Below are 57,671 nucleotides of genomic sequence, written 5' to 3' on the forward strand. Positions count from 1 at the left end.
GATGGCCTCCTTTTTCGGTAATGAAGGGAGCCCGTGAACCGGACCCCCTCAAATCTTTGGTTATGCGTATTTCGCCTGGATCTCGTCCGAGATGTTCTGCGGAACCGGATCGTAGTGATCGAACTGCATGGTGAACTGAGCACGGCCCGACGACATCGAACGCAGAGTGTTGATGTAGCCGAACATGTTCGCCAGCGGAACGAACGCATCGATCGCGATCGCGTTGCCGCGCGGTTCCTGACCAGACACCTGGCCACGACGCGAGGTCAGGTCGCCGATGATACCGCCGGTATATTCTTCCGGGGTGATCACTTCGACCTTCATGATCGGTTCCAACAGTTTCGCGCCAGCTTTGCGCATGCCTTCACGCATACACATACGGGCCGCGATTTCGAACGCCAGAACGCTCGAGTCAACGTCGTGGAACTTACCGTCCAGCAAGGCAACCTTGAAGTCGATCACAGGGAAGCCAGCCAGTGGGCCGCTATCCATGACCGAGTTGATGCCTTTTTCAACACCCGGGATGTATTCCTTCGGAACGGCACCTCCAACGATGCGGCTTTCGAACGAATAACCTTCGCCTGGCTCGGTCGGCTGGATTTCCAGCTTAACTTCACCAAACTGACCCGAACCACCCGACTGTTTCTTGTGGGTGTAGGTGTGCTCGACGGGCATCGAGATGGTTTCACGATAGGCCACCTGCGGTGCACCAATGTTCGCTTCAACCTTGAACTCGCGCTTCAGACGGTCAACCAGGATGTCCAGGTGAAGTTCGCCCATACCCTTCATGATGGTCTGACCGGATTCCAGATCAGTTTCCACACGGAAGGACGGGTCTTCGGCGGCCAGACGGGCCAGACCCTGGGACATCTTCTCTTGGTCGCCCTTGGTTTTGGGTTCAACCGCGATCTCGATCACCGGATCGGGGAAGGTCATGGTTTCCAGAACGACCGGCTCTTTCGCGTCACACAGGGTGTCACCGGTGGTGGTGTCTTTCAGACCCGCCAGCGCGATGATGTCGCCTGCAAACGCTTCTTCGATCTCTTCCCGGTTGTTCGAGTGCATCATCATCATACGACCGATGCGCTCTTTCTTACCTTTGGTCGAGTTCAGGATCGAGTCACCCTTGTTCATGGTGCCCGAGTAGATCCGGGTGAAGGTCAGCGAGCCAACGAAGGGGTCGTTCATGATTTTGAACGCCAGACCCGAGAACGCCATGTCGTCATCAGCACGACGGGCGATGTCACGAACTTCTTCCTCGTCGCCGGGTTTGAAGCCCATGTAATCAACGACGTCCAGCGGGCTGGGCAGATAGTCGATCACAGCGTTGAGCAGAGGCTGAACGCCTTTGTTCTTGAACGCCGAACCACCCAGAACCGGAACAAACGCGATGTCCAGAGTACCTTTGCGCAACAGGGCGCGCAGGGTCGGAACGTCGGGCTCATTGCCTTCCAGGTATTCCATCATCGCGTCGTCGTCCATTTCGACGGCCGCTTCGATCATCTTGCCGCGCCATTCGTCAGCCATGTCTTTCAGGCTGTCGCGGATCGGAGCTTTGATCCAGCTTGCGCCCAGATCTTCGCCCTGCCACAGCCACTCTTCCATGGTGACCAAGTCGATCAGACCTTCCAGCTCGGACTCGGCGCCGATCGGAATACCAACCGGAACAGCGCGTGCGCCGGTGCGGTCTTCGATCATGCGAACGCAGTTGAAGAAGTCTGCGCCGATCTTGTCCATCTTGTTGACGAAAACCATACGCGGAACCTTGTAGCGGTCAGCCTGACGCCACACGGTTTCGGTCTGGGGCTCAACACCGGCGTTTGCGTCCAGAACGCAGACGGCACCGTCGAGAACCGCCAGCGAACGCTCAACTTCGATGGTGAAGTCAACGTGGCCGGGGGTGTCGATGATGTTCAGGCGGTGCTTGGGCGTTTCTGCGGTCTGACCGTCCTCGGTGCGTTCCCAGAAAGTGGTGGTCGCAGCCGACGTGATGGTGATGCCGCGTTCCTGCTCCTGCTCCATCCAGTCCATGGTGGCTGCACCATCGTGCACCTCACCGATGTTGTGGGATTTACCAGTGTAATACAGGATACGCTCCGAGCAGGTGGTCTTACCTGCGTCGATGTGCGCCATGATACCGAAGTTACGGTATAGTTCGAGCGGATATTCGCGTGCCATTTTGGATAAGCCTCTGGATTACCAACGGTAGTGGCTGAAGGCTTTGTTCGCCTCGGCCATCTTGTGGGTGTCTTCGCGCTTCTTCACGGCAGTACCGCGGGACTGTACAGCGTCCAGCAGCTCACCGGCGAGGCGTTCTTCCATGGTGTTTTCGTTGCGGCCACGGGCGGCGGTGATCAGCCAGCGGATGGCCAGTGCTTCGCGGCGCTCGGGGCGGACTTCGACCGGAACCTGATAGGTTGCACCACCAACCCGGCGCGAGCGAACCTCGACCGACGGTTTGATGTTGTCGAGCGCTTCGTGGAACACTTCGACAGGTGCGCGCTTGATCTTGTTCTCAACGCGATCAAACGCGTTGTAGACGATGCGCTCTGCGACCGACTTCTTGCCGTCGATCATCAGGTTGTTCATGAATTTGGTCAGAACCTTGTCGCCAAATTTGGCGTCAGGCAGGACTTCGCGTTTTTCGGCGGCGTGACGACGTGACATATCAGCCTCTCCTTCTTACTTGGGACGCTTCGCGCCGTATTTCGAACGGCGTTGCTTACGATCTTTGACGCCCTGAGTATCCAGAACACCGCGCAGGATGTGGTAACGCACACCGGGAAGGTCTTTTACACGGCCGCCACGGATCAGAACAACCGAGTGTTCCTGCAGGTTGTGGCTTTCACCGGGGATGTACGAGATGACCTCGAACCCGTTGGTCAGGCGCACCTTGGCAACCTTACGCATAGCCGAGTTCGGCTTTTTCGGTGTGGTGGTATACACACGGGTGCAGACGCCGCGTTTCTGCGGGCACTGCTCCAGGTGCATGGACTTCGAGCGTTTTACTTTGGGCTGCCGCGGCTTGCGGATCAGCTGTTGAATAGTTGGCATTCCGGTTTCTTCCCCGTTTTGCAACACACATGACATGCACGCGCATTGCGTGCGGTTAAACTTTGCTGCACTCATGCGTCCACAAGCGCAAAACCCGCGAGCGTTCCCATTCCGAGGTGAACGTCGCGGTTGGTTATCAGAGGACGCGAACTGCAAAATTGTCCGGGTCTTGACCAGTCCATTACTGAGATCGGTTTTGGGGCGGCCCCCGGTACCGAGATGGGCGCGTAATAGGGGGAGTCGGCGCAAGTGTCAACAGTACACCGGACCCACCGCACGACAGGCCGCTTTGCGCTGATATACCCGGTCCGATTGTCGGCCGCCAGTGCTGCTAGCCATTGCGGGTTCTGGGGCGCAGGGGCATAGTCGGGCGCAACGCCACGCACCACGGATGACCCATGCAAATCATCGGCCTGTGCCGCTTTTCCTACCCCGCCCATGGCGGCTTTCAGGTCGAACATGACACGATCGAGGAACGGCGCGCCTATCTCTACCACCCTACCCGGCTGGAAGAGAGGTTTCGCCTGTTCGAAACCACCACCCTGCCCTGTCTGCGCGAACAGACGGATGAGGATTTCCAATTGCTCATCGTGATCGGGGATTGCCTGCCGAAACCCGCCTTTGATCGGCTGCACGACCTGACCGCAGGCATGAAACAGGTGCAGATCATCGCCCGTCGTCCCATGCGCCACCGCCGGGTGATGAAAGAGATCCTGAACGCCGCGCGTCACGATCCCAACGTGCCCTGCATCCAGTTCCGGCATGATGATGACGACGCCGTGTCGGTGGATTTCGTCGAACGGCTACGTATCGCCGCTGACGAAGGCGGCGCGCTGATGCGCAACCACAAAACGGTCGCCATCGACTATAACCAAGGGTTCCTGGCGCGGTTCGGGCCCGAGGGCATTCACGCCGCGCAGGTGTTTCAACCGCTGCTGGGGATCGGGTTTGCCATGTACGTGCGGGGTGGAAGTGATCTGACAATCATGAATTTTGGGCATCACAGGATCGGAAACTACATGCCGGTGATCAGCTATCCAGACGCGCCGATGTGGGTGCGCACGCTGAATTCGTTCAACGATTCACCCCATGCCCGCAAAAGCAACACCCAGCTTGCACTCCTGACCCCCGAACAAGAGGGCGAGTTCATCGCCCGCTTTGCCATCGATCAGGACGCCGTGCGTCGGGTTCACTCGGCTGTATGAACCGCACGTTCGCGGAATAGAGTAAACAGCCCGGCGCCGACGACCAAAACAGCGCCAGCCATGGTGACGGCATCAGGCCAATCTCCGAACACGACCCAGCCCAATGCCTGCGCCCACAGCAGACTTGAATAACGGAATGGCGCGATGAAACCCACATCGCCCTCGCGCATGACCATGACGCTGCACAGATACCCGATCAGCACAAACACCGCAGCGCAGGCAATCATCACCCCCGCGTCGAATGGGACAGGTTGCCAGCCCGTGGTCGCAGAGGCGATCCCGGCCGACACCGTAATAGTAACCGATGTCGCCAGGGTCACCGTCAGCGAAGGCACATGAACGGTCATGCGCCGCGTGATCAGATCCCTCACAGTGACGGACAATACCGCAATCAGAGCGTAGATGGCATAGATGCTGAAACCTTCGGGGCCCGGCCGGACGATCAGCAGCATGCCAGTAAAGCCCAACCCGATAGCCACGATCCGCCGCCAACCGATTTGCTCCCGAAAGAACAGCACCGCGCCTAAAGTCACTGTCAGTGGTAGCGCCTGCAACACGGCGGTCACATTGGCCAATGGCATGTGCAACAACGCAGTCAAAAAGAAGAACGTGGCCGACAACTCGGCCAGACAACGCGCGGCGATCAGCCATTTGTCATGGCGTGGAAAGTTCAGATGCAAACCCCCCAAATGCCGCGCCAAGAGATAGACCAGAACCGTCGCCAAAGCCCCGCGCATCGCCACCATCTGGAACAAAGGCACCTGCTCCCCTGCCAGCTTGATCAGCGTATCATTGATGGTAAAGCCCGCCATGCTGCCCATCATCAGCAGGGCGCCTTTTATGTTTGGAGACATGGAAACAGAACTCAGATATTTTCGTGCTCATTCGCGGGGATGACGCGCTGCAAGTCAATAGACGTGGCTGGAAAAGTGAATTGCAGATCGCACCAATGTGTTGAACGGTTTGACCATTCTAAAGCTAATTTTCTGGAGACATTGTGTTTGAGAAGAATTCTCAAGGTTTTGATCAGCGACCACATCGCTACCAAACCCGTGGTGATCAGCCGCAACCAAAGGCGCGCGTGACAAAGTCGAAAACCCGCAGATCTCAGCCTGGCCCGACCCCTATCAGATTTGACTTAGTGTTTTGGGGCGCTCTCAGCTCGTTGTTGTGTTTTTCCTATTTTTCAACCTTCAAGCAATTTCTGATCTGGCACCGGAATCCGTGAAAAACGGTGACACGCCGGGCGCGTTTGGAGTGCCTGTTGCCATATTGACCATTGTTTGGATCGCCGCCATTCCAGTCTTGTTTGTTCGCGGCGTCTATCGAAGTGCGCTAAGCGGAAAACTACTTCTTAATTGGTTTGCGACGGGCGCGTTTGTGGAGGTTGCGCTTGGCGTTCTGTTCCTGAATCTGAGCGCTTGAACGCACATCTGTCGCATTGCCTGAGCCCACCGCGCGCCTTTTTTGATACGATCGGCGCTCTGTTCGGCAAGACCACAACAACAAAAAAAGGCCCCGCGTTTCCGCAGGGCCTGTTCTTTGCTCTGAAACCGCGTTTATTCGCGGCTTTCGGGGGCGTCGACCACGATGTCCAGCTCATCACCGACCATGTCGTCGTCAATAACCGGAGCAGCCAGAGCAGCGGCTGCTTCGGCCTCTTCCCGGCGCGCCTCGATGACGACGTTGTCGCGACCTTGGGCCACCTGACGCACGGCCTGAGTCGCGCCACCGGTACCAGCGGGGATCAGACGACCAACGATGACGTTCTCTTTCAGGCCAACCAGCTTGTCTTTCTTGCCCTGAACCGAGGCTTCGGTCAGCACGCGAGTGGTTTCCTGGAACGACGCCGCCGAGATGAACGAACGCGTTTGCAGCGAGGCTTTGGTGATCCCCAGAAGGATCGGCTCGCCCTGTGCCGGACGACCACCGCGGGCGATGGTCTTCTCGTTGGCCGCATCGAACTCTTGCTTGTCGACATGCTCGCCTTTCAGCAGGGTGGTGTCGCCTGAATCCAAGATCTCCCACTTCTGCAGCATCTGGCGCACGATAACCTCGATGTGCTTATCGTTGATCTTCACGCCCTGCAGACGATACACGTCCTGCACCTCGTCGATCATGTAATCCGCCAGCGCTTCGACACCCATGATGGACAGGATGTCATGCGGAGCAGGGTTACCGTCCATCAGGTACTCACCCTTCTGGATGAAGTCCCCTTCGGCGACCGGGATGTGCTTGCCCTTGGGCACCATGTATTCAATGGTCTCCATGGACTCGTCAGCCGGCTCGATGCTGATGCGGCGCTTGTTCTTGTAGTCGCGGCCAAAGCGCACGTAACCATCGGCTTCTGCGATGATCGCGTGATCTTTCGGACGACGCGCTTCGAACAGTTCGGCCACACGCGGCAGACCACCGGTGATGTCCTTGGTCTTGGCACCTTCACGCGGGATACGCGCGACAACGTCACCAGCTTCGACAGTTTGACCATCTTCGACCGACAGGATCGCATCCACCGACATCGGATAGTGAACCGGGTTGCCCGCATCGTTGCGAACTGGTTCGCCATCTTCACCGACCAGAATGATCTCGGGCTTGAGGTCGCTGCCTTTGGGGGCGGCGCGCCAGTCGATCACGATCTTCTGGGTCATGCCGGTTGCATCGTCGGTCTCATCTCGGACGGCGATGCCCGAAACAAGGTCGACATATTTCGCGGTACCGGCTTTCTCGGCGATGATCGGCAGAGTGTAGGGATCCCATTCATACAGCTTGTCGCCGCGAGCAACCTTGGCGCCATCCTTGACGAACAGCTTGGAGCCGTAGCCCAGCTTGAAGCTGGCCCGCTCTTCGCCGTGTTCGTCGTTGATCACCAGCTTCATGTTCCGGCCCATGACCAGGCTTTCGCCTGCGGCATTGATCAGAATCTGCGGGTTCTCGAACGCGACAACACCTTCTTGGTTCGCTTCCTGGAACGACTGCTGACCACCTTGCGCAACGCCACCGATGTGGAAGGTCCGCATTGTCAGCTGTGTACCGGGTTCACCGATCGACTGCGCGGCGATGATGCCGACAGCCTCACCCGTGTTCACCATAGTACCGCGTGCAAGGTCACGGCCGTAGCAGGTGGCACAAACGCCTTCCTCGGACTCGCAGGTCAGAGGCGAGCGGATGCGCATCGAGGCAACGCCAGCTTCATCGATAGTGTCGGCCATGCGTTCGTCGATCAACTGACCAGCTGCAACCAGCACCTCATCCGTACCCGGACGCAGAACGTCGTCAGCAGATACACGGCCCAGCACGCGCTCGGCCAGCGAGGCAACAACCTCACCGTCATTTACGGCGGCTTCGGCAGTGATCGCACGTTCGGTGCCACAGTCGATCTCACGAACGATACAGTCTTGCGCCACATCCACCAGACGACGGGTCAGGTAACCCGAGTTCGCCGTCTTCAGAGCGGTATCCGACAGACCCTTACGGGCACCGTGGGTCGAGTTGAAGTACTCGAGAACGGTCAGACCTTCTTTAAAGTTCGAGATGATCGGCGTCTCGATGATGTCACCGTTCGGCTTGGCCATCAGGCCGCGCATACCGCCAAGCTGCTTCATCTGAGTGACCGAGCCACGCGCGCCCGAGTGGGCCATCATGTAGACCGAGTTCGGTTCCTGCTCAGAGCCGTCCGCTGCCCGATCCGACGACGAAATCGTCGACATCATGGCTTCGGTGACGCGGTCGTTACATTTCGACCAGGCATCGACAACTTTGTTGTACTTTTCGCCCTGAGTGATCAGGCCGTCCATGTACTGCTGTTCAAAGTCCTTCACCTGACCGCGGGTGTCATCAACAATGCCCCACTTGTCGTCCGGAATGACCATGTCGTCCTTACCGAACGAGATGCCCGCCTTGAACGCTTCTTTGAAGCCCATCGACATGATCTGGTCACAGAAGATAACCGACTCTTTCTGACCGCAATAGCGGTAGACGGTGTCGATCACCTGCTGCACTTCTTTCTTCCGCAGCAGACGGTTGACCAGCTCGAACGGTGCTTTGTTGTTCATCGGCAGCAATGCACCCAGACGCAGACGGCCCGGAGTGGTTTCAAAACGCTTCTGAACCTCGTTGCCTTCGTCGTCGATCTGCGTGATCCGCGCGGTGATTTTCGAGTGCAGGTGCACCTCACCGGAATCCAGCGCGTGCTGAACTTCGTCGATCGACCCGAACACCTTGCCTTCGCCCGGCATGCCTTCGCGTTCCAGGGTCACATAGTAGAGACCCAGGATCATATCCTGCGACGGAACAATGATCGGCGCGCCGTTTGCAGGCGACAGAACGTTGTTCGTCGACATCATCAGAACACGCGCTTCCAACTGGGCCTCAAGGCTCAGCGGGACGTGAACGGCCATCTGGTCACCGTCGAAGTCGGCGTTAAAGGCCGAACAGACCAGCGGGTGCAGCTGGATGGCTTTACCTTCGATCAGAACGGGCTCGAACGCTTGAATGCCAAGACGGTGCAGCGTCGGCGCACGGTTCAGCATGACAGGGTGTTCGCGGATCACCTCGTCGAGGATATCCCACACTTCGGGACGCTCTTTCTCGACCAGTTTCTTCGCCTGCTTCACGGTCGAAGACAGACCCTTGGCTTCAAGGCGCGAGTAGATGAACGGTTTGAACAGTTCCAGCGCCATCTTCTTGGGCAGACCACACTGGTGCAGCTTGAGTTCCGGACCGGTCACAATGACCGAACGGCCCGAGAAGTCGACGCGCTTACCCAGAAGGTTCTGACGGAAGCGACCTTGCTTACCTTTCAGCATGTCCGACAGCGATTTCAGCGGACGCTTGTTGGCGCCGGTGATCACGCGGCCGCGACGGCCGTTGTCGAACAGAGCATCCACGGATTCCTGCAGCATCCGCTTTTCGTTGCGGACGATGATGTCAGGCGCGCGCAGTTCGATCAGACGCTTCAGACGGTTGTTCCGGTTGATGACGCGGCGATACAGATCGTTCAGATCCGAGGTCGCGAAACGGCCACCATCCAGCGGAACCAGAGGACGCAGTTCCGGCGGAATGACCGGGATCACGGTCATGACCATCCATTCAGGCCGGTTGCCCGACTCGAGGAAGGATTCAACAACCTTCAGACGCTTAATGATCTTCTTGGGCTTCAACTCGCCGGTGGCTTCGGCCAGATCAGCGCGCAGCTGCTCGGCTTCGGCTTCCAGATCGATCTGGGCCAGCATCTCACGGATGGCTTCGGCACCGATATTGGCGGTGAACGCGTCCATGCCGTAAGCATCCTGAGCGTCCATGTACTCTTCTTCGGTCAGCATCTGGCCGTACGTAAGGTCAGTCAGACCGGGCTCGATGACGACATAGTTTTCAAAGTACAGAACGCGTTCCAGATCGCGCAGCGTCATGTCCAGCATCAGACCGATGCGGGACGGCAGCGATTTCAGGAACCAGATGTGCGCAACGGGTGCTGCCAGTTCGATGTGGCCCATACGCTCGCGGCGGACTTTCTGCAGGGTGACTTCCACGCCACACTTTTCGCAGACAACTCCGCGATACTTCATCCGCTTATATTTGCCGCACAGACATTCGTAGTCTTTGATCGGGCCAAAAATACGCGCGCAGAACAGACCGTCACGTTCAGGCTTGAACGTCCGGTAGTTGATGGTTTCGGGTTTCTTGATCTCGCCATAGGACCAAGACAGGATCCGCTCGGGCGACGCCAGCGAGACCTTGATCTCGTCAAAGACCTTCGGGGGCGTCAGCGGGTTGAACGGGTTGTTGGTGATTTCCTGGTTCATTTGTTACCTCAAATCTTGCGGAAAGGGGGACGGGAGAAAGGGCAGCGCCCTTACTCCTCAACCTCCGCATCCAGGAGTTCCATATTCAGGCCGAGGCCACGGACTTCTTTAACCAGAACGTTGAACGATTCCGGTACGCCCGCTTCAAAGTTATCCTCGCCCTTGACGATCGACTCATAGACCTTGGTCCGGCCGGCGACGTCATCCGATTTCACGGTCAGCATCTCCTGCAGGGTGTAGGCGGCGCCGTAAGCTTCCAGAGCCCAGACTTCCATCTCACCAAAGCGCTGACCACCGAACTGCGCCTTACCGCCCAGCGGCTGCTGGGTCACCAGGCTGTACGGCCCGGTCGAACGCGCGTGGATTTTGTCGTCCACCAGGTGGTGCAGTTTCAGCAGGTACTTGATGCCCACGGTCACCGGACGTGCGAATTGCTCACCGGTACGACCGTCGAACAGAACCGACTGACCGCTTTCCGAGAAGCCCGCTCGCACCAGCGCGTCGTTGACGTCAGCCTCTTTGGCACCGTCGAAGACCGGGGTTGCGATCGGAACACCGCGGGTCACGTTGCCCGCAGCCTCGATCAGGCCATCCTCGTCCAGACCGGTGATGCCTTCTTCGTAGACATTCTCGCCATAAGCCAGCTTCATCGCTTCGCGTACCGGGGTCAGATCGCCGGACCGGCGGTACTCACCCAGAGCGTCGTCGATGTTCAGCCCCAGACCGCGCGCGGCCCAACCCATATGGGTTTCAAGGATCTGACCAACGTTCATACGCGAAGGCACACCCAGCGGGTTCAGACAGAAGTCAACCGGCGTACCATCGGCCAGGAACGGCATGTCTTCCATCGGAACAACCTTGGAGATCACACCTTTGTTCCCGTGACGACCGGCCATCTTGTCGCCCGGCTGCAGCTTACGCTTCACGGCGATGAAGACTTTGACCATCTTCATCACGCCCGGCGGCAGGTCGTCGCCACGGCGAACTTTCTCGACCTTGTCCTCGAAGCGGGCGTCCAGAGCGCGTTTCTGCACTTCGTACTGCTCGTTCAGAGCCTCGACGATCTGTGCGTCCTGCTCGCCTTCCAGCGCGAGTTGCCACCACTGACCACGGGTCAGGGTTTCCAGTAGTTCCTTGGTGATCACCGAGCCCGGCTTGACGCCTTTCGGGCCTTTCACAGCGGTTTTACCCAGGATCAGACCTTGCAGACGCGCATAGATGTTGCGGTCCAGGATCGCCAGCTCGTCGTCCCGGTCACGGGCCAGACGTTCGACTTCCTCACGCTCGATCTGCAGCGCACGCTCATCTTTCTCGACGCCGTGACGGTTGAAGACGCGGACTTCCACGACCGTACCGTAATCGCCCGGCTTTACACGCAACGAGGTGTCGCGCACGTCAGATGCTTTTTCACCAAAGATGGCGCGCAGAAGCTTTTCTTCCGGGGTCATCGGGCTTTCGCCCTTCGGAGTGATCTTGCCGACCAGAATATCGCCCGGCTCAACATCCGCACCGATGTAAACGATGCCCGCCTCGTCGAGGTTGCGCAGCGCTTCTTCACCGACGTTCGGGATGTCGCGGGTGATCTCTTCCGGGCCCAGCTTCGTGTCACGGGCGGCGACTTCAAATTCCTCGATATGGACCGAGGTAAAGACGTCGTCACGCGCAATACGTTCCGAGATCAGGATCGAGTCTTCGTAGTTGTAACCGTTCCACGGCATGAACGCGACGACCACGTTCTTACCCAGAGCCAGTTCACCCATGTCGGTCGACGGACCGTCGGCAATAACCTCGCCCTTCTGGACGGTGTCACCCACCTTGATCAGCGGACGCTGGTTGATGCAGGTGTTCTGGTTCGAACGCTGGAATTTGCGCAGACGGTAGATGTCAACGCCAGCGTCGCCCAGTTCCAGATCTTCGGTCGCGCGGATAACGATACGCTGGGCATCGACCTGGTCGATGATACCGGCGCGTTTCGCCTGAATCGCAGCGCCTGAGTCGATCGCAACCTTTTCCTCGATCCCGGTACCAACCAGCGGCGCTTCGGCGCGCAGCAGCGGAACCGCCTGACGTTGCATGTTCGAGCCCATCAGAGCGCGGTTGGCGTCGTCATTTTCAAGGAACGGGATCAGCGATGCAGCGACCGAAACCAGCTGTTTCGGCGACACGTCGATCAGGTCAACATTCTCACGCGGGGCAAGCGTGTAGTCACCAGCCTGACGGGTCGAAACCAGATCGTTGATGAACTTGCCATCCGCATCCAGCGTCGCGTTCGCCTGCGCCACAGTGTGACGCATTTCCTCGGTCGCGGACATGTAGTGAACCTCATCGGTCACCTCGGCGTCTTTGACGACGCGGTAGGGTGTTTCGATGAAGCCATACTTGTTCACGCGGGCAAAGGTGGCCAGCGAGTTGATCAGACCGATGTTCGGACCTTCCGGCGTTTCAATCGGGCACATCCGGCCATAGTGGGTCGGGTGTACGTCGCGCACCTCAAAGCCCGCACGCTCACGTGTCAGACCACCCGGCCCAAGCGCCGACAGGCGGCGTTTGTGGGTGACTTCCGACAGAGGGTTGGTCTGGTCCATGAACTGCGACAGCTGCGACGAGCCAAAGAATTCGCGAACAGCAGCCGCAGCCGGTTTCGCGTTGATCAGATCCTGAGGCATGACAGTGTCGATCTCGACCGACGACATACGCTCTTTGATCGCGCGCTCCATGCGCAGCAGGCCGACGCGGTACTGGTTTTCCATCAGTTCGCCGACCGAGCGCACACGACGGTTGCCCAAGTGGTCGATATCGTCGATGTCGCCCTTGCCGTCACGTAGCTCCACCAGCGCCTTGATGCAGGCCACGATGTCTTCGCGACGCAGGGTGCGCAGAGTGTCCGGTGCGTCCAGAGCCAGACGCATGTTCATCTTCACGCGGCCAACAGCGGACAGATCATAGCGCTCGCTGTCGAAAAACAGCGTGTCGAACAGGGCCGACGCAGCCTCAACGGTGGGCGGCTCACCCGGACGCATGACGCGGTAGATGTCCATCAGCGCGGTGTCGCGGCTCATGTTCTTGTCCTGAGCCATGGTGTTGCGCATGTAGGGGCCGACATTGACGTTGTCGATGTCCAGAACCGGGATGTCGGTGATGCCCGCATCCATCAGATCCTTGACAGTGCCACCAATCAGGTCGCCGTCCTTGTCGTATTCCAAGGTCAATTCATCACCGGCTTCGACATAGATCGCGCCGTTTTCTTCGTTGATGATGTCCTTGGCGACGTACTTCCCAACGATGTTGTCGAAGGGAACCAGCAATTCGGTAACGCTGCCTTCGTCGATCAGCTTTTTGACCGCGCGCGGAGTGACTTTCTTGCCCGCTTCGGCAATCACTTCACCCGATTTCGCGTCGATCAGGTCGTATGTCGGACGAGTGCCGCGGACACGCTCGGGGAAGAACGGCGTGACCCAGCCTTTCTTTCCATCCAGCTTGTAGGACACGGTGTTGTAATACGCGTCCATGATCGCTTCCTGATCCAGACCCAGCGCATAAAGCAGGGTCGTCACAGGCAGTTTGCGGCGACGGTCGATACGGGCAAAAACGATGTCTTTGGCGTCGAACTCAAAGTCCAGCCAGCTGCCGCGATACGGGATGATGCGGCAGGCGAACAGCAGTTTACCGGACGAGTGGGTCTTGCCCTTGTCGTGGTCAAAGAACACACCGGGCGAGCGGTGCATCTGGCTGACGATCACACGCTCGGTGCCGTTCACGATGAACGTGCCGTTCGGTGTCATCAGGGGCATATCGCCCATGAACACGTCCTGTTCTTTGATGTCTTTGACCGACTTCGCGCCGGTATCCTCATCGACATCAAACACGATCAGACGCAGAGTGACCTTCAGCGGCGCGCTGTAGGTCATGTCGCGCTGCATGCACTCTTCGACGTCGTATTTGGGTTTTTCCAGATCGTATTTCACGAACTCCAGAACGGAGGTCTCGTTGAAATCCTTGATCGGGAAAACCGACTGGAACACGCCTTTGATGCCTTCGCCGTCAGTGGGCTGTTCTGCATCGCCGGAGCGCAGGAAAAGATCATAAGAAGATTTCTGTACCTCAATGAGGTTCGGCATTTCCAAGACTTCGCGGATTTTGCCGTAGTATTTACGAAGACGTTTCTGGCCAAGGAACGTTTGAGCCATGTCAGATGTCACCTTTCAAGTTCTCAGCGGGCAAAGACACCGTCGGGCCCCGGCATCCTGCACATTCGAGACGACACGTCCGGATCAATTCGTGGCCACCGTCCCGAAGGCAGCCTCCCGATCCATGAACCGCGTCTTAGAAAACGCCCCAACATATGAGGCCCTTTCTAAGACAGGTTCGGCTGGACCCGGATTTCTCCGGGCCCAGCCTGAATTTTCGGCACATCAGCGATGCACCTGTCGGTTGGCTTAGGCCAGCTCGACTTCGGCGCCAGCTGCTTCCAGCTTGGCTTTGACTTCTTCGGCTTCTGCCTTGTCAACGCCTTCTTTGATCTTGCCGCCAGCTTCAACCAGCTCTTTGGCTTCTTTCAGGCCAAGACCGGTGATGCCGCGAACTTCTTTGATCACGTTGATTTTCGAAGCGCCGGCGTTCTTCAGAACGACGTCGAATTCGGTTTTTTCTTCCTCAGCTGCGCCGCCGGCGTCGCCGCCTGCTGCCATGACAACTGCGCCGCCTGCTGCGGGCTCGATGCCGTATTCGTCTTTGAGGATGGTTTTCAGTTCTTGTGCTTCCAGCAGGGTCAGACCCACGATGCTTTCTGCGAGTGCTTTCAGATCAGCCATTTTATCAGCTCTTTCCGTTTACAGTGTGTGTTCCAACGTCAGGGTGTTCACCCTACGCAGATCATTCAGTGCCAACCGCTTACGCAGCTTCCGCCTTCTCTTCGATGGTGGAAAGGATGCTTGCGATGTTGCTTGCAGGTGCGCCAATTGCACCGGCGATGTTCGAGGCAGGCGCGCCAAGCATACCCGCGATCGTAGCAATAAGCTCTTCACGCGACGGCATTTTCGACACGGCTGTAACACCAGCCCGGTCCAGAGCGTTCTCACCCATTGCACCGCCAAGAATTTCGAACTTTTGGTTCTCTTTGGCGAAGTCCTCGGCCACCTTGGCTGCTGCCACGGGGTCCTCGGAATAGGTCAGAACGGTCATACCCGTCAGCAGGTCACCAATGCTTTCACATGGCTTTCCGTCGAGGGCGATTTTGGCGAGCCTGTTCTTGGCAACACGCACGGCACCACCCGCGTCACGAGCACGTGCGCGAAGGTCCTGCATCTCGGCAACTGTCAGACCGGCGTAATGGGCAACCACTACGACGCCAGAGCTTTCGAAGATTTGGCCGAGTTCCTCGACCACTTTCTCTTTCTGGGCTCTATCCACAGTTCTCTCCAAGTTTGGGATGTTGGACATCCCGGCTCATATTTGCAGAGGCCGAAACCCCTGCGTTCAGGTCCGTTGTTACGGGATTGGCCAAAATGCGCCCGAGGAATGCGACCCTCAGAATTCTTTGGTCTTACCCGTCTCAGGCAGGGAATTAAGACCTTTCGCAAGGTCACCCACCGTCTTGGACGAAACGAAATAAAGCGCACGACGAATCGCACGCTTTACTCCGCAAGTCTCTTTAGGGCAGATAGGCGGGGTTTCCAAGAGGTAAATCACATCAAATCGTGGCAATCCCTGCCCAGCGAGGCACCCTGTCCAAACTGTATTGTGCGGCATTGACATGTCATGCACGCTAAGGTCCTGTCTCGCGCACCCAAACCCCGGATAACACGCTGCAAATGCCGAAACTCTCCCCGCAAGAACACCGATTTGCGACAGGTTGCGTCGAAGAATTCTCGGCACATGGCAGGAACCTAAGCTTATCCGGGTTTGAATGCGTCTACCGATCGCATGATTTTGCCGACACCCGGTACCTATTGCGCCTGAGAACCGGTTCGGGGGAATACGCCCTAAAGATTGATACAACCTCTCCGGAAACGGGTCGGTTGCAGAAGGAATATGACCTTCTGACGACCCTGTCGGCTTATTTCGAAGACACGCAGACTGTGCGAGTTGTTCGCCCTGTCTACATCTCACGCTCGCAGACGTTCTTCGTGACAGAGTATATCGACCGTCCAACCGCAGCGGATATTATTCACAAAAGTCCTGATGCGGATCAGGTCGCCCAGATTTATCGACGCGCCGGAGAATGGCTGCACCATTTGCACGCGTACCGCCCGCTACAGAAATACGGATTTCGGCCGAAATGGATGCTAGACAACATTCAGGCTGCAGCGGCGCATGTCCCACAAGAGATTCAACGCGAAAGCGCGGCAATGCTGGATGTGCTGACAAACGAAGCATGGAGCCTCAGGGGCACTCTGGAAACGCAGGTGTTTTCACACGGTGATTTCCATGCGCAGAACCTGATCGTCGGCCGAGGGCATATGATCGGTTTGGATTTCACCGAGGTCAGGGTGAAACTGGCCCCGTATGACATCGTGGACTTCCTGAAGTTCGATGTGTTTCGCGACGCTCCCCCTCAGGAAGTAGATCGCAGTGGCATTTTGAAAACAAACAAAGAGATGTTTTTCCGGCGTTACGCACACCCCATCCATATGGACATTCTGGACGCCTGCATCCGAGGACGGTTGATTTTGGACTGGTTGGCACTGTGGCACTTAAACCATCGCTGCAGCCCGTACGAGGAAGACAAACGGCACAGGCTGGTCAACCGACTGCGCATCGCATTTCAGGACCGTTTTGATTAACGCAACTTGCGCGCTGCTAACAACATTGTGTGATCGCGGCTGAAGAAATGGCTGGCAAAATCAGACCCAAGCAAATTAAGTTGCGTACTGGATATGGGTTTTGCCGGTTTCCAACCTAAAGCCTCCGCCTGGTTAACAAGTTTCTGTAAGGTTAAGTCGAGCACATGGTACTTCGCAGTTTTTTCGCTCAGGACAGCTCCAGCCTGATTGTGACCTCCAGTTCTTCTGGCGGTATCGTAGGCAACTCGATTATCAACAACTCGGATACTCCGGACGGGACCATCTTTTCCTTTTCTGGCGGCGGCGGGACGACCGTCACGCTGGACGACACCAGCGGCAGCCCGGATATTTTCAACGACGACCAGGCGGGCGGACATATCATCACGGATGGCGGCGGGATTGTCGCCGACGGTACGCCGGTCGAGTCAGAATCCATTATCGTCCTGCGCGCCCTGGACGGTGATGGCAACCCGGTCGGACCCGAAATCGAGGTCTACGTTTTTTCGCAAAACGGCGTCACCTCGGACGTTTGGGGATTTGCAACGTCTGCACCGCTGGACCCCGGAACATCCTATATCAAGGTTTCAGGATCTAACGCAGGCAGTTCGGCTTATGACGACTACATCCCCTGTTTTGGCCCAGGCACTCTGATCGCAACATCTGAAGGGGATGTCGATATCGCGCAACTCAGCCGTGGTCAGAACATCTGGACCCGCGATGCCGGTTTTCAGCCAATCATGTGGACCGACACGACCACAGTCCCCGGGCGCGGCGCCTTTGCACCTGTTGTGATTGAACAGGGGGCCATCGGAAACACCAAAAAACTTATTCTGTCACAGCAACATCGGGTTCTCGTCGCTTCGCCCGCGATAAGCATGCTGTTCGGGTCTTCTGAGGTTTTCGTTGCGGCCAAGCATCTTTGCTACCTGCCGGGTGTTGAAATCCGCGAGATGGACAGGATCACCTACACGCATTTCATGTTCGACCAGCATCACATCGTTCGGTCGAACGGAGCGTTGACAGAAAGCTATTTCTTTGGCGAAAGCGCGAAACATGCCTTGTCCTCGGCGCAGCGAGCCGAGATTTTGGCCCTGTTCCCCTCGCTTGACCACGCAAGGGACGCCTTCCGTCACACTGCAGCCGCGACGATCAACGCCCGTGAAGCAGCAGTTCTAAGCGCGTATATGTGACCTAACAGGATGCGGGATGCCGCCAATCCCGGCATTTGCGCAACGCACCTGAACGCTGCATTGTCTGCAGATACAAATGCAGACGATTAATGCGAAGAGAAAAACCTTGGCATGTGGTGGAACTTTCAGGACTCGACCCTCGACAAAACAGCCTTGAAACTTTGGCAGGTTTCGCCGCCCAGGCGGGGTTGTCGCGCCATGGCTGGACGCTGACCAAACTGTCCCGCCGAGACGATCCGGAAAACTCTCGGATTGTTCTTCGCGCAAAACACAGGTCGGGTTTGTCTTACGCCTACAAGTTCCAGCTTAAACCCGAGTCGCAACAGGGGTTTGTCACCCACCACATGCGCCAGGAACGAGCGTTTCATGCTCTGGGGGAAGACGCCACCCTGACCGCGCCCAAACCTATCCACGTGTCACAGGACGCTCAAACAAGCCTCTTTGAATACATAAAGGGTCACACCTTCGCTGAACTCGTCCGCAAGGCTGAGGGTCGGCCTGTCCAACAATTGGACCTTTTAAAACAAGCCGGGGTCTGGCTGGATGCCTATCACCGCACACAGATCGAAGAGCGGCGCATCTTTCAGCCCAAATACACGGTCTGCTACTATCAGGAGCTGGAAAAACAGATCACCGCAGGCACTGCAACCGTACCCGCACGGCAACTGTTTCTCGCCGGTATCCGACGGATCATCGAGCTGGCGCCACAGTTCGAAGGCCAGCAAACGATTTCGGCAATTCAGCACGGCGACTTTCACCTATCCAATCTGATACGAGACGACCAGCGGACACTCGGGCTTGACTTTACCAGCGATCAAATGGCGCCGGTCGGACATGACACTTCAAAAGTCTTGCTGGATTTTACCACCCTGACCCGTTCTGCACACGAGGTGGCGCCCGGCCGAGTCGTCCCCGAGGATGTCACTTCAGCTTTTTTCGAAGGGTATAAACTGGTCGGTCCAAATGATCCCAGCCTGGCTTTTCTTCTTTATCCACGCGTCTTGTCGACTTTGGCCCGCGTGCCACAGAAAAAGGCGCTGCGCACTGAGGCCAAACAAAGAACTCTGCGGCGGCTACGACCCTTTGCGAAAAGGGCTTTTCAGCCGGATCACTTTACAAATTGACACAAAAAATCCCGGGCAGTTCTCACCACCCGGGATCAAATCTTTGTAGTCGTGCGTAAAGGCTTATTCGCCCGCCGCAGCCGCCACATCCAGAGTCACGCCTGGGCCCATGGTCGAGCTCAGCGCGATTTTCTTCATGTAGGTGCCTTTGGCGCCCGACGGCTTGGCCTTGGCCACAGCCGAAACGAATGCGCGCACGTTTTCGGCCAGCTTGGCTTCGTCGAACGACGCTTTGCCAACGCCAGCGTGCACAACGCCGCCTTTTTCCGCCTTGAACTGAACTTCACCGCCCTTGGCTGCTTCCACGGCTGCTTTGACGTCCATGGTCACGGTGCCAACCTTGGGGTTCGGCATCAGGTTGCGGGGGCCCAGAACCTTACCCAGACGGCCAACGATGGGCATCATGTCCGGGGTGGCAATGCAGCGATCGAATTCGATGGTGCCGCCCTGAATGGTTTCCATCAGGTCCTCTGCGCCAACGATATCGGCGCCGGCTTCTTTCGCTTCGTCAGCCTTGGGGCCACGAGCGAATACCGCAACGCGCATCGCTTTACCGGTGCCGTTGGGCAGGCCAACAACGCCGCGAACCATCTGGTCAGCGTGACGGGTGTCAACGCCCAGGTTCATCGCGATTTCGATGGTCTCGTCGAATTTCGAGGTTGCGTTGGCTTTGACCAGGGCAACTGCGTCTTCGATCGACAGATTTTCCTTGCCGGCGACAGCTTCGCGCGCAGCGCGGGTGCGTTTACCAAGTTTTGCCATCTTACTTCACCTCGATGCCCATAGAGCGGGCCGAGCCCAGGATGATCTGCATTGCGCCTTCGACGTCGTTGGCGTTCAGATCTTTCATTTTGGCTTCGGCGATTTCACGAACCTGCTTCGAGGTCACGGTTGCCACGGTCTCACGACCTGGGTTTTCCGCGCCACGGGGGCGGTTACGCTTGCCAACCGGCTTCAGACCAGCTGCTTTTTTCAGGTAATAAGACGCGGGCGGCGTCTTGATGTCCATGGTGAAGGACTTGTCCTGATAATAGGTGATCACGGTGGGGCATGGGGCGCCGGGCTCCATGTCTGCAGTCTTGGCATTGAACGCCTTGCAGAATTCCATGATGTTGATGCCGCGCTGACCCAGCGCCGGACCAACTGGCGGCGACGGGTTCGCCTGACCTGCAGGAACCTGCAGCTTCATTGTACCAGCAAGCTTCTTGGCCATTTGGTTTTCCTTTCAACGTAGGTGAAACGCGTTCCACCCGGTTTATGTTGCGTGGTCCGATCCGGGATCGCGATCCCAACAACCTCCCACGAGAGAATCTCGCCCGAAGACGATAGAGGCGGCATTTACAGGGGAACGATGGGGTTGGCAAGTAGATGTCACCTTATTCCCAAGTGACCCTTTTTGTCTTGGTCCGACTTCAGTGTCAGTTAGAAAAGCCAAACAGAATAATTTACTTGAATACATAAGTTGCGCCAGAGAACAAGACGGGTATCTTGGAACTGCTTGATTGCAAAAGAGGTGATCGGGGATGGCATCATCTCGGCTGAACAAGGGGCTACTGATCTGCGTTTTCCTAGCGATGCTGCCGGGATGTGGCAGCAAGGCTCAGGATCAGGACGCCGCGTCCGAGACAACCGGCCAATCCAACGGGTCCAACAGTCCCGTGTCAACCGCCACGACGGGGATTGATCCTGCCAACTATGCCGGTCGGTTTCAGATAAAACTGACCAAGGAAGTTCCCCTACGCGACATTCCCGTTCCTTTCACGGTTTACAGTGGCCTTGAAGAAGCCAGCCCCACAAGGTTGCAAATAAGGGCGTTCATGGACTTGCGCGGATTGCAGGAAAAGGCGCCGCAGATTCTGACTGGCCCTCTGGAAGAAAGCTGCAAACGTCAGATCTATCTTGAGGTCCGCGATGTCACTGCCATAGGCGATACTGTAAAGGTCGAGGGTTCGGCCCGCGCTCAATTTACCAGGTGCAACCGGCGTGAAGAAGCTGGCATTCGTTATTTTGGGGCTACAGTCGATGCCGTTGCTGTCGCCAAGGCGGAAGTTAAAGGCCAGTGCCTGACATTCAGTATCGAAAATGTTGACCTCAACCCGCGTGGCTTTATCGGCGCCGTCAGCAATCTTTTTGGTTTGACCAACCGCATCAACGAAGCCGTGTTAGAAAAGGGTGGAGAGTTTTTGGCCGCAAACCCGGTCTGCCCGCCACTGCCCGAAGAATTCGCAGTTCTCGACCCAATCTACGAATCCGGCGGCACACGCGAAATTGCTCCGGGCGGGATGGGAGCCGCAGTTGTCGGATCGGCTGATGTCAGCGCCGAGACAATCGTCAAAGTCCTTGCGGGCCTAAAAGCGCTTGGTGTTTTGGAGTTTGCTGAATGAGACATTGGTTCATGATCTTGGTCTTGGCGGCAGCAGTTCCCGGCGTTCGCGCTCCTAGCGCTCAGCAGGTGAACTTTCTGATCGACGCTACTTTACCGGTGCGCGAAACAAAGCTCCCCTACACGCTGGACATGAAAATCACTGCCGCTGCCCCTACACGGATCGGGGTAAACGCCCTTCTCGATCTCCGAGAGATACAAAAAACAGTGCCAGAGCAGTTGGCTGACAACGCGATCATCGACAATTGCGGCCTGCAGGCCCGGCTGGATGACTTAAGCCTCAAAGCCCAAGACGACGCGATTGACTTGAATGGAGATGTAACCATCACAATCTTCGAATGCAGTCGAACCAGCGAGCGCGACTTTCAGCGGGGCGAACAAAAAAGAGCCATCCTGGCGAATATGTCCACCGCGGCGACCGTCGAGCTGCGCGACAATTGTGCTTATTTCAAACTCATTGATCTTACACTTACGGCCCCTGAAGAACAGCGCGAGCAACTTCTGAAGGACGACACTCTGGACTCTGTTAAGGAATTGATGCTGGCCGCTGTGGACCTTGTTTTGAACGAAACCCCATTGTGTCCGGAATTACCAGCAGAACTCGCTTCACTCGATCCGGTTTACGACAATGGCGGCCCGAAAGAAATCGGAGAAGGCGGGCTGGGTGTCTTTCTTGACGGATCGGTGGATTTCAGCCCGTCGACAATCCTCGACATTCTGACAGCCCTTCAACAAAATGAACTGATCCCCGGACCGCCATAGCTACACAGTTCTTTCCCTGCCACCGAAGTAGCCTGCCCCTTGCCTCCGGCTGCTAGAACTGGTTTGAAACAAAAAAACGCCGCGTTGCTCAAGGCATCGCGGCGCTTCGAATCTCGCAGCAGGTTAAGTCAGCTCTGCTTGGTCACCTGCGTAAAGTCCAGCTCGACCGGGGTTTCGCGACCGAAGATCGAAACCGAAACCTTCAGCTTCTGATTCTCGTCGTCCACGCCTTCGACCATGCCGTCGAAATCCTCGAACGGGCCGTCGTTGACCTTGACCTTCTCGCCGACCTCGAAGGAGATCATCAGCTTGGGCGCTTCTTCGCCTTCCTGAACGCGGTTGAGGATCTGGTTCACCTCGGCATCACGCATCGGCATCGGACGGCCTTGCGGGCCCAGGAAGCCGGTGACGCGGTTGATCGAGTTCACTAGGTGATAGCCCTGATCCGACATCTCCATATGCACCAGCACGTAACCGGGCATAAACCTGCGTTCGGTGGTGACCTTCTTGCCCCGGCGCACTTCGATCACCTCTTCGGTGGGCACCAGCACTTCGTCGATATCGTCCTCAAGGCCGTGTTCTGCCACCGACGTGCGGATCTGTTCTGCGATCTTCTTTTCGAAATTCGAAAGAACGCTGACCGAGTACCACCGTTTCGCCATGAACCTGTCGTCCTTGTTTTTCTCAGGCAGCGGCAACGCGTGCCCGTGATTGAAATTCCATTACGTTACCCGGAATAAAAAGCGGCGCGCGGTCCGAATCGCCGCACGCCCATTCCGAATAGTTCCGCGTGACCTACAAGGACATCGCGTGCTGTGCAAGGGGGAAGCGGTGTTTCCACCCTGCCCGCGCGGGTTTAGCCGAACATGCCCAGGATCAGTTGCAGACCGCCACGAATGCCCAGATCGACCAGCGCAAAGAACACAGCGGTAAGGGCCGCCATGATGAACACCATGACCGTGGTCAGCAGAACCTCGCGACGCGTCGGCCAGACGACCTTTGCAACTTCGGCGCGGACTTGCTGAATGAACTGGATCGGATTCATGGTAGCCATTTGGCGGTGTTCTCTCTGCTAGCGGATGGGCCGGACATAACCGGGCATTGCGGCAATTTCAAGGGCTGTCAGGGCTTGGGCTTGTCGTCCCATTCATCGCTGAGGATGCGCCGCGCGTCGCCCTCGGGATCGTCATACTGGTTCGAGCGGACAGTATAGACAAACGCCACCAGCCCAACCCCTCCCAGAAACAGGGAAATCGGTATCAGATAGGCCAGAACTTCCATCGCTTTACCTTACCCGCAATGCGTTCAAAGACACGGTGATAGACGATGTCGACATCGCCAGTGCCGCAATCAGCGGCGTAGCCAGACCAACCACAGCCAACGGCACCGCGATGATATTATAGACGGTGGCGATGCGAAAGTTTTCGCGAATCCGTTTGGTTGCTTTGGCTGCGGTGTCGCAGGCGTCGGCGATGGGCGACAGATCATTGCCCAGAAGCACAATGTCCGAGGCCACCCGCGCCGCATCCAGCGCCGAGGCCGGTGAGATCGACACATGCGCCGCCGCCAGCGCCGCGGTGTCGTTCAGCCCGTCGCCCACCATCAGCACGTGATGGCCCTGATCGCGCAGAGCCTCAACATGCGTGGCCTTGTCCTGCGGCAGGGCCTGCGCAATCCAGTTTTCAATCCCCAGCTTGCCCGCCAGTGCCTGAACCGCGCCTTGCGTATCGCCCGAGATCAGGATGACCTCTTTACCCGCATCACGCAGCGTCTGCACTGCCTCCGCAGCGCCGGGGCGCAGCGCGTCCGAGAACAGGAATGCCGACGGCGCTTGCCCGGCGATGGCCAGCCATGCGGCGGTCTGATCGCCTTCGTCTGCACCGGTCCATGCCGCCCGGCCCAAACGCACGCTTTGGCCACGATAGGTACCCTCGGTACCGTAGCCCGGAACCTCTGTGACCTCTTTCAGCGTGGCGGGCTTGATCCCTGCCTCGCGAGCGGCCTTGGTCAAAGCAACCGACAACGGGTGCGAGGACGCTTCGGCCAGTGCCAGCGCGACCTCAAGTTCGGATCTCGAATGATCGCCCAGATTGGTCAGTTCCGGAGTGCCAGAGGTCAGCGTGCCGGTCTTGTCGAAAACAACCGTATCAACCTCGGCCAGACGTTCCAGCGCGGTGGAGTGTTTGATCAGCATCCCTTTGCGGAACAACCGCCCCGAGGCCGCCGTGGTCACCGCAGGAACCGCCAGCCCCAGCGCACATGGGCAGGTGATGATCAGCACGGCGGCGGCGATGTTCAGCGCGGTGCGGATATCGCCGGAATAGATATACCACCCTACAAAGCTGAACGCCGACAGGATGTGTACCCCCGGTGCATAAAGCTTGGCCGCCTTGTCGGCCAGCGACGTGTAGCGCGAGCGCCCCGATTCCGCGATGGCGACCAGATCGGCCATACGGTGCAGCGAGGTATCTTCACCCACCGCCGTCGCGCGAATGGTCAGAGGGCCGGTCAGGTTGACTTCTCCGGCGCTGACGGTCGTGCCCGCTTCGGCAAAGACCGGCAGGGTTTCTCCGGTCAGCAGCGACCGGTCGAGCTCCGATTGACCCGAGACAATCTCGCCATCCACGGGCATCCGCCCGCCGGGGCGGATCAAGATCAGGTCGCCCACACTCAGCGTGGCAACGGCGACCTCTTCCTCGATGCCATCCACGACTCGAATGGCGCGGGGGACTTCCAGCGCGGTCAGCTCCTCGGCCGCAGATCGGGCTGCAGCGCGAGTACGGTAATCCAGATAGCGTCCAGCCAGCAGGAAGAAGGTAAGCGTCAGGGCGGCGTCGAAATAGGCATGCTCGCCGCTCAGCGCAGTTTCCCATAGCGATGTGACCAGCGCCAGCAGGATCGCCAGCACAATTGGCACGTCCATGTTCAGACGGCGCACGCGCAAGGCCGACCACGCATTCGCAAAGAAGGGCTGCGCAGAGAAAGCAATCGCAGGCAGCGCAATCGCCGCCGAAATCCAGTGGAACATGTCCCGCGTTGCATCCGCTGCCCCGGACCAGACCGAGACCGACAGCAGCATCACGTTCATCGAGGCAAACCCGGCCACCGCCAGCCGCATAAGCAGATCACGCCCCGCCTTGTCAGCCTGCGTGGCGGACAGGGCGCCGGGGTCCAGCTCATGCGCCTCAAAGCCCGCGTTTTCCAGCACAGGGATCAGATCGGCGGCGCGCAGATCGGGCGCGGCTTTGATCATGGCGCGTTTCAGGGTCAGGTTGACGCGCGCATCCTCGACGCCGGGCGTGGCGTTCAGCGCACGCTCGACCGTCGAGATACAAGCCGAGCAATGGATACCTGGCAACGACAGCGCGATCTGTACGTCCTGAGGGATCGACCGTGCCGGTTCTGCTGGGGCTGCGATACAACCCGGACAAGCCGCCGTACCGGAACTCATCTGCGCCACAGTCCCCTACCCCTTCACATAGAGCGGTACGCGCTGTGCGAATTCCGCTCCGCTATGGTCTTTGGCAACCAGACGGATGTTCCAGTTGCCCTTGCCCAGCGACGCGGGCGTTGCATAGGCGATGCCGTCAAAGGTGAAATCGGGAGCGAAATCCTCTTTGACATGAGTGGCCCGACCCACGACGGCCTGCAGCTCGGCCACCTGAACCGGCGCACCGGTCTTGTCGGTGATATGCAGGATCAGCAATCCGCCGGAAACCTCGGCCCGAATCTCCCAACCCAGAGCCTGCTGTTCCTGCAGGCGTTCGTTAAACTCCTGACTGGCCACGTAGGAGTTTTTAACCTCAAGCCCCGGAAAGGTCTTCACAGCACTGTAGGCCAGCACCAGATTGACGGCGATGATCACACTGAAGGCCCCAACAAACACGGCCAGCGCGTGTTTTCCGGTGAATTGACGTTCTGCCATCTTACTGCCCTCGTCCGTTGAAGGTCGTGTCTTTATAGGCGCGCTCACCGCTTTGCAGGTCTTCGACCCATATGCGCACAGGCGTCACATCCTCTGCCGCTGGACCAGTCTCTTTACGCGCAACGATATAGACGCGCTCAAGCTGGGCAGTATCGGCTGTGACATTCACTGTATCAAGATTCGTGCCCTCAATCACGATCCGCATGGCCGGATCGCCGGTCAGCGACAATTTGAACAAGCGATCCTCGCCATGCTTATTGCGCAGCCGAACGTCGTAGGTGTTGCGGATCGTCCCGTCAGACAGGGTCACAAAGGTCGGGTTCCGCACAGGCGCGACGGTCAGGTCGATTTCCGAGCGGATGAACAACGCGAACAGCAGCGCAAAGCCCACCGCCGACCACATGGCCGTATACATGATGGTCCGCGGGCGCAGAATGTGCTTCCAGATGTTCTTGGGCGGCTGACCAGCGCGTTCGCGGGTTTCGTCGCTCAGCGCCATATAGTCGATCAGACCGCGCGGTTTGCCGATCTTGGCCATCATGTCGTCACAGGCGTCAATGCACAGCGCGCAGGTGATGCATTCCAACTGCTGGCCATCACGGATGTCGATCCCCACCGGGCAGACATTGACGCAGGCCATACAGTCGATGCAATCGCCAAGCTCGGAATCCGCTGTGCGCTTGCCTTTGCCGCGCGGCTCGCCCCGCCATTCGCGGTAGCCCACGACCAGAGTATCCTCGTCCATCATTGCGGCCTGAATACGCGGCCACGGGCAGGCATAGATACAAATCTGTTCGCGCGCGAAGCCGCCAAACAAAAAGGTGGTGCCGGTCAGAATCAACACGGTCGTATAGGCCACGGGATGCGCATTCCCAGTCACCAGATCGCGCAGCAATGTGGGCGCATCGGCAAAGTAAAACACCCATGCCCCGCCGGTCGCGAGACCAATCAGGAGCCAAACCACCCACTTCGTGACCCGCAGACGCGCCTTGCGCAAATCCATCTTTTCCTGACGATGCAAGCGCAGGCGGGCATTTCGGTCGCCCTCGATCCAGCGCTCCACAAGAATATAGAGGTCGGTCCACACCGTCTGTGGACAGGCATAACCGCACCACACGCGCCCCAAAGCCGAGGTGAACAGGAACAGGCCCAAACCGGCCATGATCAACAGACCGGCCACGAAATAGAACTCGTGCGGCCAGATTTCGATCCAGAAGAAATAGAACCGGCGGTTTGCCAGATCCAGCAGCACTGCCTGATCCGGCAGGCTGGGGCCACGGTCCCATCTGATCCACGGAGTGATGTAGTAGATCCCCAGAGTAACCGCGAGGATGATCCATTTCAGGTTTCTGAACGGGCCGGATACACGACGGGGGAAAATAGGCTCCCTTGCAGCATATAGGCTGGGGGCGGGGTCGGAATCGCTCACGAGCTGGCTCCAGATTTGGCTTTATTTTTTGTGTCTTGTCCCAGATCACACAGATAAGCTCTTTGACATGGGTCAAAAGCGCATCGTGCAGACACCTTTTGTCACATGCGACCGGATTGCCGCCGCAGCCAGGACACGAAGGTTCTGACCGCCGGACGCATAGAATTTTCAGTGGTTACAATATGATATCCGCTGTTGCCCGGCTGGCAGAACAGTTCGACCAGCCGTCCATCGGCGATGTCGGATTCGACAAAATGCCGCGCCGTCACCGTGACGCCCTGACCCGCGCGGAGCCCGTCCAGCAGCAGGTTTCCGGGCAATGCAATTCGCCCGGCACGGGGGCCGTGCTCTACTCCTTGTCCAGCAAGCCATGTCGTTGCTTCAGTGGTCCCGAACTCTTCTAGCCAAGGCAGCTGACTTAACTCGGCAGCAGTCCAGTCCGTCTTGTCCCCTAGCAATGAAGGCGCGGCCACTATGGTAATCGGGCTTGGCAGTAAAAGCTCGGATGTCACTCCGGGCCAACCTCCCGCTCCATAACGGAGAGCCACATCCACCCCTCCAGGCCCGAGAGTCACGAGCTTTGGGGTAGGGTCCAACGCCAAATCAATATCCGGATGTTCCGCCTGAAAAGCCGGCAGCCTTGGCATCAGCCACGATGCAGCGAAAGACGGGGTTAGAGAAACATGAACCGGTCGATCAAGGCCCGATTGCACCAGATCGGTCACTGCCGCGCCAATGGCACGAAACCCAAGGTGTAAAGCTTGGGCCAGATGCTCACCCTCGGGTGTTAGAACCATCGACTTGCCCGACCGGTCCAGAAGGCTGGTACCTAAGTGCTTTTCCAACGCCCGCAGCTGCTGGCTGATTGCAGCGTGGCTGACATTCAACATCGAACCCGCCTGCACCACATTGCCCGTTTCCGCAAAGGCAGAAAAAGCCCTGAGCGCCGCAAGGGGCGGCATCTTCATCCAATCCATCTGTAAGCCTTACTTACACATTGACAAGGTAATTGAGTCGCATTTTCGGGCCCACAGGGCAATCCTCAAATAAGCTACAAACAGCAAAGGAGTACAAAAATGCTTTCGATCCTAGCGCGCAGTTTCATGACCGCGACCCAAAGCATGGACCGCAATCAGCAAGAAAAGGAACACCGTCAGAATTGGTTGCCGGACGGGCATTGGTGGAAACAAAAAAGCGATGCGCGCGAAAAGGTGAGTCTGGACCACACCTTTTTTCGTCGGTAGTCTAAAAAGTCAGCACCGGCTGTTCTGGAAACGCGCGAACAGATGGAACAGCCGGTGCTTCAACCTTCGGACGGCGAACCGTCCGGAGGTATTCTTTTCGCCTTACTGACCGCCACCCAGCTGGTGGACATAAGCGGTCACGGCGCGGATTTGCGCCTGAGTCAGGCGGTTTTCCCACGGAGGCATAACGCCGAAGCGGCTGTAGGTGACCGTCTCGGTCAAAGCCTCTTCACTGCCGCCGTACAACCAGATCGCGTCGGTCAGGTTCGGCGCGCCCTGGAAGACATCGCCTTTGCCGTCTTCGCCGTGGCAGGCCGCGCAATTGTCTTCGAAGACAACCTTACCGGCTTCAGCCGCTGCGTCATCCGACTGGGCGTTGGTCAGGGACATCACGTACTGAACGACCTGAGTGATCTCATCCTTTTCAAGAAGCTCGCCAAAGGCCGGCATCTCGGAATAGCGCGCATCGTCGCTTTCTTCATTCCGGATACCATAGGCAACGGTATATTCGATATCCTCAAGCGAACCGCCCCAAAGCCAGGCGTCATCCAGAAGGTTCGGGAAGCCGGTGGCCCCCTGCGCGCCCGAGCCGTGGCACTGCGCACACCAGGTGCGGAATACGGCACCACCCGAGTTCACAGCGTATTGCTGCAATTCGGCGTCCGCCGAGATTTCCTCAAGCGGCGTTTCTACCAGCCGCGCATTCCAAGGCGCGTTGGCTTCTTCGAAGGACACGATATCCTGCTGCACTTCCCCGCGCGAGGACCAGCCAACAACACCAGCGGTTGCCGATTGAACCAGCGGCCATGCCGGATACATGATGGTGTAGATCACGCCCCAGAAGATACAGGCGTAAAAAGTCCACAGCCACCAGCGAGGCATCGGATTGTCGAATTCTTCGATACCGTCCCAGCTGTGACCCGTGGTATTCGGATCGCCCGGCTGTTTATCAGGTGTCTTGCTCATGGCCGCGCCTCCTTGGATTCGGCGGGTTTGTCTTGATGCCGGAAGGGGATGTTGGCGGTGTCGTTGTATTCCTTGCTGGAACCGGGGCGGAAAACCCACACCACGATGCCAATGAAGAAAGTGAACAACAGCAGCAGCATCCAGCTATCCGCGAACTGTCTGAGGAGTGTGTATTCTTCCATAACGCCCTCCTTAGCGGCTTGCGTCCGGGGTGAAGGTCGAGAAATCGACCAGCGTGCCCAGCATCTGTAGATAAGCCACCAACGCATCCGCTTCGGTCAGTTCTGGCTGACCGTCGAAGTTACGTACGCTGACCTTGTCGCCATAGCGCTCAAGCAGCCCGTCATAGTCGCTGTCGGGATCGGCCTGCGCGCGGAAGTCAGCCTCGGCATTGGCCAGCATGTCCTCGGTGTAAGGCGTGCCGACAACGGCGTTCGCCTGCATGATGTCACCGATATACTTGCCGTCCAGCTTACGGTTTTCGAGGAAGCCGTATTTCGGCATCACCGATTCTGGAACAACCGACTGCGGATCACGCAGGTGGTCCACATGCCACTGGTCCGAATAGCGGCCTCCCACACGGGCCAGATCAGGACCGGTCCGCTTGGAGCCCCACTGGAACGGGTGATCATACATCGATTCAGCCGCCAATGAGTAGTGACCATAGCGCTCAACCTCGTCCCGCATGGGGCGGATCATCTGGCTGTGGCAGACATAGCAGCCTTCGCGAATGTAGATTTCACGCCCTGCCATTTCGAGAGGGGTGTAAGGGCGCATGCCCTCCACCTTCTCGATGGTGTTCTCAAGATAGAACAGCGGGGTGATCTGCACGATGCCACCGATGGTCACGACCAAAAAGCTGAATACCAGCAGGAGGGTCGCGTTGGTCTCGAGGATCTTATGTTTGTCGAGAATTGCCATTGCTCCGGCCCTCCTTATTCAGCCGGGACCGCGACGGACAGGCTGGCCTCTTTGGCCGGCGCTTTCCGCACAGTCATCCACAGGTTGTAGCACATGATCACGGCACCAGCGACGAACATCACGCCACCCAGAGCACGCACCACATACATCGGGAACTTAGCAGCCACGGTGTCAGCGAACGAGTTCACCAGGAAGCCGTTGGCATCCACTTCGCGCCACATCAGGCCTTCCATGATACCAGTGACCCACATCGACGCGGCGTACAGAACGATGCCGATCGTGGCGAGCCAGAAGTGCCAGCTGACCATCTGCAGCGAATACAGACGCTCGCGCTTCCACAGGACGGGAACCAGGAAGTACAGCGCACCAAAGGTGATCATGCCGTTCCAGCCCAGCGCGCCCGAGTGCACGTGACCAATGGTCCAGTCGGTGTAGTGAGACAGCGAGTTCACAGCGCGGATCGACATCATCGGACCCTCAAACGTGGACATGCCGTAGAAGCCGACCGAGATTACCATCATACGGATCACTGGATCGGTGCGCAGCTTGTCCCATGCGCCCGAGAGCGTCATCAGACCGTTGATCATACCACCCCAGGACGGCATCCACAGCACGACCGAGAACACCATACCCAGCGTCGAAGCCCAATCCGGTAGGGCGGTATAGTGCAGGTGGTGCGGACCAGCCCAGATATACAAGAAGATCAGTGCCCAGAAGTGGATGATCGACAGTTTGTAGCTGAAAACCGGACGCTCGGCCTGTTTCGGGATGAAGTAATACATCATGCCCAGGAAACCTGCAGTCAGGAAGAAGCCCACAGCATTGTGGCCGTACCACCACTGGATCATGGCGTCTTGCACGCCCGACCAGACGATGACCGATTTCGAACCCCAGATGCTGACCGGGATGGTGATGTTGTTCACCACGTGCAGCATTGCCACGGTCACGATAAAGGCCAGGTAGAACCAGTTGGCCACGTAGATATGCGGCTCTTTCCGCTTGATCACGGTGCCCAGATACACGGCCAGATAGGCGACCCAGACGATGGTCAGCCACAGGTCAACATACCATTCGGGTTCGGCATATTCTTTGGATTGCGTGCCACCCAGAACATAGCCGGTTGCAGCCAGAACGATGAACAGCTGATAGCCCCAGAACACGAACCACGCCAGATTGCCACCCCACAAGCGCGCGGCGCTGGTGCGTTGCACCACGTAGAATGAGGTCGCTATCAGTGCGTTACCACCAAATGCAAAAATCACTGCCGAGGTGTGCAGCGGACGCAAACGGCCAAAGTTCAGATAACCCTGCGCCCATTCAAAGTTCAGCGCCGGAAAGGCCAACTGGAACGCGATAAAGGTTCCTGCGACGAAACCGATCACCCCCCAAAAGGCGGTTGCTATCACGCCATAGCGGATCACCCCATCCATGTACTCACCGGAATGATCCACGAAAGTCTCTGGCTCATCCGTGTTTCTCAGCGTCCAGATGAACAAACCGCCGGCGATAAACATCACCAGAATTGCATGCACCTGATACGCCAAATCGCGTGCATAATTGGTTGCGATCGCGGCGAATACCGCAATCACACCAAGCACGATCAGCTTGATATAATTTGACATATTGCGTCCCTTTGCCATGCCCCGCGCGATTCTTTGGTGTCGCGAGACCCATTTGACTGGCTGCTGTTTTCTACGACAGCTGCTCAAACTGCTTTGATCTGTGTCAAGACAGAGCTCCGCATACTATGACAATGCTGAGGAAACGAATGGGCTGGAACGTCGCAGGGAACCGGCCCGTAAGCACGAGGTCAACATGGCTTACAAATCTCTCCTCACTGTTATGACAGAAACCACGCAATCTGACTCGGCACTTGCACAGGTCGTGGCGCTGGCTACAGCTCAGGACGCGCATGCTGAAGCACTGTGTCTTGGCGTCGACCGCAGCCAGACAGGGTATTATTATGCGGGCGCTAACGCTTTGATTCTTCAGGAAACCCTAAACCGGGCCAATGCTGAAGCCGAAGAGATTCTGGCATTCGCAAAAGACTTCTTTACCAAGTCAGGAGTGCGATGGTCTGCCGAATCCGGTGTTGCGCAAATCGCCGATTTGGGGCGACATGTTGCGCATCGCGCCCGGTTTTCCGACCTTGTCGTTTTGCCGCAGCCCTACGGTGAAAACCGCGGCGTCGAAGCGGAACCCATTGTCGAAGCCGCGATGTTCGAAGGGCACACCCCTGTGTTAATTGTTCCGGACTCGGCTAAAATCTTCAGCAAGCCCGGCACCATTTTGATCGGCTGGAATGAAAGTGTCGAGGCCATGCGCGCCATTCGCCGGGCTTTGCCTTTCCTTATTGCGGCAACCCAAGTGCGTATCGTTGTAATTGACCCGCCTCGGCATGGCCCGGATCGTTCGGACCCCGGCGGGATGCTGTCACAGATGCTATCGCGCCATGGGGTCAAGTGTGAAATCGATGTTCTCAGCAAAACCATGCCACGGGTATCAGATATCCTGAACCGTCACGCTGTGGATACTCAGGCTGACATGATCGTCATGGGGGCTTACGGCCACTCGCGCTTCCGCGAAGCCATTCTTGGCGGCGCAACTCGCAACATGTTGGAACAATCCTCGGTTCCGGTCTTTCTGGCGCACTGAAAGGCGTCAGACCAGAAAGCCACCATCCGAGTCGTCACCCGCCTCTTCCATAAGGCGGCCCATATCGGGGATCGTCACGTGGCGCTTGCCTTCCAACAGGATGACCTCATCTTTTTTGAGCGCCGAGATCTGACGGCTGACCGTTTCCAGCGTCAGGCCAAGGTAATCGGCCATCGCCTCGCGGGTCAGCGGCAGGTCGAAGACGATGGCCCCCCCTTTTTGGTTGATTGAGGCATCGCGGCGCGCGATGATCGACAGCAGGCTCGCGATCTTCTCGCGCGCGGTCTTGCGCCCCAGCACCAGCATCCATTCGCGGGCCGCGTCCAGTTCGTCAAGCGTCATCTGCAGCAACCGATGCGCGATGTGCGGCGTGGTGTTCATCAGTTCTTCGAAAGGCTTTTTCCGGAAGCAACACATGACAACATCTGTGGTCGCCTGCACATCGTAAGGCGCTGATTCGCGCCCCGGGCGCCCGACGAAATCGCTTGGCAGCAACAGTCCGACCATCTGAGTGCGCCCGTCTTCCATCGTCTGCGTCAAAGACGCAATCCCCGACACGACCGAGCCAACAAAATTCATCTGATCGCCGGACCATATGACAGTCTGACCGGCCTCGAAACTGCGATAATACTTAATGCTTTCAAGCTCTTCCAGCTCATCAGCATCGCAATGGGCACACACGGCCCGATGTCGGATCGGGCAGTCTGCACAGTTCGTATGGTCGATCTTGAATGTGGGTGTCATGCGCGCTTCCACTTGATCTCTATCAAAGCATCTGTTCGTGGCGTCCTCTAACCGTACCGTTATGATAGTAAAACCACAACTGGCACGGCTTGGACTATTTGACGCGAAAGTCCCGCGTTACACAAGCTATCCCACCGCCCCCCACTTCAGCAATGACGTAGGGTCAGAGCTTTTTGGAGACTGGATTTCCGGCATCACACCTGGCAGCGAGATCTCGTTGTATATCCACGTTCCTTTCTGCCGCAGGCTATGCTGGTTCTGCGCCTGCCGGACGCAAGGCACCCAAACGGACAATCCGGTCATCGCCTATGTGGATGTCCTCAAAGCCGAGCTGGACCTGCTGGCTGCGCGCTTGCCCCAGGGCGTGACCCTGTCTCGCCTGCATTGGGGCGGCGGTACGCCGACCTTGCTGAACGCGGATCTGATGCGCGAACTGGCGGCGCGAATTCTGGACGTGGTGCCTTTGGGGCCGAACGCCGAATTCTCGGTCGAGATCGACCCCAACGAGATTGACGAGGCACGTTTGGATGCCTTGGCCGAGGCCGGGATGAACCGCGCCTCAATCGGGGTGCAGGATTTCGACGACGAGATACAGAAGACCATCGGCCGCATCCAAAGCTATGACACCACGCGCAAGGCCGTGGACATGATCCGCGAACGCGGCATCACCAGCTTGAACGCCGATATCCTCTATGGTCTGCCGCATCAGACCAAGACCCGGATGACGGAAAGCGTGCAGAAACTGCTGTCGCTCAACCCCGATCGCGTGGCGCTTTATGGCTATGCGCATGTGCCGTGGATGGCCAAACGGCAGCAAATGATCCCCTCGGACGCGCTGCCCACACCGGAACAGAGGCTGGACCTGTTCGACACCGCCCGCCGTCTGTTCATGTGGGACAATTACGCCGAAATCGGCATCGACCACTTCGCCACGCAGGAAGACGGCCTGACCCGCGCGTTGAACGCCGGTAAGCTCAAGCGCAATTTCCAGGGCTATACCGACGATCAGGCCGAGGTTCTGATTGGTATCGGGGCCAGCTCGATCTCGCGCTTTCCGCAGGGCTATGCGCAGAACGCGCCCGCCACGTCGGCTCATACCAAGGCCGTCCGAGAGGGGCGATTCTCAACCTCGCGCGGACACCTGTTTAAAGGTCAGGACGTACTGCGCGCGCGCTTGATCGAGGCGTTGATGTGCGATTTTCAGATCAACACGGCCGAGATTCTGCGTGACCATGATATCACTGTCGCCGAATTGCAGGGCATGTATGCGGATGCCAATGTCGCCTTTGACGGGCTGCTGCGCATCACCGAGGATGGCCTTTACATCCCGCAAGAGGCCCGCGCCCTGACCCGCATGATCGCTCGCAGCTTTGACGCCTATGACCTGAGCAAGGCAGGCCACAGCTCGGCGATCTGACCTCTTTCCGGCGGGCCGGGTTCACGGCCTGCCGACCCCCAACCCGCACAGGGGCTTGACGCAGGCCTCTGGTTTTCTCCACACTCAGGGGGTGCAATCGCACCCCGAGGCAGGCGAATTCGCAGACAGCTATTACCGACGCAACCGCGCCGGACAGCCCTTTTCGTGCAGGTATATCTGCAACCTGAAAGAGGGACAGCACCCATGCGCGTTTTCACCGTCCTCGGCCCCAGCCAATCGGGCAAAACCACTCTGGTCGAGGCCATCAGCCGCCTCGACGGGCGGCCCACCACATTCGACGTGTCCGGGACCGTGCATTTGCACGGTTTTTCTTACCTGGATGAACCCTGGTGCGCCATCGACGTCAACGGGGGCGGCGATAACCTGGCCTATGTTGGGCCAGCCATGGCGATCTCGGACGCGGCGGTCGTGGTCGTTCCACCTGATCCCAACGCGGCCGTCCTCTGCGCCCCCTATCTGCGCCTGGTCGAAGAGGCCGGCATCCCCTGTTTCCTGTTCATCAACCGCATGGACAGCCCCAATGGCCGCATCCGCGACATCATCTCGGCGCTGCAAACCTATTGCACCCATCACATCGCCTTGCGACAGGTGCCAATCCGCGAAGGTGACACGATTGTTGGTGCGGTCGATCTGATTTCGGAACGGGCGTGGAAATACCAAGAGGGCCAGCCCTCCGCCCTGATCGAACTGCCGCAATCGGTCGAGGATCGCGAACAAGAGGCCCGCACCGAACTGCTGGAAACGCTGTCGGATTTCGACGATCACCTGCTGGAACAACTGATCGAAGACAAACAGCCCCCCAGTGGTGAGATTTACGATCTGGCCGCGCAGGTCCTACAGAACCACCAGCTGATCCCTGCCTGTCTGGGCGCGGCCAGCCATGGCAACGGACTGACCCGCCTGATGAAAGCCCTACGGCATGAGGCCCCCGAGTTCGACATCGCTGCCGACCGGGACGAGGCTGCCGAGAACGCCCGCGCCATCGCAGGATTTGCGGATGTGAAAAAGCATATCGGCAAGATCGTCGTCCTGCGGGGCCTAGGTGACGGCGTCAAAGCGCATGAGGCATTGGGCGGTGAGACCGTCGGCAATCTGACCACGCTGGACGCCAAGACCCAGATCGCGGACCTGCCCGCCGGGCAGATCGGACTGGCGGTCAAATCCGATCACCTGAACCCCGGCAACATCTATGACAGCAAAGGCGCGACACCGCTGCCCGAATGGGCCTCGTCGCACCCGGCGGGGCACCGTCAGGTCGTCTCACCCGCGCATGAGCGCGACGACGTGCGCCTGTCCAACGCCCTGTCGCGTCTGATCGAGATCGACCCCGGCCTACATCTGGGACAAGACGACCTGACCGGCCACGCCGTTCTAGGCTCGCAAGGCCCACAGCATATGCGCCGCGTGACGGCGAAGCTGGCCGAGGATTTCGGGATCGAGATCGCCACCGACACCGTCGAAACCGCCTATCGCGAGACGATCCGAGCACCCGTCGAACATCGCCACCGTCACCGCAAACAGTCGGGCGGCGCAGGGCAGTTTGCCGACGTGGTGATCTCAGTCGCGCCAATGCCACGCGGGGCGGGGTTCCAGTTCGAAGAGGTGGTCAAAGGCGGCGCGGTCCCGCGCAACTATATCCCCTCGGTCGAACATGGGGCCAAAGACGCGCTGGAACAGGGGCCCGAAGGCTTTCCCGTGGTTGATGTCAAAGTCACGCTGAGCGATGGCAAGCACCACAACGTCGACAGTTCCGATTATGCCTTCCGCACGGCAGGCAAGAACGCAGTCCGCGAGGCGCTGCCCCAAGCCAAGCCCGTGGTGCTGCAACCGATCCTGAGTGCGGAGATTCACCTGCCCTCGGATTTCGTGGGCGATCTGGTGCCCACAATCAGTTCACTACAGGGGCAAGTTCTTGGGTTTGAGGGCAATCCAAACGCCTCGGGTTGGGAAATATTCAATGCCCAGCTTCCCGCCGTAGCGCAGGATGAGCTGCACCGCACCCTGGCCAGCGCCACGCGCGGCACCGGCTGGGTCAAGCTGAGCTTTGATCACTATGAGGAACTGCGCGGCCCGGTGCCAAAACCGGCCGCCAAGGAGAAAGCCAGCGCGTAAACAAGGAGCGGGCTGGGATCAGCCCGCCGCCGCAATCAGCTCGCGGGTATAGTCCGTCTGCGCGTTCTCGAACAAATCCTTAGCCGTGCCCATCTCGACCACATCGCCGTTGCGCATGACGATCACGTTGTGGGACATGGCGCGTACGACTTTCAGGTCGTGGCTGATGAATAGATAGGCCAGTCCGTATTTGCGCTGCAGATCGCGCAACAGATCAACGATCTGAACTTGAACCGTCATGTCCAGCGCGCTGGTCGGTTCGTCCAGAACCAACAGCTTGGGCCGCAGCACCATGGCGCGCGCGATGGCGATCCGTTGACGCTGCCCGCCTGAGAATTCGTGGGGATATCGGTCCATTGCGGCGGGGTCGAGGCCCACTTCGGTCATCACCTCGGCCACCAGATCACGCGGTGCGCGGTGCGGGTCGACCTTATGAATGGCCAGCCCCTCGGCAATGATCTGCATACAGGTCATCCGAGGGCTGAGGCTGCCGAACGGGTCTTGAAACACGATCTGCATATCCTTGCGCAACCGTCGCAATTCCCGCGTGGACCAGCGGCGCACATCTTGATCGCGGAAAGTAATCCCGCCTTCGGACGCGATCAGCCGCATGATCGCCAGCGCCAGCGTCGTCTTACCCGAGCCGCTTTCGCCGACGATCCCCAGCGTCTCACCCGCGCGTACGCTGAGCGTGGCGTCATTAACCGCTTTCACATGCCCAACGGTGCGTTTCAGAAATCCGCGCTGGATCGGGAACCAGACCTTCAGGTGATCTGTCCGTGCAACCTCTTCGGCATCCGACGCCACCGGATCAGGCTGGCCCGAGGGCTCGGCGCCCAGCAGTTTGCGCGTATAGGGGTGTTGGGGGTTGTCAAAAATCTCGGTCGTGACGCCGGTCTCGACAATCTCACCGTCTTTCATCACGCAGACCCGGTCGGCTATGCGGCGCACGATGCCAAGGTCATGGGTGATGAACAGCATCCCCATGTCTTCGGATTTCTGCAGCTCGGCCAGCAGTTCAAGGATTTGCGCCTGAATGGTCACGTCCAGAGCCGTTGTGGGTTCATCCGCGATCAGAATATCGGGCTTGTTGGCCAGCGCCATGGCGATCATCACACGTTGCCGCTGTCCGCCTGACAACTGATGCGGATAGCTGTCCAGCCGGTCACGCGGATCACGGATGCCCACCTTGGTCAGCAGTTCCACAATCCGGTCTCGTGCAGCATCCCCAGTAACGCCCTGATGCAGCGCCAGCGATTCCGCCATCTGTTTCTGAATCGTATGCAGCGGGTTCAGCGAGGTCATCGGTTCCTGGAAGATAAAGCTGATGTCGTTTCCACGCACATCCATCAACTTGTCCTCTGACGCTCCGATCATTTCATCGCCGTCATACCTGACCGAACCTTCAACGATCGCACTGTCGCCCAGCAACGACACCGTGGACAGCGCCGTCACCGATTTGCCCGACCCGGATTCGCCCACCAAAGCCACGGTTTCCCCACGATCAACGGTAAAGGACACGCCCTTGACCGCCGCCGAGACCTGACCGTCCTGCTTGAACGAGACCTTCAGGTTGTTCACATCCAAAAGGCTCATGAGAAGGTCTTTCTGGGATCAAACGCATCGCGGACGCCTTCGAAGATGAAGACCAGAAGCGACAGCATGATGGCAAAGGTGAAAAACGCGGTAAAGGCCAACCACGGGGCCTGCAGGTTCTGTTTCGCCTGCAAGGTCAGCTCGCCCAGTGATGGGGCCGAGGACGGCAGGCCGAAGCCAAGGAAATCCAGCGAGGCCAAACCGCCAATTGTACCTGTCACGATGAACGGCATGAAGGTCAGCGTCGCCACCATGGCATTGGGCAGCATATGACGGAACATGATCGTCATGTTGCCCACGCCCAGCGCCCGTGCGGCGCGTACGTATTCCAAGTTTCGCGCCCGCAGGAATTCAGCCCGGACGACACCGACCAAGCCCGTCCAACTGAACAGGATCATCAGGATCACCAGCAGCCAGAAACTTCGCCCCAACACCGCAAACATGATGATGATGACATAGAGCGAGGGCGTCGCTGACCAGATCTCAATCACACGCTGAAATATCAGGTCCAGCCAACCGCCAAAGAAGCCCTGAATGGCCCCCGCAAAGATACCGACAATGCTGGCAGCGCCAGTTACCATTAGCGTGAACAGAATGGACAAACGGAAACCATAAATCACCCGCGCCAGCACATCGCGCTTGGTATCATCGGTGCCCAGCAGGTTCTGCCCATTGGGCGGCAGCGGCGCGGCACCTGCACGATCCACGCTGGTGTTAAAGGAATAGGGGATCAGCGGCCAGATTGCCCAGCCGCGTTCGAACCCGTCAGCTTCATAGGTGCCGGCCTCGATCTGTTCGATGATGCCTTCGGGGTCGTCGAAACAGTCTTCAATCCCGCCGCTGTCGATCAGGCACATGACCTCGGGGTCGCGATAGATCGCCTCGGTCTGGAAATCTCCTCCGAACTCCGTTTCGGCGTAGAAATTGAAGATCGGCGTGTAGAATTCGCCCCGGTACTTCAAAAGGATCGGCTTGTCATTGGCGATGAACTCGGCAAATAGCGACAGGCCGAACAGGATCGAAAAGATGATCAGTGACCAGAAGGCCCTGCCATTGCGGCGGAAGTTGCGCCAGCGGCGCTGATTGAGCGGAGAAAGAGCCATTTACCCCTCGCGCTTTTCAAAGTCGATGCGCGGGTCGACCAGCACATACATCAGGTCACTGATGATGCCCACAACCAGCCCCATCAGGCCAAAGATAAACAAGGTGCCAAAGATCACCGGATAATCGCGTGCCACGGCGGCCTCAAAACCAAGTCTGCCCAGACCATCCAGCGAGAAGATCGTCTCGATAATGATCGAGCCACCAAAGAACACACCGATGAACACGGCTGGAAAACCGGCGATCACGATTAGCATCGCGTTGCGGAAAACATGGCCATACAGCACCTTCCGCTCGCTCAGTCCCTTGGCGCGGGCGGTCATGACGTATTGTTTTTTGATCTCGTCCAGAAACGAGTTCTTGGTCAGCAGCGTCAGCGTCGCAAAAGCCGAAATCGTAAGGGCTATGATCGGCAAAGCGATGTGCCAGAAATAGTCCGTAATCTTTCCGAACAGGCTAAGGCTGTCCCAATTGTCCGAGGTCAGCCCCCGCAGCGGGAATATCTGCCAGTAGGACCCACCTGCAAAAAGTACCAGCAACAGGATCGCGAACAGGAAACCGGGTATGGCATAGGCAACAATAATCGCCCCGCTGGTCACGGTATCAAACCGCGATCCGTCCTTGACGGCCTTGCGAATGCCCAGCGGAATCGAGACCAGATAGGCAATCAGGGTCGACCAAAGACCCAGCGAGATCGACACGGGCATCTTTTCCAACACCAGATCGATCACACTGATCGACCGGAAATAGCTCTCGCCAAAATCCAGTGTCAGGTAGTTGCCCATCATAGACAGAAACCGCTCGACCGGCGGTTTGTCGAACCCAAACTCTTTCTCAAGCTCGGCGATGAATTCAGGCGGAAGGCCGCGGGCGCCGACGTATTTGTCGTCAAAGGCCCCTCCGGCGGGTTCAGCGGCCGCTCCGGCGTCACCACTGCCTGCAAAACCGGCAAAGACGTCACCCTGCCCTTCGATTTGAGCAATGATCTGTTCGATCGGTCCACCGGGCACGAACTGAACCAGCGTGAAATTGACAATCATGATGCCCAGAAGGGTCGGAATAACCAGCAACAGGCGTCTTAGAATATAGGCGCCCATGTTAACGCAGTGCGCCTTTTGCCTTCAGGTCAGCCTCTTTTTCAGGGTTTACCCACCAAAGATCCAGATAACCGAGCGTGAAAGGCGGCAGGTTTTCAGGGTATTCGTACATGTCGTAGTAAGCCGTCCAGTAGTCCGCGACATAACCGTCAGGGATGATAAAGAACTCATACCTCAGGACACGGTCCAATGCCATAAGTGCTGCGTCTTGTTCTTCCTGATTTGTCGTATCGAAGGAGGATTCGATGACCGCGTCAACCAAAGGACTGGCCAAACCCGCTGGGTTGAACAGGCTAAAGGCGGCTTCTTCCGAACCGTACATCTGGCTAAGACCGCCGCCCGTCGACAAAAACGACCCATACCGGTTCGAATAAACCATGTCGTAGTCGCGCTCACGACGGCGCAGTGTGAACTGTGACGGATCGACCTTCTCGGCCGAGGCATCCACGCCAATCGCCTGCAGGTTCTGAACGAAAGTCTCGATCATCGTGGCCGTCGATGTGGGAATGCTTGAGGCGTAAGGGATGTTAACCTTCAGCGTCTGCCCTTCAGCGTTGCGCCGCAGATTGCCGTCACCAACCGGCCAACCGGCCTCGTCCAGCAACTTCGAAGCCTTGCGCAGATTTCGACGATCATTCAGGCGCGCCGAATTGGATTCATGAGTAACCAAGGCAGGTTCGCTCAGGACTTCGGCCGGCACAACGTCGCCCAGCGCCTCGAGGAAGGCAAGCTCAGCCCCTTCTGGTGCGCCTGTCGCTTCGAGATGAGTACCCTGCACAAACGAGCTGCGCGGTGAATTGAGACCGAACATCAGCGATTCATTGGCCCATTCGAAATTGAAGGCCAGCGCTATGGCTTTGCGGACATTCTTATCCTCGAACTGCGGCTTTCCCAGATTGAACACGAAACCGGATGGCGTCGGCGGGCTGCCATCCGTAATCTCGTCACGAACGACCGACCCTTGGGTCAGCTTTGGAAAGTCATATCCCGAAGCCCAAAGCTTGGGGTCGCTTTCGATGCGCATTGTATATTCGCCGGCCTTGAACCCTTCGAACGCGGCGGTCTGGTCGGCGAAATACTCGACCCGAATGGTGTCGTAGTTGTTGCGCCCGACATTGATCGGCAAATCCTGCCCCCAATAATCGTCGCGCCGCTTGTAAACGATGCGGCGGTTAATGTCATAGCTATCCAGCTTGTACGGCCCCGACCCAACTGCAACTTCAAGCCGCGGTTCGTCCAGGCGGCGGCTCTCATCGGCCTCGAACCACGCTTTCGAAAACACCGGTGTCGAGCCAACCGTTTCGATCAACCCACGCCGTGTCACTTCGGGACTGAACGTAAACTTGACCGTATGATCATCCAATGCTTCGGCACCGGTGACCATCCGGCCAACGGCCTGCGCATAAGATGGAAGACCCTGTTCGATAAACAGCCGGTGGCTATAGACCACATCTTCGGCAGTTACTGGCGATCCGTCCCAGAATGTCGCTTCGGGCCGGATGTGAAAGATCACGTAGTTGCGGCCTTCGTCATATTCCATACTTTCCGCAAGCAGGCCATAGTATTGACCCACACTATCCGAGGTGCTGTCGATCAACGAGTCGTACTGCAGGGTCGTCAATGCACCGGCACGCCCTTTGCGCGAATACGGGTTCAGAGAGTCGAACGTGCCTGATCCAGCCAGCGACAGCTCGCCACCCTTCGGGGCTTCGGGATTCACATAACCCAGATGCGGATAATCCGCCGGGTAGTCCAGATTACCAAAATAAGAGTACCCATGGCTGCGCGTCACATTTTCTTCTGCGGCGCTGACCCCGCTGCTTGCCCCCATAACAAGCGCTATTCCCAATGCTGCCGCCCAAGGTCGCATATTCGAAACGCGCAGTGCAGGCAGGAGGGGTGTCATGTGGCTCATCCTCTGGATCGTTGTCGTCTTTATTTTCGTACGCGAAGGCTAAAAGGCCAGCGCTGACAGATTCAAGTTTAGAATGCGTGAGCGCTTTGTGAAGTTCTGTTTAGACAAAAAAAAGCCGCTGCACAAAGCAGCGGCTTTCAATTTTTGGAATATCCAAGGACTGGATCAGTTGCCGATTGTCTGCAGATAGGCAATCAGGTCAGCGCGCTCTTGCGGTTTTTTCAAACCCGCAAAGCTCATCGAAGTGCCCGAGATGTAAGCACTTGGGCGCTCGAGGAATGCATCCAGTGCTTCTGGTGTCCAGTTGCCACCATGCGCTTGCATCGAAGCCGAATAGCCGTTGAAACCCTTGGCCGATGCAACAGGGCGGTCAACAACGGCGTAAAGGTAGGGTCCGGTTCCGTTGGCTCCGTCTTCCAGTTTGTGGCAAGCGGTGCATTTGCGGAAAACGCGTGCGCCTTTTTCCGGATCGGCGGCGGCCAGCAGGTCTTCGAACACCACTTCTTCGGCGTTGGCGCTTTCACCAGAGCTTTCGGTTTCAATGATGTAAGAGGCCGTCTCGCCATGACCATCGGCATGGTACAGGCCTTCGGCGGCCCATTTGGCCAGAAGCAGCACCAGGAAGGTGCCAAACAGGCCTGCGGCGGCCTTGGTAACTGTCATCGTGTCGAACATTGATCGCGAGTCCATTTAGCTGTCTTGGGGGTGTCTAAGGCTTCCCCTGACAAGAGGCAAGGTATAGACACCGCGACTAAACGCCCAATCTTGGAACTTGTTGCACGGAATCGACCAAATGACCAAACGTATCGCATTTCAGGGGGAACCCGGCGCCTATAGCCACGAGGCTTGCCGCAACGCGCGCCCCGATATGGAGGCCCTGCCCTGCCGTACCTTCGAGGATGTGATCGAATCGGTTCGGTCAGGTGAAGCCGAACTTGCGATGTTGCCGGTTGAGAATACGACCTACGGCCGAGTGGCCGATATTCACCGCTTGCTGCCCCATAGCGGGCTGCACATTATCGACGAGGCCTTCGTGCGGGTGCATATCAACTTGTTGGCCGTTCCGGGTGCGACGCTGGAGGATGTTACCGAGGCGCATTCCCATCTAGTCTTGCTGCCACAATGCGCGGGCTTCCTGAAACAACACGGCATCCGTGGCCGCGTCAGCCCAGACAATGCCCGCGCCGCGCGCGAAGTGTCCGAACAGGGCGAGGTTCACTCGGCGGCGTTGGCCAGCGAATTGGCCGGAGAGATCTACGGCTTGGACGTTCTGGCCCGCCATATCGAGGATAACGACGACAACACCACTCGTTTTCTGGTGATGTCACGCGAAGCGGACGACGCTCGGCGCGGCGAAAATGGGATGATCACCAGCTTCGTCTTTCAGGTCCGGAATATTCCGGCGGCGCTTTACAAGGCGATGGGCGGATTTGCGACCAACGGTATCAACATGACCAAACTGGAAAGCTATATGGTCGACGGATCCTTTACGGCGACCCAGTTCTACGCTGATATCGTTGGCCATCCAGATGACCGCAACGTGCAACTGGCGATGGACGAGCTGCAGCACTTTACCACCAATGTCGAAGTTCTGGGCGTTTACCCGGCAGCGCAACCGCGCGGTTAGTCAGGCAGATGAACGTTTGTTATCGGTGTTTCAGCCGTGATGATATCGTTCTTCTATCTCTCTCGAGAACTCGCTGAGCCGTGATTGGAAACGTCGTTTGAAGCGTGACTTTCCCAGTCTGATAGACTGCAGGAACAGGCGTGCAGGCAATGATTTTGCAGCCAGACTCAGGTCCACACTCAACCGGGTTCGGCGTTGCGATAAGGCCAGGAAGTCAACCGTCGTCGTACCACTTACGCCCTTTCCTGCCGCGTTGAACTGCATCCTTGCTGGCGGATCACACTCGGTCATCTCGATAGAGACGCGACGCGGCTTGCCACGAAGCTTGAAATCCGCCTGCCATGTGGTGCCCGGCACAACACCCATGTGACCCGAAAGGCGTCTGACTTCGATCCCGCGACGCATTGCCATACGCTCAAAACGTTCAAAATCAGCGACCATTTCAAACACTGCGTTGATGGGTGCGTCGATATCTTCATGTGCTGTGAATTGCATGGTGTCCGAGGCTCTTACCTTTGATTCCCCAATATTCTGTCAATCCAGCGTATCCGCCAGCCAGTGCTGCAAAAGAAAATGCGCGATGGCACCCTTCCGCGCAGGCATCAATGTCGGATGTTCACCAGCAAAGGCCTGCATCATTTCCGACTTGCTGACCCAGATGGCATCTTCGATTTCAATCGGGTCGATTGTAATATCGCGTGACAGCGCCAGACCTGCACACCCAAACATCAGCGACGCGGGAAAGGGCCAGGGTTGGCTGGACAGATAAGTGACTGCTCCGACAGGTACTCCGGCCTCTTCCATCACTTCTCGGCGCACGGCGGCCTCGAGCGTTTCACCGGGTTCGACAAAGCCCGCAAGCAGGGAATACATCCCGTCCGGCCAACCTGGAGACCGCCCCATCAGCACCGAATCTCCATGCGTGATCAGCATGATGACAACCGGGTCCGTGCGCGGGAAATGCTGACCCCCGCAAGACGGACAGCTGCGCTGCCATCCCGCCTGCGCCAAATCACTGGCGGCACCGCAGCGGGCGCAGAAACGGTGCGTCTCGTGCCAGCCGATCACCGCCTTGGCTGTTGCCGCCAGCTCCGCATCCCGAGGGTTCAGACGGGTCATGATCCGACGCAATTCGACAAAAACATGCCCGATGGACAACGCGGGGTGCTGTTGCTGGGAACGGTCGAAGAATGCCCCAACCTCGGAGAGGTCCAGCCCCTCGGCGTCCCACCCCGAGATGTCCAAAGCGAACAGCGGAACGTGATCCGAAATACCTAGAAAGACTGGTTCTTCAACAATTCCGCCCGGTCCATTGCGCAACAGATCGTGCGTCAGCGGCAGCAACGCCAGCCGATCCAGAGCTTCGCCCTCGACCAGCACCTTACCGCGCCACAACATAAGGCATCTTGCATCCGGGTCGTTTGCGACTTGCGCAAGCCCCTCGGGATCGTTGCGCAGATGTGCTGCGCGATCCAGTCCCGACCCGCCAAACGTCACGGTTTCCGCGTATTTCATTGCAATCCCTTCAGGTTGTCGGCACAGGGCTGCCACGAGCGCCGGATCGTTGCAACGACATTTCTGCCTCGTGGGAAATTGAGGAGACAATGTGATCAACTCAAACTCTGCCTTGAAACTTGCGTCAAATACTCTTTTTGTTGAAATAGGTTAACCAAAAACGTCTAAAAGTAGAGTATTGCAACATCCCCCTTCCTCTCTAAGCGCAACGATCAGGATTTTGGGAACCTCGGATCTACATATGAATGTGACCGGGTTTGACTATTATCGGGATGCGCCGGAACCCATGATTGGGTTTACCCGTACAGCCACACTGATCCGGCAAGCTCGAACCGAGGCCAAAGATGCCATGACCATCTTGCTGGATAACGGGGACTCACTACAGGGAACGCCTATTGGGGAATGGGCCGAAACACAAACCCAAACCCGTCATCCTCTGATGGAGGCTTTCGAAGCGCTGGATTACGATGCCATCGGATTGGGAAACCATGATTTCGGCTTCGGCTTGCAGGTTCTGGACCGTATCCTGCGCCAATCCCACTGCCCTGTCTTATGCAGCAACGCGCACCGGTTGGACCGCCCCGGTGCTTGGAGCAGGCAGGCAGTGCTAAGCCGAACCATGAAAGCCGGAGACCGCGAATATCCGATCAAAATCGGCGTTTTTTCAGCCCTGCCGCCGCAAACTGCGAACTGGGAGGCGCACCGGCTAGAGCAAAAGGTCCGCATCGACGATATCCTGTCCACGGCACGACACGTGTCGCAAGAGCTGAAGGCCGCTGGCTGCGATCTTGTGATCGCGCTGGCGCATTCCGGGATTGGCACCGTGCAACCGGAGCCGAATCTGGAAAACGCCGTGATTCCCCTTGCGGCCATCGGACCGATCGATGCGATCATAGCGGGACATTCACATCTAACTTTGCCGGGCGCGTCGCATGAAGGGTTTGCATTCGTGGACAGTGCCAAAGGTCAAGTGCACGGCAAGCCGGCTGTCATGCCGGGCAGTGCAGGGTCGCATCTTGGTGTGATTGACCTGACGATGAAACTTGGTGACGACGGAAAATGGCATGTAGAAACGCACCGTTCACACCTGAAGGCAATCGCACCCGACTTTGTTGGCGCTGAGGTTCCGGAAGACCCCGAACTGTCGCGGATTTTTGCCAAGGCGCACCGCGAAACTCGCGCGCAGTGCAACACGCCCGTTGGACACACGTCGCATCATCTGCACAGCTATTTCAGCTTTTGCGCCTGGGATCGCGGTCTGGCGCTTGTGGCTGCCGCGCAAGCCGCAGCATTGCGGCAGCATATGCAGGGAACTGCCAATGCGGGGCTACCCGTCTTGTCGGCAGTTGCACCGTCGAAATTCGGCGGTCGTGCAGGACCTCGGTTTTTCACCGATATCCCACCCGGGCAGATATGTACGCGCCATGTTGCCGACCTGAACGTGTTTCCGAACGAGATGCAGGCCGTCATTGTCTCGGGCACTGAAATCAGGGATTGGCTGGAAATGTCCGCTGGCGTGCTGAACCAGATGCGCCCGAATGAACAATCGGACCTTGTGGATACGAATCGCGCCGGACATAATTTTGACGTGCTGCACGGGCTAACTTACGCACTAGATCTAGCATCTCCGGCGCGGTTCGACGCAGGTGGCGCAATACTTCATCCCAACAGCCATCGGGTTCGCGAATTGCGATTCAACGGCCGCCCTATCGACGCAGATCAGCGCTTTGTTGTCGCGTTGAACAACTATCGCGCCAACGGAGGCGGGAATTTCCCGTTTGCCGAAAACGCGACCCGAATTCCTCTGCCAATCCTTCCGATTCAGCATGTTTTACGGGATTACCTGTCGGGCGTCTTACCGATGGACCCTTTGGAAGAGGCGTCCCAGCCTTTTCGGTTGTCACCCATACCCGGTGCCCATGCGCTTGTGAAAACCGGAGCGGCCGCTGACCAACATCTGGAAGAACTGGCACGCTATCGCGCCAAAGTCATCGGTCCGGATGCGAAAGGTTTTCTGAATATTCTGCTCTCCCTCTGACGGGTTGCCAAGCATGAACCAAATGCCTATATCCACCGTTGAGAGGTTGGCGCGGGCGAGCGCCTCGCCAACCTGGTCAGGTCCGGAAGGAAGCAGCCACAACGAGCCCCGCTTGGGTCGATGTCCAACCTCTCACTTCATCCCCCGACAGTTTTGACCGGTTTAGACGCGCAGCACTTATGCGATCAAGCGCGGCCATAGGGACGCGTTGCGACGCGCGAACGCGCCGATATGGCCAATGTCCTTCAGTCCGAATTCCTGCGGTGACAGTACATGACGCCGAGCGCTGGAGCCGTACAGATCTGCCAACCGCCAAACGGCTTCGGGCGGAACCATCTGGTCGTCCTCGAAAGTGAACAGATCGACCGGTTTGCCTTTCTCTGCCCAGGTTGCGGCTGGTAGCGTTTTTCCGATTTCAGGCAGATAGTTTTGGGGCGCCGTGCACCACTTACGCCACTGCCAGTAAACCGGTGCAGGCAGGTCGGCCCCAAATCCCACTGCCTTTCCTGGCAGGTATCCAACGGTTTTTACTGCCAGCGGAACATGTCCATACCAGAACAAGGACGCCAGCGCGCGATAAGGCCAAGGGTGATCACTGATTGTCACCAGCCCCGAACACACACAGATCATGCGATCTATATGGTCGATATCAGGTTGTATTGGCCCCAGCATCCCTCCGACCGAGTGCCCTATGCTCCAGTGTTCTGCGTGTGGGTAACGCTGGCGCATTTCCGCTCTGGCGGCGGGCATGTCGGTCAGCGCCCAATCCGCCATCTTTACTCGCGATTCCTGCAGTAGTCCGGTCAGTGAGTGGCCAAAGTCACGATAGTCGTAGGTCAGGCAGGCGATCCCCTGATCCGCTGCCAGCCAATGCGCGAAATGCTGATAGTAATCCCTCGGGACACCGGTCGCACCATGTATAACCACGGCGACTTTGGGATCGGTCACGGGCCGGTACAGGCGTGCCGACAGCATTGCCGAACCGGCAGAAAACCGAAAATCCTCGGTCAGGACGGGGGGTGTATCATCCAGCATAGCGTTGCTCACCTGATCTGAACTGTTCGGTTCACCCCTTATCCCCACTTCTTTGGCCGGGCTGAGTCAAGGGCGCATCAAGATGACCACACGTCCACTTTGCGCGCGCGCCCGCTTGACTCAAAGCCCGCTCAACCGCTAGCGATGGCGTGATGGTTCTTGTCCCGTGTCGGGACAAGATGAAAAGGGAACACGGTGCGGTTCTGCCCGGTCATGCCGGAACGATCCAATGCCGCGACTGCCCCCGCAACTGTAAGCGGTGAGCAATGCCGAAATACCACTGGCCCGCAAGGCTGGGAAGGTCGGCAACGCGATGACCCGCAAGTCAGGAGACCTGCCATCAAAGCAAAACTGTAACTCGGGCGGGGTGTCCGGGCGGGATTGTCAGCGCGCTGTCACACCTGATCCATGCCCCGTTCCCCGCGCGGAGGGCGCATTATGATCTGGAAGACAAAAACGCATCAATTCAGTGCAACCCTATGTCAGAAAACCGGCAAGACCTGCCCGGCTTTAGCGCAGATGGCACGGGCTATTGTGCAAGCGATGGAATCCGCGGTGCCTGCCACGTCGGAAGAATTCGCATTGGACGGCAGCGGAGAGCTGGGCCATTGCCCACAGGGCTGCATCGCCCGATTCCGCGCCCAGAAAGATCAAATTCGCATCTTCTGCGGCACCAGCACGGACGCCTCGCTCGACGCGTTGGATGGTTATGCGGATATGCTGTTCGGCCCCGTTGCTGCGGCCCGTCCGGCCGGCCAGTTACCAGTGCCGCCCTGTGCCATGCTTGAAGTGTCAGAGCTGGCCCCGGCGCAACCAGCACAGCCCCAGCAGCATCTGGCGCTGTAACTCAGTCCGGCGCGCAGGTTGCCCAACGCATCTGTCCGTCGGTTTCAACCGCACAGGGCCGCACGGCGCGCAGGCGGCGCAACGCCGCGTCGGAGGCGATGCCCTGTTCGACCATAAGCCGCAGGGCGATCATGCCCGACCGCCCGCACCCGCCCCGGCAATGCACCAGCACCCGCCCTCCACGCGCCAGAATTTGCGCGGCAGACTGGCTGATCCGGGGCCAAGCGGCCTCGGTGTCCGGCGACGGCGCGCCAAAATCTTCAATCGGCAGGTGCGTCCAGGTTATGCCCTCGGCGTGCAGGTCATCTCCCAGTTTTCCCGCCCCGGCCTGCTCCATCTCGGAGCTTGTGGTCATCGAAATCACAAGATCGGGCCGCCAGCGGCGAATGATATCCAAATCCCGCGCATACTCCCCCGCGCGCCCCGGCAGCGGCGACAGCGCGACATGACCGGCCCCGACCTCGACCACGTGAATTGCAAATGGCTCCATCCCCGGCCTCCTTTTCACATAGCTTCTATGCTGTGCAAACTGACCTGCAAACCGAATTTCCCCCAAGGCGGCGGTGGACGCGGGCGGCGGGGGTCTCTAGGCTGCGTCGGAACCCGAATCCGACAGAGCAGATATGACCGACACGCCCAGCCCCGCCTATCAGGTTCTTGCCCGCAAATACCGCCCGGAAACCTTCGCCGATCTGGTCGGTCAGGACGCCATGGTACGCACGCTGAAAAACGCATTCGAGGCGGATCGGATCGCACAAGCCTTTATCATGACCGGCATTCGCGGCACCGGCAAAACCACCACGGCCCGGATCATCGCCAAAGGCATGAACTGCATCGGCCCCGATGGCGAGGGCAAACCGACGACCGAACCCTGCGGCCAGTGCGAACATTGTGTGGCGATCATGGAAGGTCGCCATGTGGACGTGATGGAGATGGACGCCGCCAGCCGGACCGGTGTGAACGATATTCGCGAGATCATCGACAGCGTCCGCTACCGCGCGGCCTCGGCCCGCTATAAGATCTATATCATCGACGAGGTCCACATGCTGTCGACCAGCGCCTTCAACGCGCTGCTCAAGACGCTTGAGGAACCGCCCGAGCATGTGAAGTTTATCTTTGCCACCACCGAGATTCGCAAAGTGCCGGTGACGGTCCTATCCCGATGTCAGCGCTTTGACCTGCGACGGATCGAGCCCGAGGACATGATCGGCCTGCTGCGCAAGATCGCCGATGCCGAAGGCGCACAGATCGCCGAAGACGCGATGGCACTAATCACCCGCGCCGCCGAGGGTTCAGCCCGCGATGCGACCTCTCTGCTGGATCAGGCGATTTCACACGGCGCCGGGGAAACCAGCGCCGATCAGGTGCGCGCGATGCTGGGTCTGGCCGACCGGGGCCGAGTGCTGGACCTGATGGACATGATCCTGCGCGGCGATGCCGCCGGGGCGCTGACCGAACTTGGCGCGCAATATGCCGAAGGCGCCGACCCGCTGGCCGTGCTGCGCGATCTGGCCGAGATCACTCATTGGGTGTCGGTGGTAAAGATCACGCCGGATGCCGCTGAAGACCCGACCGTTTCCCCTGATGAACGCGCGCGGGGTCAGCAAATGGCCGAGGCCCTGCCGATGCGGGTCCTGACCCGCATGTGGCAGATGTTGTTGAAAGCGCTCGAGGAAGTCTCAGCCGCGCCCAACGCCATGATGGCCGCCGAGATGGCCGTTATCCGCCTGACCCATGTGTCTGACCTGCCCAGCCCAGAAGAACTGATCAAACGGTTGCAAGACGCGCCTCCCCCACCGCCTAACGGCGGGCCCGGCGGCGGAATGACCGCACCATCACACGCCGCGCAGGCCCCGGTGGCCTCCACTTATGCGCCGCCCATTCGCGGCGGGGCCGGAGCGCCCACGGCCGCACTGGCGCAGGATGTGCAAACGGCATTGGCCCGATACCCGAGTTTTGAACATGTGGTCGAACTGATCCGCACCAACCGGGATGTGAAACTGCTGGTTGAGGTCGAAAACGGCGTCCGGCTGGTTTCGTACCAACCCGGACGGATCGAGTTCACGCCAACAGACTCAGCCCCAACCGATCTGGCCGCCCGCATGGGCACCGCACTCCAACGCTGGACCGGCAATCGGTGGGCGGTGACGATCGTGGCCAACGGTGAGGCGGCCACCATCGCGGAAATCCGTGATGCCGCCGATCTGGCGCTAAAGGCCGAGGCCGAACAGCACCCGCTGGTGCAGGCGGTGCTGGCTCAATTCCCCAAAGCCAAGATCAAACGCATCGAAACCCCCGAAGAACGCGCCGCCAAGGTCGAAACCGAAGCGCTGCCCGAGGTCGAAGACGAATGGGACCCGTTCGAGGAGGACTAACCCTCCCGCGCCCGCCACGGGCCATCGGCTGACGCCGATACCCCTGAGCGGCCTTGGGCCCGGCAGAGCGCGGGCGTTGCCCGCGCTCTGCCGGGCCCAACGGGAGGAGAGGTCTTGCAAAAGACCGCGACGACGGGCGGGAGGGCACTGCCCCCTTGTGCCGCACGGGCGCTGTCCGTATCTAGGCGACAAACCGATTAGCAGGAGAAAACGTAATGCTTAAAGGACTCGGCGGTCTGGGCGATATGGCCAAGATGATGAAATCCGCGCAGGATCTGCAGACCAAGATGACCGACATGCAAGAAGAACTCAACAATCTGATGGTTGTCGGCGAATCCGGTGCTGGACTGGTCAAAGCCACTGCCACCGCCAAGGGCGAACTCAAAGGTCTGGACATCGACCCCTCGATCTTCAACGGCGACGACAAAGAGGTCGTCGAAGACCTGATCCTCGCCGCTATCAAGGACGCGCAGACCAAAGCCGCCGAACGCGCGCAGGCAGAGATGGCCAAGCTGACCGAAAGCATGGGTTTGCCCGCAGACATCAAGCTGCCGTTCTGATAGACACTCCTGACGGTCCAAAGGCCGGGCACCCTGCCCGGCCCCTGTGCAGGGGTACGCGCGTTGAGTTCGAACAGCGACATCGACAATCTGATCGACCTGATGGCCAAACTGCCGGGGCTTGGGCCCCGCTCGGCCCGTCGCGCGGTGCTGCACCTGATCCGCAAACGTGCGCTGCTGTTGACACCCCTGTCGGACGCCATGCAGCAGGTCGCCATCACCGCCCGCGAATGCTTGAACTGCGGCAACGTGGGCACCACGGACATTTGTGACATCTGCGACGCCGAGGCCCGCGCCACCGGAGAGCTGTGCGTAGTCGAAGACGTAGCCGACCTCTGGGCGATGGAACGCGCAGGCGTGTTCAAAGGCCGCTATCACGTGCTGGGCGGGACACTCTCGGCACTGGACGGCGTCGGCCCGGACGAACTGCGCATCCCGCGCCTCAAAGATCGCGTCACTGCAGAAGGGATCACCGAGGTCATCCTCGCCCTGAACGCCACCGTCGATGGCCAGACCACAGCCCATTACATCGCCGACCAGCTAGAGGGTCAGGTGCGCCTGACCTCACTCGCTCAGGGTGTGCCGATTGGTGGCGAGTTGGATTATCTGGATGACGGAACGATCACGGCAGCGCTGCGGGCGCGCAAGGAGATCTAGCGAACCATACCAGACCTAAATAGCAGGTTAAGAGGTCAGGACAGCTCGCGCCTCGACAGGAAAACATCGGCCCATCTGCGGTCTGTACCGGATAGATAATGCATGCATTGTTCCGCGTCTGTCCGCTGCAGTCTTTTGTTCCTGCTACCCATGATATAAACAAAGTCAAACGCCTTCAGGACCGCGGCAAAGGCCTGGGCGTCGAATTCAGGCTTTGGTATCCGCCACCCTTCGAACACCGCCAAATCAACGCGCTGCCAGAATCCGAGTGGAAGTTCGCTCATCAGCACCTCATCCAAACCTTGGGTATCAGATTTCCAAATCAACCGTCGCTTTCGGGCCTCATCCCCCATGCAATCGTCAAGCAACTGCTCCGATATCTTGCGGATCGGGGCTTTGATCACGTGATGGTTTCTGCCCGCTACTGCATTCTCATTGAACGAAAAATTTCCTCCGTTCACATCGTCAGTAAAAAAGGTCAACTCACCATCTGTCGTTCCCAGACCGAAGTTATGGACCGTCGCAGTTGGCATCCCGCCGATATTTCGCGCAAGATGCTCGACATTGTCCGGGCTGGGTTCGAAACAGGAAGCGGAATGCACGTTCTGGTAATTGAGCAGCACCTGCCGCGTATAGAGCCCGACATTCGCCCCGACATCAATAAGATGGTAAGAGGCTGCATCGCAAACCTGACCAATGAAGCGTGTTTCGTTGAAATTCCACTCGTGCTGCTGCGCGACATGAGGAAAGATCGAGCCATCGGTTAGAAGCGAGATCTCGTCCCCCCGCTCAAACGTTCCACGAAGGGGGCTTTCCTCGGACAGCCGAATTTGCACCGAGGTGCAGGTACGTCGAAGAAAACGTATCTGTTGACGGTTCATCATGTGATCCTGAATAGTGAAAACATCTAATCTCGAACAACGGCCACCACCGGCATTACCCGATCGCGCACAAAATGGAACAATTGCGCCTGCTTCTCAAGATTTGATAGAAACGTTCGGCGCATTTGGCGCTTTAGATGCGCCGGACTTTGGTATCAACTCGATTCCGAATGCGAGCGTCCGTTATTCGACATATTTCAGGAGCTTAACCAATGCCTCGTCTTCTTGCTCTTTTGTTAACGGCAGTCACAACAACAACAGCGTTTGCACAAGACCTTATCGACAAGGGTTTCGTCGAGGGTTGGAACATCATGATGGACCCTGCGCTTGGGAATGGGTGCCTGATCCAGACGATTTATCAGGATCTCTCGGTCGTGCGTATCGGGTATGACGCGTTGGACAAACGCGGTTATTTCGCCGTCTACAACAAGGCCTGGGGCGAGATCGAACAGGGCGAGAGCTATCCGATCCGTTTTGAACTGGACGGCAAGAGTTTCGACGCCACCGCCATAGGCTTCAACCAACGCGACGTTCCCGGCGCGACGGTTTTCTTTACCGACCGCAGTTTCGTCGAGGCCATTGCGCAGAACAAGATAATGACTGTCTACAACCCCGAAGGTCAGACCGTGATGGCGATTGACCTGAAAGGCACAGCCAAAGCGCTGGACTATGCGCGGGATTGCCAGAACCGCAAACTCTAACGAATCGGATCAAACAGTGCGTCTTTGGCCGCGCAATCGCGGATCACGTCGCGACCGCAGGGAACAGGATCAAGATCGCGGGACAGGCAAAGGCGGACCTCTTCGATATAGCCCTGTTTGCAGGTGACGGTGATCATGTCGCGCTCTAGCGCAGGGTTTTCCTTTAGAAACGCCTCTTCCACCACCGAGGCGGGCAGTTTGACCGCCCCGTCTAGCTTGCGGAACACAGGCGGGCGGGTGACGCCCTCATAGGCCGCGCGCGACAAAGCGTAGTAGTCCGCTGCAGACAGGCCCGAACAGGTTCCGTGCTTCTTCCACTGGTGCCACGCCAGCCCAGAGGTGCCTTGAATATCCGCCATCTCGCGCGTCATCGCGCGCGACGGCGGCGCCTTGACCGTCGGGCAATAAGACGGCCAGCCTTGATGATATTGCGGCCAAAGCCCGTGCAGGATCCACCCATGATCATGCCGCGCATCGCATTGATCAGAGCCGCGCGCATCACCTTCGCGGGCACACCAGTTGGGCGACCAGCTCAGCGACAGGACGTAATAGTCGAAAACGCCCGCCTTCTCTCCATCGGCCAGTGCGACCAGCCCGCTGAACGCCCACATGACCAGCGCTAGAATCCCGTGACGCATTCGCCTCTTCCCTTCTTGCCTTTGCGCGACTATATAGGCCCGAAGTTCCCCGACAACGGAAACCTGCCCCAAGATCACGGGGCCGCCGAATTCCGGCGACGGGACAGATGTATTTACAGGAGACGGGCTGATGGCAAAACCGCTTATGGCCAAAGCAACCGCCGTTTGGCTGGTGGACAACACCACGATCAGCTTCAAGCAGATCGCGGATTTCGTAGGAATGCACGAGCTTGAGGTGCAGGGTATCGCCGATGGCGACGTGGCCGCCGGTGTCAAAGGGTTCGACCCCATCGCCAACAACCAGCTGACCCAGGAAGAAATCGACTCGGCGCAGAACAACCCGCTGCACAAGCTGAAGCTCAAGTTCAACGCCGCTGCGGCAGGCGAGGAAAAGCGCCGCGGCCCGCGCTATACCCCTCTGTCCAAGCGTCAGGACCGTCCGAACTCGATCCTGTGGCTGGTCAAATTTCACCCGGAACTCAGCGACGGCCAGATCGCCAAGCTGGTCGGCACCACCAAGCCCACCATCCAGTCGATCCGTGAGCGTACCCATTGGAACATCGCCAACATGCAGCCGATCGACCCGGTTGCGCTGGGCCTGTGCAAACAGTCCGAGCTGGACGCGATTGTCCAGAAAGCCGCCGCGAAGAAAGCCGCCGAAGGTGGCGTCATGAGCGATGATGAACGCCGCAAGCTGGTCTCGACCGAGCAGTCGCTGGAAATGGACGCCGCGCCGAAAATCCCGACGGCCATCGAGGGGCTCGAAACCTTCTCGCTGTCCGATGATCCGGTCGAGGAAAAAGACGATGAGCCGGTCATCGACGCCGATAGCTTCTTCAACCTGCCCAAAGGTGGCGGCGACGAGGAAGAAGACGAAGATCCGCGCTTCTGATACCCAATCAGCCCCGGTCCGAAACGGCCGGGGCTTTTTTGCCCGAGATACCTATGCTGAATGTCTTGTCTTCTGTATTCGGCCCGCACCGTGCGGTGTCGATCTATGCGTTTCTGAAAACATGGGGCCTGCTGATGGTGGCGATCGTCGGCACAATCTCGATCGCGGCGGCGCTGCTGATACTCAACGATGACGGCGCGCATGAACACGACTCGTACCTGACGGTTGCGGTTCTGACGGCGACCCCAATGAACGGGGACTTGAAACACGGCGTTATCGCGTCGGTTAAGCTGCCCGACGGGTCCACCATCTCGATCGACGAATCCAAGGAACACGTGGCGCGCACCGTCGGCGATACGGCCTGCGTCGAAAAACGCGTTTACGTCAATAGCGGGGAAGCAAGGTACCGCTTCAAAATGCCGAGCCTCTGCGAGGCCAACCAATAAGCAAAACCGCCCGGAG

Annotated in this window: 52 protein-coding genes, 1 other RNA gene and 1 riboswitch; of the genes, 20 read left to right on the top strand and 33 right to left on the bottom strand. The window is 58.2% G+C overall.

The window, feature by feature from the left end; translation table 11 throughout:
• Positions 1-60: 60 nt before the first annotated feature.
• From fusA to rpsL, 3 genes are read right to left on the bottom strand one after another with little or no spacing between them, the layout of a single operon-like run.
• Complete coding sequence (fusA, locus tag ABWV79_RS18850; protein ID WP_353393917.1) at positions 61-2,178, bottom strand: elongation factor G; 2,118 nt, start codon at positions 2,176-2,178, stop codon at positions 61-63.
• Between the two features lie 18 nt (positions 2,179-2,196).
• Positions 2,197-2,667, bottom strand: coding sequence for a 30S ribosomal protein S7 (gene rpsG, locus ABWV79_RS18855; protein WP_039529242.1), 471 nt, complete (start codon positions 2,665-2,667; stop codon positions 2,197-2,199).
• A gap of 15 nt (positions 2,668-2,682) precedes the next feature.
• Complete coding sequence (rpsL, locus tag ABWV79_RS18860) at positions 2,683-3,054, bottom strand: 30S ribosomal protein S12 (protein ID WP_005621086.1); 372 nt, start codon at positions 3,052-3,054, stop codon at positions 2,683-2,685.
• Positions 3,055-3,452: 398 nt separating this feature from the next.
• Here rpsL and ABWV79_RS18865 point away from each other — a divergent pair, with 398 nt between their 5' ends.
• Complete coding sequence (locus tag ABWV79_RS18865; protein WP_353393919.1) at positions 3,453-4,259, top strand: putative rhamnosyl transferase; 807 nt, start codon at positions 3,453-3,455, stop codon at positions 4,257-4,259.
• Here ABWV79_RS18865 and ABWV79_RS18870 read toward each other — a convergent pair.
• From ABWV79_RS18870 to rplJ, 5 genes are all read right to left on the bottom strand, one after another.
• On the bottom strand, positions 4,244-5,113 hold the full coding sequence (locus tag ABWV79_RS18870; protein WP_353393921.1) for a DMT family transporter: 870 nt from the start codon (positions 5,111-5,113) through the stop codon (positions 4,244-4,246). The two genes, ABWV79_RS18865 and ABWV79_RS18870, sit on opposite strands and share 16 nt — an antisense overlap.
• 705 nt (positions 5,114-5,818) lie before the next feature.
• Positions 5,819-10,060: a DNA-directed RNA polymerase subunit beta' gene (rpoC, locus tag ABWV79_RS18875; RefSeq protein ID WP_353393923.1), complete on the bottom strand. Its 4,242-nt coding sequence runs from the start codon at positions 10,058-10,060 to the stop codon at positions 5,819-5,821.
• A 50-nt stretch (positions 10,061-10,110) separates the two neighbouring features.
• Complete coding sequence (gene rpoB, locus ABWV79_RS18880; protein WP_353393925.1) at positions 10,111-14,247, bottom strand: DNA-directed RNA polymerase subunit beta; 4,137 nt, start codon at positions 14,245-14,247, stop codon at positions 10,111-10,113.
• A 249-nt stretch (positions 14,248-14,496) separates the two neighbouring features.
• A complete protein-coding gene (gene rplL, locus ABWV79_RS18885; protein ID WP_008755409.1) occupies positions 14,497-14,871 on the bottom strand; it encodes a 50S ribosomal protein L7/L12 in 375 nt (124 codons plus the stop codon).
• 79 nt (positions 14,872-14,950) lie between these two features.
• Positions 14,951-15,469 carry a 50S ribosomal protein L10 gene (rplJ, locus tag ABWV79_RS18890; protein WP_170355300.1) on the bottom strand — a complete coding sequence of 173 codons (519 nt, stop codon included), beginning with the start codon at positions 15,467-15,469 and terminating at the stop codon, positions 14,951-14,953.
• Positions 15,470-15,870: 401 nt separating this feature from the next.
• On the opposite strand from rplJ, the gene ABWV79_RS18895 reads away from it, so the two are divergent.
• The 3 genes from ABWV79_RS18895 to ABWV79_RS18905 all read left to right on the top strand — a co-directional run bounded on the left by ABWV79_RS18895 (position 15,871) and on the right by ABWV79_RS18905 (position 19,156).
• Positions 15,871-16,842 (top strand): phosphotransferase family protein, encoded by a 972-nt coding sequence (locus tag ABWV79_RS18895; RefSeq protein WP_353393927.1) that lies wholly within the window; start codon positions 15,871-15,873, stop codon positions 16,840-16,842.
• Between the two features lie 164 nt (positions 16,843-17,006).
• Positions 17,007-18,032 (top strand): Hint domain-containing protein, encoded by a 1,026-nt coding sequence (locus ABWV79_RS18900; protein ID WP_353393929.1) that lies wholly within the window; start codon positions 17,007-17,009, stop codon positions 18,030-18,032.
• A gap of 89 nt (positions 18,033-18,121) precedes the next feature.
• Complete coding sequence (locus ABWV79_RS18905; RefSeq protein ID WP_353393931.1) at positions 18,122-19,156, top strand: phosphotransferase family protein; 1,035 nt, start codon at positions 18,122-18,124, stop codon at positions 19,154-19,156.
• 63 nt (positions 19,157-19,219) lie between these two features.
• On the opposite strand, the gene rplA is transcribed toward ABWV79_RS18905, so the two are convergent.
• On the bottom strand, positions 19,220-19,918 hold the full coding sequence (gene rplA / locus ABWV79_RS18910; protein ID WP_170355304.1) for a 50S ribosomal protein L1: 699 nt from the start codon (positions 19,916-19,918) through the stop codon (positions 19,220-19,222).
• Between the two features lies 1 nt (position 19,919).
• The gene (gene rplK / locus ABWV79_RS18915; protein ID WP_010440985.1) at positions 19,920-20,369 is read right to left on the bottom strand and encodes a 50S ribosomal protein L11; all 450 of its coding nucleotides are present in this window, start codon (positions 20,367-20,369) and stop codon (positions 19,920-19,922) included.
• Between the two features lie 310 nt (positions 20,370-20,679).
• Here rplK and ABWV79_RS18920 point away from each other — a divergent pair, with 310 nt between their 5' ends.
• Entirely contained in the window at positions 20,680-21,540 is an 861-nt protein-coding gene (locus ABWV79_RS18920) for a hypothetical protein (protein ID WP_353393934.1), read from the top strand.
• A 68-nt stretch (positions 21,541-21,608) separates the two neighbouring features.
• Positions 21,609-22,301, top strand: a complete 693-nt coding sequence (locus ABWV79_RS18925; RefSeq protein WP_353393936.1) for a hypothetical protein — start codon at positions 21,609-21,611, stop codon at positions 22,299-22,301.
• Positions 22,302-22,429: 128 nt separating this feature from the next.
• Here ABWV79_RS18925 and nusG read toward each other — a convergent pair whose 3' ends face one another.
• The 7 genes from nusG to ABWV79_RS18960 all read right to left on the bottom strand — a co-directional run bounded on the left by nusG (position 22,430) and on the right by ABWV79_RS18960 (position 28,632).
• The gene (nusG, locus tag ABWV79_RS18930) at positions 22,430-22,963 is read right to left on the bottom strand and encodes a transcription termination/antitermination protein NusG (RefSeq protein ID WP_170355307.1); all 534 of its coding nucleotides are present in this window, start codon (positions 22,961-22,963) and stop codon (positions 22,430-22,432) included.
• Between the two features lie 194 nt (positions 22,964-23,157).
• Positions 23,158-23,355, bottom strand: a complete 198-nt coding sequence (gene secE / locus ABWV79_RS18935) for a preprotein translocase subunit SecE (protein WP_170355308.1) — start codon at positions 23,353-23,355, stop codon at positions 23,158-23,160.
• A gap of 68 nt (positions 23,356-23,423) precedes the next feature.
• Positions 23,424-23,582 (bottom strand): cbb3-type cytochrome oxidase assembly protein CcoS, encoded by a 159-nt coding sequence (gene ccoS / locus ABWV79_RS18940; protein ID WP_170355309.1) that lies wholly within the window; start codon positions 23,580-23,582, stop codon positions 23,424-23,426.
• Between the two features lie 4 nt (positions 23,583-23,586).
• Positions 23,587-25,752, bottom strand: coding sequence for a heavy metal translocating P-type ATPase (locus tag ABWV79_RS18945; RefSeq protein WP_353393939.1), 2,166 nt, complete (start codon positions 25,750-25,752; stop codon positions 23,587-23,589).
• Positions 25,753-25,767: 15 nt separating this feature from the next.
• Positions 25,768-26,226, bottom strand: a complete 459-nt coding sequence (locus ABWV79_RS18950) for a FixH family protein (protein WP_170355311.1) — start codon at positions 26,224-26,226, stop codon at positions 25,768-25,770.
• Between the two features lies 1 nt (position 26,227).
• Complete coding sequence (ccoG, locus tag ABWV79_RS18955) at positions 26,228-27,655, bottom strand: cytochrome c oxidase accessory protein CcoG (RefSeq protein ID WP_353393941.1); 1,428 nt, start codon at positions 27,653-27,655, stop codon at positions 26,228-26,230.
• Between the two features lie 101 nt (positions 27,656-27,756).
• Positions 27,757-28,632, bottom strand: a complete 876-nt coding sequence (locus ABWV79_RS18960) for a LysR family transcriptional regulator (protein WP_170754445.1) — start codon at positions 28,630-28,632, stop codon at positions 27,757-27,759.
• A gap of 99 nt (positions 28,633-28,731) precedes the next feature.
• On the opposite strand from ABWV79_RS18960, the gene ABWV79_RS18965 reads away from it, so the two are divergent.
• The gene (locus ABWV79_RS18965) at positions 28,732-28,899 is read left to right on the top strand and encodes a hypothetical protein (RefSeq protein WP_353393943.1); all 168 of its coding nucleotides are present in this window, start codon (positions 28,732-28,734) and stop codon (positions 28,897-28,899) included.
• A gap of 102 nt (positions 28,900-29,001) precedes the next feature.
• On the opposite strand, the gene ccoP is transcribed toward ABWV79_RS18965, so the two are convergent.
• From ccoP to ccoN, 4 genes are read right to left on the bottom strand one after another with little or no spacing between them, the layout of a single operon-like run.
• Positions 29,002-29,865, bottom strand: coding sequence for a cytochrome-c oxidase, cbb3-type subunit III (ccoP, locus tag ABWV79_RS18970; protein ID WP_170754450.1), 864 nt, complete (start codon positions 29,863-29,865; stop codon positions 29,002-29,004).
• Positions 29,862-30,047, bottom strand: coding sequence for a cbb3-type cytochrome c oxidase subunit 3 (locus ABWV79_RS18975; RefSeq protein WP_170355315.1), 186 nt, complete (start codon positions 30,045-30,047; stop codon positions 29,862-29,864). The genes ccoP and ABWV79_RS18975 overlap by 4 nt, the downstream gene beginning before the upstream one ends.
• A gap of 10 nt (positions 30,048-30,057) precedes the next feature.
• Positions 30,058-30,786, bottom strand: coding sequence for a cytochrome-c oxidase, cbb3-type subunit II (ccoO, locus tag ABWV79_RS18980; RefSeq protein WP_170355316.1), 729 nt, complete (start codon positions 30,784-30,786; stop codon positions 30,058-30,060).
• A 14-nt stretch (positions 30,787-30,800) separates the two neighbouring features.
• Entirely contained in the window at positions 30,801-32,408 is a 1,608-nt protein-coding gene (ccoN, locus tag ABWV79_RS18985; protein WP_170355317.1) for a cytochrome-c oxidase, cbb3-type subunit I, read from the bottom strand.
• Positions 32,409-32,601: 193 nt separating this feature from the next.
• Here ccoN and ABWV79_RS18990 point away from each other — a divergent pair, with 193 nt between their 5' ends.
• Complete coding sequence (locus ABWV79_RS18990; RefSeq protein WP_353393946.1) at positions 32,602-33,441, top strand: universal stress protein; 840 nt, start codon at positions 32,602-32,604, stop codon at positions 33,439-33,441.
• A gap of 6 nt (positions 33,442-33,447) precedes the next feature.
• Here ABWV79_RS18990 and fnrL read toward each other — a convergent pair whose 3' ends face one another.
• Positions 33,448-34,185: a transcriptional regulator FnrL gene (gene fnrL, locus ABWV79_RS18995; protein ID WP_170754454.1), complete on the bottom strand. Its 738-nt coding sequence runs from the start codon at positions 34,183-34,185 to the stop codon at positions 33,448-33,450.
• A 61-nt stretch (positions 34,186-34,246) separates the two neighbouring features.
• Here fnrL and hemN point away from each other — a divergent pair, with 61 nt between their 5' ends.
• Entirely contained in the window at positions 34,247-35,602 is a 1,356-nt protein-coding gene (hemN, locus tag ABWV79_RS19000) for an oxygen-independent coproporphyrinogen III oxidase (protein WP_353393948.1), read from the top strand.
• A gap of 204 nt (positions 35,603-35,806) precedes the next feature.
• Entirely contained in the window at positions 35,807-37,735 is a 1,929-nt protein-coding gene (locus tag ABWV79_RS19005) for an elongation factor G (protein WP_353393950.1), read from the top strand.
• Between the two features lie 18 nt (positions 37,736-37,753).
• Here ABWV79_RS19005 and ABWV79_RS19010 read toward each other — a convergent pair whose 3' ends face one another.
• The 5 genes from ABWV79_RS19010 to ABWV79_RS19030 all read right to left on the bottom strand — a co-directional run bounded on the left by ABWV79_RS19010 (position 37,754) and on the right by ABWV79_RS19030 (position 44,119).
• Positions 37,754-39,331 carry an ABC transporter ATP-binding protein gene (locus ABWV79_RS19010; protein ID WP_353393952.1) on the bottom strand — a complete coding sequence of 526 codons (1,578 nt, stop codon included), beginning with the start codon at positions 39,329-39,331 and terminating at the stop codon, positions 37,754-37,756.
• Positions 39,328-40,434, bottom strand: a complete 1,107-nt coding sequence (locus tag ABWV79_RS19015) for an ABC transporter permease (protein ID WP_170355323.1) — start codon at positions 40,432-40,434, stop codon at positions 39,328-39,330. Before ABWV79_RS19015 ends, ABWV79_RS19010 begins: the two co-directional genes overlap by 4 nt.
• Positions 40,435-41,529, bottom strand: coding sequence for a microcin C ABC transporter permease YejB (locus ABWV79_RS19020; protein ID WP_170754462.1), 1,095 nt, complete (start codon positions 41,527-41,529; stop codon positions 40,435-40,437).
• Position 41,530: 1 nt separating this feature from the next.
• On the bottom strand, positions 41,531-43,435 hold the full coding sequence (locus tag ABWV79_RS19025) for an extracellular solute-binding protein (protein WP_353393955.1): 1,905 nt from the start codon (positions 43,433-43,435) through the stop codon (positions 41,531-41,533).
• 174 nt (positions 43,436-43,609) lie between these two features.
• A complete protein-coding gene (locus ABWV79_RS19030; protein WP_353394261.1) occupies positions 43,610-44,119 on the bottom strand; it encodes a c-type cytochrome in 510 nt (169 codons plus the stop codon).
• 118 nt (positions 44,120-44,237) lie between these two features.
• On the opposite strand from ABWV79_RS19030, the gene ABWV79_RS19035 reads away from it, so the two are divergent.
• Complete coding sequence (locus ABWV79_RS19035; protein ID WP_170754465.1) at positions 44,238-45,071, top strand: prephenate dehydratase; 834 nt, start codon at positions 44,238-44,240, stop codon at positions 45,069-45,071.
• 30 nt (positions 45,072-45,101) lie between these two features.
• Here ABWV79_RS19035 and ABWV79_RS19040 read toward each other — a convergent pair whose 3' ends face one another.
• Together ABWV79_RS19040 and nudC are read right to left on the bottom strand one after the other, a co-directional pair.
• Positions 45,102-45,566, bottom strand: a complete 465-nt coding sequence (locus ABWV79_RS19040; RefSeq protein WP_170724534.1) for an SRPBCC family protein — start codon at positions 45,564-45,566, stop codon at positions 45,102-45,104.
• Between the two features lie 39 nt (positions 45,567-45,605).
• A complete protein-coding gene (nudC, locus tag ABWV79_RS19045) occupies positions 45,606-46,586 on the bottom strand; it encodes an NAD(+) diphosphatase (RefSeq protein WP_170724535.1) in 981 nt (326 codons plus the stop codon).
• 178 nt (positions 46,587-46,764) lie between these two features.
• On the opposite strand from nudC, the gene ABWV79_RS19050 reads away from it, so the two are divergent.
• Complete coding sequence (locus ABWV79_RS19050; RefSeq protein ID WP_353393958.1) at positions 46,765-48,624, top strand: bifunctional 2',3'-cyclic-nucleotide 2'-phosphodiesterase/3'-nucleotidase; 1,860 nt, start codon at positions 46,765-46,767, stop codon at positions 48,622-48,624.
• Between the two features lie 39 nt (positions 48,625-48,663).
• An RNA gene (gene ffs / locus ABWV79_RS19055) (signal recognition particle sRNA small type) lies at positions 48,664-48,762 on the top strand.
• Positions 48,763-48,801: 39 nt separating this feature from the next.
• On the opposite strand, the gene ABWV79_RS19060 is transcribed toward ffs, so the two are convergent.
• Positions 48,802-49,659, bottom strand: coding sequence for an alpha/beta hydrolase family protein (locus ABWV79_RS19060; protein WP_353393960.1), 858 nt, complete (start codon positions 49,657-49,659; stop codon positions 48,802-48,804).
• A 136-nt stretch (positions 49,660-49,795) separates the two neighbouring features.
• A riboswitch (cobalamin riboswitch) is annotated at positions 49,796-50,015 on the top strand.
• Positions 50,016-50,097: 82 nt separating this feature from the next.
• On the opposite strand from ABWV79_RS19060, the gene ABWV79_RS19065 reads away from it, so the two are divergent.
• Positions 50,098-50,505, top strand: coding sequence for a hypothetical protein (locus ABWV79_RS19065; protein ID WP_170355331.1), 408 nt, complete (start codon positions 50,098-50,100; stop codon positions 50,503-50,505).
• A 1-nt stretch (position 50,506) separates the two neighbouring features.
• Here the strand turns inward: ABWV79_RS19065 and ABWV79_RS19070 are convergent, their stop codons facing one another.
• A complete protein-coding gene (locus ABWV79_RS19070) occupies positions 50,507-50,995 on the bottom strand; it encodes a protein-tyrosine phosphatase family protein (protein WP_353393962.1) in 489 nt (162 codons plus the stop codon).
• Between the two features lie 133 nt (positions 50,996-51,128).
• On the opposite strand from ABWV79_RS19070, the gene ABWV79_RS19075 reads away from it, so the two are divergent.
• From ABWV79_RS19075 to recR, 3 genes are all read left to right on the top strand, one after another.
• Complete coding sequence (locus ABWV79_RS19075) at positions 51,129-52,880, top strand: DNA polymerase III subunit gamma/tau (protein WP_502949870.1); 1,752 nt, start codon at positions 51,129-51,131, stop codon at positions 52,878-52,880.
• Positions 52,881-53,095: 215 nt separating this feature from the next.
• Positions 53,096-53,440 (top strand): YbaB/EbfC family nucleoid-associated protein, encoded by a 345-nt coding sequence (locus ABWV79_RS19080; RefSeq protein ID WP_170355334.1) that lies wholly within the window; start codon positions 53,096-53,098, stop codon positions 53,438-53,440.
• Between the two features lie 63 nt (positions 53,441-53,503).
• Positions 53,504-54,097, top strand: coding sequence for a recombination mediator RecR (gene recR / locus ABWV79_RS19085; RefSeq protein ID WP_170355335.1), 594 nt, complete (start codon positions 53,504-53,506; stop codon positions 54,095-54,097).
• A 35-nt stretch (positions 54,098-54,132) separates the two neighbouring features.
• Here recR and ABWV79_RS19090 read toward each other — a convergent pair whose 3' ends face one another.
• Entirely contained in the window at positions 54,133-54,978 is an 846-nt protein-coding gene (locus tag ABWV79_RS19090) for an FkbM family methyltransferase (protein WP_353393966.1), read from the bottom strand.
• A gap of 212 nt (positions 54,979-55,190) precedes the next feature.
• On the opposite strand from ABWV79_RS19090, the gene ABWV79_RS19095 reads away from it, so the two are divergent.
• On the top strand, positions 55,191-55,679 hold the full coding sequence (locus ABWV79_RS19095; RefSeq protein ID WP_170355337.1) for a hypothetical protein: 489 nt from the start codon (positions 55,191-55,193) through the stop codon (positions 55,677-55,679).
• On the opposite strand, the gene ABWV79_RS19100 is transcribed toward ABWV79_RS19095, so the two are convergent.
• Positions 55,676-56,317 carry a ribonuclease T2 family protein gene (locus tag ABWV79_RS19100; protein WP_170355338.1) on the bottom strand — a complete coding sequence of 214 codons (642 nt, stop codon included), beginning with the start codon at positions 56,315-56,317 and terminating at the stop codon, positions 55,676-55,678. The two genes, ABWV79_RS19095 and ABWV79_RS19100, sit on opposite strands and share 4 nt — an antisense overlap.
• Positions 56,318-56,447: 130 nt before the next feature.
• Here ABWV79_RS19100 and ABWV79_RS19105 point away from each other — a divergent pair, with 130 nt between their 5' ends.
• A complete protein-coding gene (locus tag ABWV79_RS19105; protein WP_170724540.1) occupies positions 56,448-57,209 on the top strand; it encodes a DUF1013 domain-containing protein in 762 nt (253 codons plus the stop codon).
• Positions 57,210-57,262: 53 nt separating this feature from the next.
• A complete protein-coding gene (locus ABWV79_RS19110) occupies positions 57,263-57,655 on the top strand; it encodes a hypothetical protein (protein ID WP_353393969.1) in 393 nt (130 codons plus the stop codon).
• Positions 57,656-57,671: the final 16 nt, after the last annotated feature.

It is taken from the genome of Ruegeria sp. HU-ET01832 (genome assembly GCF_040371315.1).
GTDB lineage: Bacteria > Pseudomonadota > Alphaproteobacteria > Rhodobacterales > Rhodobacteraceae > Ruegeria > Ruegeria lacuscaerulensis_A.

What these genes read in the sequence shown, in the direction of transcription:
- ABWV79_RS19090 (WP_353393966.1), bottom strand. Translation starts at nt 54,978, where the DNA reads ATGAACCGTCAACAGATACGTTTTCTTCGACGTACCTGCACCTCGGTG.
- ABWV79_RS19015 (WP_170355323.1), bottom strand. Translation starts at nt 40,434, where the DNA reads ATGGCTCTTTCTCCGCTCAATCAGCGCCGCTGGCGCAACTTCCGCCGC.
- ABWV79_RS19105 (WP_170724540.1), top strand. Translation starts at nt 56,448, where the DNA reads ATGGCAAAACCGCTTATGGCCAAAGCAACCGCCGTTTGGCTGGTGGAC.
- ccoS (WP_170355309.1), bottom strand. Translation starts at nt 23,582, where the DNA reads ATGGAAGTTCTGGCCTATCTGATACCGATTTCCCTGTTTCTGGGAGGG.
- nudC (WP_170724535.1), bottom strand. Translation starts at nt 46,586, where the DNA reads ATGAAATACGCGGAAACCGTGACGTTTGGCGGGTCGGGACTGGATCGC.
- nusG (WP_170355307.1), bottom strand. Translation starts at nt 22,963, where the DNA reads ATGGCGAAACGGTGGTACTCGGTCAGCGTTCTTTCGAATTTCGAAAAG.
- ABWV79_RS19035 (WP_170754465.1), top strand. Translation starts at nt 44,238, where the DNA reads ATGACCAAACGTATCGCATTTCAGGGGGAACCCGGCGCCTATAGCCAC.
- ABWV79_RS18945 (WP_353393939.1), bottom strand. Translation starts at nt 25,752, where the DNA reads ATGAGTTCCGGTACGGCGGCTTGTCCGGGTTGTATCGCAGCCCCAGCA.
- rpsL (WP_005621086.1), bottom strand. Translation starts at nt 3,054, where the DNA reads ATGCCAACTATTCAACAGCTGATCCGCAAGCCGCGGCAGCCCAAAGTA.
- rplL (WP_008755409.1), bottom strand. Translation starts at nt 14,871, where the DNA reads ATGGCTGATCTGAAAGCACTCGCAGAAAGCATCGTGGGTCTGACCCTG.
- ABWV79_RS18870 (WP_353393921.1), bottom strand. Translation starts at nt 5,113, where the DNA reads ATGTCTCCAAACATAAAAGGCGCCCTGCTGATGATGGGCAGCATGGCG.
- ABWV79_RS19075 (WP_502949870.1), top strand. Translation starts at nt 51,129, where the DNA reads ATGACCGACACGCCCAGCCCCGCCTATCAGGTTCTTGCCCGCAAATAC.
- hemN (WP_353393948.1), top strand. Translation starts at nt 34,247, where the DNA reads ATGATAGTAAAACCACAACTGGCACGGCTTGGACTATTTGACGCGAAA.
- ABWV79_RS19100 (WP_170355338.1), bottom strand. Translation starts at nt 56,317, where the DNA reads ATGCGTCACGGGATTCTAGCGCTGGTCATGTGGGCGTTCAGCGGGCTG.
- ABWV79_RS19070 (WP_353393962.1), bottom strand. Translation starts at nt 50,995, where the DNA reads ATGGAGCCATTTGCAATTCACGTGGTCGAGGTCGGGGCCGGTCATGTC.
- ABWV79_RS19065 (WP_170355331.1), top strand. Translation starts at nt 50,098, where the DNA reads ATGATCTGGAAGACAAAAACGCATCAATTCAGTGCAACCCTATGTCAG.
- fnrL (WP_170754454.1), bottom strand. Translation starts at nt 34,185, where the DNA reads ATGACACCCACATTCAAGATCGACCATACGAACTGTGCAGACTGCCCG.
- ccoN (WP_170355317.1), bottom strand. Translation starts at nt 32,408, where the DNA reads ATGTCAAATTATATCAAGCTGATCGTGCTTGGTGTGATTGCGGTATTC.
- ABWV79_RS19060 (WP_353393960.1), bottom strand. Translation starts at nt 49,659, where the DNA reads ATGCTGGATGATACACCCCCCGTCCTGACCGAGGATTTTCGGTTTTCT.
- rpoC (WP_353393923.1), bottom strand. Translation starts at nt 10,060, where the DNA reads ATGAACCAGGAAATCACCAACAACCCGTTCAACCCGCTGACGCCCCCG.
- ABWV79_RS19080 (WP_170355334.1), top strand. Translation starts at nt 53,096, where the DNA reads ATGCTTAAAGGACTCGGCGGTCTGGGCGATATGGCCAAGATGATGAAA.
- ABWV79_RS18895 (WP_353393927.1), top strand. Translation starts at nt 15,871, where the DNA reads ATGCCGAAACTCTCCCCGCAAGAACACCGATTTGCGACAGGTTGCGTC.
- fusA (WP_353393917.1), bottom strand. Translation starts at nt 2,178, where the DNA reads ATGGCACGCGAATATCCGCTCGAACTATACCGTAACTTCGGTATCATG.
- ABWV79_RS18900 (WP_353393929.1), top strand. Translation starts at nt 17,007, where the DNA reads ATGGTACTTCGCAGTTTTTTCGCTCAGGACAGCTCCAGCCTGATTGTG.
- ABWV79_RS19040 (WP_170724534.1), bottom strand. Translation starts at nt 45,566, where the DNA reads ATGCAATTCACAGCACATGAAGATATCGACGCACCCATCAACGCAGTG.
- rpsG (WP_039529242.1), bottom strand. Translation starts at nt 2,667, where the DNA reads ATGTCACGTCGTCACGCCGCCGAAAAACGCGAAGTCCTGCCTGACGCC.
- ABWV79_RS19020 (WP_170754462.1), bottom strand. Translation starts at nt 41,529, where the DNA reads ATGGGCGCCTATATTCTAAGACGCCTGTTGCTGGTTATTCCGACCCTT.
- ccoO (WP_170355316.1), bottom strand. Translation starts at nt 30,786, where the DNA reads ATGGCAATTCTCGACAAACATAAGATCCTCGAGACCAACGCGACCCTC.
- ABWV79_RS18905 (WP_353393931.1), top strand. Translation starts at nt 18,122, where the DNA reads ATGCGAAGAGAAAAACCTTGGCATGTGGTGGAACTTTCAGGACTCGAC.
- ABWV79_RS18975 (WP_170355315.1), bottom strand. Translation starts at nt 30,047, where the DNA reads ATGGAAGAATACACACTCCTCAGACAGTTCGCGGATAGCTGGATGCTG.
- ABWV79_RS18965 (WP_353393943.1), top strand. Translation starts at nt 28,732, where the DNA reads ATGCTTTCGATCCTAGCGCGCAGTTTCATGACCGCGACCCAAAGCATG.
- ABWV79_RS18920 (WP_353393934.1), top strand. Translation starts at nt 20,680, where the DNA reads ATGGCATCATCTCGGCTGAACAAGGGGCTACTGATCTGCGTTTTCCTA.
- ABWV79_RS19010 (WP_353393952.1), bottom strand. Translation starts at nt 39,331, where the DNA reads ATGAGCCTTTTGGATGTGAACAACCTGAAGGTCTCGTTCAAGCAGGAC.
- ABWV79_RS19110 (WP_353393969.1), top strand. Translation starts at nt 57,263, where the DNA reads ATGCTGAATGTCTTGTCTTCTGTATTCGGCCCGCACCGTGCGGTGTCG.
- rplK (WP_010440985.1), bottom strand. Translation starts at nt 20,369, where the DNA reads ATGGCCAAGAAGCTTGCTGGTACAATGAAGCTGCAGGTTCCTGCAGGT.
- ABWV79_RS19005 (WP_353393950.1), top strand. Translation starts at nt 35,807, where the DNA reads ATGCGCGTTTTCACCGTCCTCGGCCCCAGCCAATCGGGCAAAACCACT.
- ABWV79_RS19030 (WP_353394261.1), bottom strand. Translation starts at nt 44,119, where the DNA reads ATGTTCGACACGATGACAGTTACCAAGGCCGCCGCAGGCCTGTTTGGC.
- rpoB (WP_353393925.1), bottom strand. Translation starts at nt 14,247, where the DNA reads ATGGCTCAAACGTTCCTTGGCCAGAAACGTCTTCGTAAATACTACGGC.
- secE (WP_170355308.1), bottom strand. Translation starts at nt 23,355, where the DNA reads ATGGCTACCATGAATCCGATCCAGTTCATTCAGCAAGTCCGCGCCGAA.
- rplA (WP_170355304.1), bottom strand. Translation starts at nt 19,918, where the DNA reads ATGGCAAAACTTGGTAAACGCACCCGCGCTGCGCGCGAAGCTGTCGCC.
- ABWV79_RS18990 (WP_353393946.1), top strand. Translation starts at nt 32,602, where the DNA reads ATGGCTTACAAATCTCTCCTCACTGTTATGACAGAAACCACGCAATCT.
- ABWV79_RS19095 (WP_170355337.1), top strand. Translation starts at nt 55,191, where the DNA reads ATGCCTCGTCTTCTTGCTCTTTTGTTAACGGCAGTCACAACAACAACA.
- ABWV79_RS18865 (WP_353393919.1), top strand. Translation starts at nt 3,453, where the DNA reads ATGCAAATCATCGGCCTGTGCCGCTTTTCCTACCCCGCCCATGGCGGC.
- ABWV79_RS18950 (WP_170355311.1), bottom strand. Translation starts at nt 26,226, where the DNA reads ATGGCAGAACGTCAATTCACCGGAAAACACGCGCTGGCCGTGTTTGTT.
- ABWV79_RS18960 (WP_170754445.1), bottom strand. Translation starts at nt 28,632, where the DNA reads ATGGATTGGATGAAGATGCCGCCCCTTGCGGCGCTCAGGGCTTTTTCT.
- ccoP (WP_170754450.1), bottom strand. Translation starts at nt 29,865, where the DNA reads ATGAGCAAGACACCTGATAAACAGCCGGGCGATCCGAATACCACGGGT.
- ABWV79_RS19025 (WP_353393955.1), bottom strand. Translation starts at nt 43,435, where the DNA reads ATGACACCCCTCCTGCCTGCACTGCGCGTTTCGAATATGCGACCTTGG.